55 protein-coding genes (2 of these 55 cut by a window edge) are annotated in these 55,117 nt (G+C 66.4%); 33 read left to right on the plus strand and 22 right to left on the minus strand.

The window, feature by feature from the left end:
* The 6 genes from ACP15I_RS19970 to greA all read right to left on the minus strand — a co-directional run.
* Positions 1-1,304, minus strand: the 5' portion of a protein-coding gene (locus ACP15I_RS19970) for an efflux RND transporter permease subunit (RefSeq protein ID WP_424976403.1). The gene continues 2,089 nt to the left of window position 1, outside the view; only the first 1,304 of its 3,393 coding nucleotides appear in the window; the start codon lies at positions 1,302-1,304; its stop codon lies off the left edge, out of view.
* 1 nt (position 1,305) lies between these two features.
* Positions 1,306-2,766, minus strand: coding sequence for an efflux RND transporter periplasmic adaptor subunit (locus ACP15I_RS19975; protein WP_424976404.1), 1,461 nt, complete (start codon positions 2,764-2,766; stop codon positions 1,306-1,308).
* Positions 2,767-2,859: 93 nt separating this feature from the next.
* Positions 2,860-3,192 carry an AzlD domain-containing protein gene (locus tag ACP15I_RS19980; protein WP_424976405.1) on the minus strand — a complete coding sequence of 111 codons (333 nt, stop codon included), beginning with the start codon at positions 3,190-3,192 and terminating at the stop codon, positions 2,860-2,862.
* Positions 3,189-3,908 carry an AzlC family ABC transporter permease gene (locus ACP15I_RS19985; RefSeq protein ID WP_424976406.1) on the minus strand — a complete coding sequence of 240 codons (720 nt, stop codon included), beginning with the start codon at positions 3,906-3,908 and terminating at the stop codon, positions 3,189-3,191. Before ACP15I_RS19985 ends, ACP15I_RS19980 begins: the two co-directional genes overlap by 4 nt.
* A 226-nt stretch (positions 3,909-4,134) precedes the next feature.
* Positions 4,135-5,172, minus strand: coding sequence for a hypothetical protein (locus tag ACP15I_RS19990; protein ID WP_424976407.1), 1,038 nt, complete (start codon positions 5,170-5,172; stop codon positions 4,135-4,137).
* Positions 5,173-5,196: 24 nt separating this feature from the next.
* Entirely contained in the window at positions 5,197-5,667 is a 471-nt protein-coding gene (greA, locus tag ACP15I_RS19995) for a transcription elongation factor GreA (protein WP_424968200.1), read from the minus strand.
* A 213-nt stretch (positions 5,668-5,880) separates the two neighbouring features.
* Between greA and ACP15I_RS20000 the strand changes: the two genes are divergently transcribed.
* From ACP15I_RS20000 to ACP15I_RS20010, 3 genes are all read left to right on the plus strand, one after another.
* Complete coding sequence (locus tag ACP15I_RS20000) at positions 5,881-7,530, plus strand: electron transfer flavoprotein-ubiquinone oxidoreductase (protein ID WP_424976408.1); 1,650 nt, start codon at positions 5,881-5,883, stop codon at positions 7,528-7,530.
* 155 nt (positions 7,531-7,685) lie between these two features.
* Positions 7,686-9,374, plus strand: coding sequence for a tetratricopeptide repeat protein (locus tag ACP15I_RS20005; protein ID WP_424976409.1), 1,689 nt, complete (start codon positions 7,686-7,688; stop codon positions 9,372-9,374).
* A complete protein-coding gene (locus ACP15I_RS20010; protein WP_424976410.1) occupies positions 9,358-10,206 on the plus strand; it encodes a 4-(cytidine 5'-diphospho)-2-C-methyl-D-erythritol kinase in 849 nt (282 codons plus the stop codon). Before ACP15I_RS20005 ends, ACP15I_RS20010 begins: the two co-directional genes overlap by 17 nt.
* 4 nt (positions 10,207-10,210) lie before the next feature.
* Here ACP15I_RS20010 and ACP15I_RS20015 read toward each other — a convergent pair whose 3' ends face one another.
* Complete coding sequence (locus ACP15I_RS20015; RefSeq protein WP_424976411.1) at positions 10,211-11,215, minus strand: polyprenyl synthetase family protein; 1,005 nt, start codon at positions 11,213-11,215, stop codon at positions 10,211-10,213.
* Between the two features lie 55 nt (positions 11,216-11,270).
* Here ACP15I_RS20015 and ACP15I_RS20020 point away from each other — a divergent pair, with 55 nt between their 5' ends.
* The 3 genes from ACP15I_RS20020 (at position 11,271) to ACP15I_RS20030 (ending at position 12,530) form a co-directional block, all read left to right on the plus strand.
* A complete protein-coding gene (locus ACP15I_RS20020; protein WP_424968194.1) occupies positions 11,271-11,498 on the plus strand; it encodes a DUF2007 domain-containing protein in 228 nt (75 codons plus the stop codon).
* Positions 11,495-12,268: a tRNA1(Val) (adenine(37)-N6)-methyltransferase gene (locus ACP15I_RS20025; RefSeq protein ID WP_424976412.1), complete on the plus strand. Its 774-nt coding sequence runs from the start codon at positions 11,495-11,497 to the stop codon at positions 12,266-12,268. Before ACP15I_RS20020 ends, ACP15I_RS20025 begins: the two co-directional genes overlap by 4 nt.
* A 94-nt stretch (positions 12,269-12,362) precedes the next feature.
* On the plus strand, positions 12,363-12,530 hold the full coding sequence (locus ACP15I_RS20030) for a YdcH family protein (RefSeq protein ID WP_424968192.1): 168 nt from the start codon (positions 12,363-12,365) through the stop codon (positions 12,528-12,530).
* 59 nt (positions 12,531-12,589) lie between these two features.
* Here ACP15I_RS20030 and ACP15I_RS20035 read toward each other — a convergent pair whose 3' ends face one another.
* Positions 12,590-13,537, minus strand: coding sequence for a transcriptional regulator GcvA (locus ACP15I_RS20035; protein WP_424976413.1), 948 nt, complete (start codon positions 13,535-13,537; stop codon positions 12,590-12,592).
* A gap of 108 nt (positions 13,538-13,645) precedes the next feature.
* Here ACP15I_RS20035 and ACP15I_RS20040 point away from each other — a divergent pair, with 108 nt between their 5' ends.
* Positions 13,646-13,789, plus strand: a complete 144-nt coding sequence (locus ACP15I_RS20040; RefSeq protein ID WP_424976414.1) for a hypothetical protein — start codon at positions 13,646-13,648, stop codon at positions 13,787-13,789.
* Positions 13,790-13,866: 77 nt separating this feature from the next.
* On the opposite strand, the gene phbB is transcribed toward ACP15I_RS20040, so the two are convergent.
* The 3 genes from phbB to ACP15I_RS20055 all read right to left on the minus strand — a co-directional run bounded on the left by phbB (position 13,867) and on the right by ACP15I_RS20055 (position 17,058).
* Positions 13,867-14,589, minus strand: coding sequence for an acetoacetyl-CoA reductase (phbB, locus tag ACP15I_RS20045; RefSeq protein WP_424968188.1), 723 nt, complete (start codon positions 14,587-14,589; stop codon positions 13,867-13,869).
* Between the two features lie 107 nt (positions 14,590-14,696).
* Positions 14,697-15,872 (minus strand): acetyl-CoA C-acetyltransferase, encoded by a 1,176-nt coding sequence (locus tag ACP15I_RS20050; RefSeq protein ID WP_424976415.1) that lies wholly within the window; start codon positions 15,870-15,872, stop codon positions 14,697-14,699.
* A 352-nt stretch (positions 15,873-16,224) separates the two neighbouring features.
* The gene (locus tag ACP15I_RS20055) at positions 16,225-17,058 is read right to left on the minus strand and encodes an EAL domain-containing protein (protein ID WP_424968186.1); all 834 of its coding nucleotides are present in this window, start codon (positions 17,056-17,058) and stop codon (positions 16,225-16,227) included.
* Between the two features lie 110 nt (positions 17,059-17,168).
* Between ACP15I_RS20055 and ACP15I_RS20060 the strand changes: the two genes are divergently transcribed.
* Positions 17,169-17,753 carry a DNA-3-methyladenine glycosylase I gene (locus ACP15I_RS20060; RefSeq protein WP_424976416.1) on the plus strand — a complete coding sequence of 195 codons (585 nt, stop codon included), beginning with the start codon at positions 17,169-17,171 and terminating at the stop codon, positions 17,751-17,753.
* Here the strand turns inward: ACP15I_RS20060 and ACP15I_RS20065 are convergent.
* Positions 17,750-18,331, minus strand: a complete 582-nt coding sequence (locus ACP15I_RS20065; protein ID WP_424968184.1) for a TlpA family protein disulfide reductase — start codon at positions 18,329-18,331, stop codon at positions 17,750-17,752. The genes ACP15I_RS20060 and ACP15I_RS20065 overlap by 4 nt on opposite strands.
* Positions 18,332-18,366: 35 nt before the next feature.
* On the opposite strand from ACP15I_RS20065, the gene argH reads away from it, so the two are divergent.
* The 6 genes from argH (at position 18,367) to ACP15I_RS20095 (ending at position 24,460) form a co-directional block, all read left to right on the plus strand.
* Positions 18,367-19,758 (plus strand): argininosuccinate lyase, encoded by a 1,392-nt coding sequence (gene argH / locus ACP15I_RS20070; RefSeq protein ID WP_424968183.1) that lies wholly within the window; start codon positions 18,367-18,369, stop codon positions 19,756-19,758.
* A complete protein-coding gene (locus ACP15I_RS20075) occupies positions 19,755-19,925 on the plus strand; it encodes a hypothetical protein (protein ID WP_424968182.1) in 171 nt (56 codons plus the stop codon). Before argH ends, ACP15I_RS20075 begins: the two co-directional genes overlap by 4 nt.
* Positions 19,922-20,071, plus strand: a complete 150-nt coding sequence (locus ACP15I_RS20080; protein WP_424968181.1) for an argininosuccinate lyase — start codon at positions 19,922-19,924, stop codon at positions 20,069-20,071. The genes ACP15I_RS20075 and ACP15I_RS20080 overlap by 4 nt, the downstream gene beginning before the upstream one ends.
* Positions 20,071-20,394, plus strand: coding sequence for a DUF2834 domain-containing protein (locus ACP15I_RS20085; RefSeq protein WP_424976417.1), 324 nt, complete (start codon positions 20,071-20,073; stop codon positions 20,392-20,394). The genes ACP15I_RS20080 and ACP15I_RS20085 overlap by 1 nt, the downstream gene beginning before the upstream one ends.
* Positions 20,395-20,476: 82 nt before the next feature.
* Complete coding sequence (gene lysA / locus ACP15I_RS20090; RefSeq protein WP_424976418.1) at positions 20,477-21,772, plus strand: diaminopimelate decarboxylase; 1,296 nt, start codon at positions 20,477-20,479, stop codon at positions 21,770-21,772.
* A gap of 3 nt (positions 21,773-21,775) precedes the next feature.
* Positions 21,776-24,460 (plus strand): DUF4175 domain-containing protein, encoded by a 2,685-nt coding sequence (locus tag ACP15I_RS20095; protein WP_424976419.1) that lies wholly within the window; start codon positions 21,776-21,778, stop codon positions 24,458-24,460.
* Between the two features lie 169 nt (positions 24,461-24,629).
* On the opposite strand, the gene ACP15I_RS20100 is transcribed toward ACP15I_RS20095, so the two are convergent.
* Positions 24,630-25,481 carry a zinc-ribbon domain-containing protein gene (locus ACP15I_RS20100; RefSeq protein WP_424976420.1) on the minus strand — a complete coding sequence of 284 codons (852 nt, stop codon included), beginning with the start codon at positions 25,479-25,481 and terminating at the stop codon, positions 24,630-24,632.
* A gap of 167 nt (positions 25,482-25,648) precedes the next feature.
* Between ACP15I_RS20100 and ACP15I_RS20105 the strand changes: the two genes are divergently transcribed.
* From ACP15I_RS20105 to denD, 6 genes are all read left to right on the plus strand, one after another.
* Positions 25,649-26,320, plus strand: a complete 672-nt coding sequence (locus ACP15I_RS20105) for a cell division ATP-binding protein FtsE (RefSeq protein ID WP_424968177.1) — start codon at positions 25,649-25,651, stop codon at positions 26,318-26,320.
* Positions 26,317-27,213, plus strand: a complete 897-nt coding sequence (locus ACP15I_RS20110) for a cell division protein FtsX (RefSeq protein ID WP_424976421.1) — start codon at positions 26,317-26,319, stop codon at positions 27,211-27,213. Before ACP15I_RS20105 ends, ACP15I_RS20110 begins: the two co-directional genes overlap by 4 nt.
* Positions 27,213-27,965, plus strand: a complete 753-nt coding sequence (locus ACP15I_RS20115) for a lysophospholipid acyltransferase family protein (protein ID WP_424976422.1) — start codon at positions 27,213-27,215, stop codon at positions 27,963-27,965. The genes ACP15I_RS20110 and ACP15I_RS20115 overlap by 1 nt, the downstream gene beginning before the upstream one ends.
* Before the next feature lie 135 nt (positions 27,966-28,100).
* Complete coding sequence (locus tag ACP15I_RS20120) at positions 28,101-29,057, plus strand: L-malyl-CoA/beta-methylmalyl-CoA lyase (RefSeq protein ID WP_424968174.1); 957 nt, start codon at positions 28,101-28,103, stop codon at positions 29,055-29,057.
* A gap of 298 nt (positions 29,058-29,355) precedes the next feature.
* On the plus strand, positions 29,356-30,009 hold the full coding sequence (locus ACP15I_RS20125) for a peroxiredoxin (protein WP_424968173.1): 654 nt from the start codon (positions 29,356-29,358) through the stop codon (positions 30,007-30,009).
* 28 nt (positions 30,010-30,037) lie between these two features.
* Positions 30,038-31,003, plus strand: coding sequence for a D-erythronate dehydrogenase (denD, locus tag ACP15I_RS20130; protein WP_424968172.1), 966 nt, complete (start codon positions 30,038-30,040; stop codon positions 31,001-31,003).
* Here the strand turns inward: denD and ACP15I_RS20135 are convergent.
* Positions 31,000-31,797: a FadR/GntR family transcriptional regulator gene (locus tag ACP15I_RS20135; RefSeq protein WP_424976423.1), complete on the minus strand. Its 798-nt coding sequence runs from the start codon at positions 31,795-31,797 to the stop codon at positions 31,000-31,002. The two genes, denD and ACP15I_RS20135, sit on opposite strands and share 4 nt — an antisense overlap.
* Positions 31,798-31,920: 123 nt before the next feature.
* Here ACP15I_RS20135 and ACP15I_RS20140 point away from each other — a divergent pair, with 123 nt between their 5' ends.
* Together ACP15I_RS20140 and ACP15I_RS20145 are read left to right on the plus strand one after the other, a co-directional pair.
* On the plus strand, positions 31,921-32,805 hold the full coding sequence (locus tag ACP15I_RS20140) for an NAD(P)-dependent oxidoreductase (protein ID WP_424976424.1): 885 nt from the start codon (positions 31,921-31,923) through the stop codon (positions 32,803-32,805).
* Positions 32,802-34,049, plus strand: a complete 1,248-nt coding sequence (locus tag ACP15I_RS20145; RefSeq protein WP_424976425.1) for a glycerate kinase type-2 family protein — start codon at positions 32,802-32,804, stop codon at positions 34,047-34,049. Before ACP15I_RS20140 ends, ACP15I_RS20145 begins: the two co-directional genes overlap by 4 nt.
* A gap of 339 nt (positions 34,050-34,388) precedes the next feature.
* Here the strand turns inward: ACP15I_RS20145 and ACP15I_RS20150 are convergent, their stop codons facing one another.
* The 6 genes from ACP15I_RS20150 to rbfA all read right to left on the minus strand — a co-directional run bounded on the left by ACP15I_RS20150 (position 34,389) and on the right by rbfA (position 40,826).
* Positions 34,389-35,411 (minus strand): glycosyltransferase, encoded by a 1,023-nt coding sequence (locus ACP15I_RS20150; RefSeq protein ID WP_424976426.1) that lies wholly within the window; start codon positions 35,409-35,411, stop codon positions 34,389-34,391.
* 158 nt (positions 35,412-35,569) lie between these two features.
* A complete protein-coding gene (locus tag ACP15I_RS20155) occupies positions 35,570-37,459 on the minus strand; it encodes a PhoX family protein (RefSeq protein ID WP_424976427.1) in 1,890 nt (629 codons plus the stop codon).
* Positions 37,460-37,652: 193 nt separating this feature from the next.
* Positions 37,653-39,083 carry a tannase/feruloyl esterase family alpha/beta hydrolase gene (locus tag ACP15I_RS20160; protein ID WP_424976428.1) on the minus strand — a complete coding sequence of 477 codons (1,431 nt, stop codon included), beginning with the start codon at positions 39,081-39,083 and terminating at the stop codon, positions 37,653-37,655.
* 128 nt (positions 39,084-39,211) lie between these two features.
* On the minus strand, positions 39,212-39,490 hold the full coding sequence (locus ACP15I_RS20165; protein WP_424968164.1) for a DUF1294 domain-containing protein: 279 nt from the start codon (positions 39,488-39,490) through the stop codon (positions 39,212-39,214).
* On the minus strand, positions 39,490-40,404 hold the full coding sequence (gene truB / locus ACP15I_RS20170) for a tRNA pseudouridine(55) synthase TruB (RefSeq protein WP_424976429.1): 915 nt from the start codon (positions 40,402-40,404) through the stop codon (positions 39,490-39,492). Before truB ends, ACP15I_RS20165 begins: the two co-directional genes overlap by 1 nt.
* Before the next feature lie 2 nt (positions 40,405-40,406).
* A complete protein-coding gene (gene rbfA, locus ACP15I_RS20175; RefSeq protein ID WP_424968162.1) occupies positions 40,407-40,826 on the minus strand; it encodes a 30S ribosome-binding factor RbfA in 420 nt (139 codons plus the stop codon).
* A 117-nt stretch (positions 40,827-40,943) separates the two neighbouring features.
* Here rbfA and dapB point away from each other — a divergent pair, with 117 nt between their 5' ends.
* Both dapB and ACP15I_RS20185 read left to right on the plus strand, forming a co-directional pair.
* The gene (gene dapB / locus ACP15I_RS20180) at positions 40,944-41,753 is read left to right on the plus strand and encodes a 4-hydroxy-tetrahydrodipicolinate reductase (protein WP_424968161.1); all 810 of its coding nucleotides are present in this window, start codon (positions 40,944-40,946) and stop codon (positions 41,751-41,753) included.
* Positions 41,754-41,871: 118 nt separating this feature from the next.
* Entirely contained in the window at positions 41,872-42,279 is a 408-nt protein-coding gene (locus ACP15I_RS20185) for a BLUF domain-containing protein (RefSeq protein ID WP_424976430.1), read from the plus strand.
* Between the two features lie 12 nt (positions 42,280-42,291).
* On the opposite strand, the gene ACP15I_RS20190 is transcribed toward ACP15I_RS20185, so the two are convergent.
* The gene (locus tag ACP15I_RS20190; protein WP_424976431.1) at positions 42,292-42,936 is read right to left on the minus strand and encodes a TetR/AcrR family transcriptional regulator; all 645 of its coding nucleotides are present in this window, start codon (positions 42,934-42,936) and stop codon (positions 42,292-42,294) included.
* Positions 42,937-43,147: 211 nt separating this feature from the next.
* Between ACP15I_RS20190 and ACP15I_RS20195 the strand changes: the two genes are divergently transcribed.
* The 3 genes from ACP15I_RS20195 (at position 43,148) to ACP15I_RS20205 (ending at position 48,122) form a co-directional block, all read left to right on the plus strand.
* Positions 43,148-44,350 carry an efflux RND transporter periplasmic adaptor subunit gene (locus ACP15I_RS20195; protein WP_424976432.1) on the plus strand — a complete coding sequence of 401 codons (1,203 nt, stop codon included), beginning with the start codon at positions 43,148-43,150 and terminating at the stop codon, positions 44,348-44,350.
* 6 nt (positions 44,351-44,356) lie between these two features.
* The gene (locus tag ACP15I_RS20200; protein WP_424976433.1) at positions 44,357-47,632 is read left to right on the plus strand and encodes an efflux RND transporter permease subunit; all 3,276 of its coding nucleotides are present in this window, start codon (positions 44,357-44,359) and stop codon (positions 47,630-47,632) included.
* Positions 47,633-47,723: 91 nt separating this feature from the next.
* Positions 47,724-48,122, plus strand: coding sequence for a dihydrodipicolinate reductase (locus ACP15I_RS20205; protein ID WP_424976434.1), 399 nt, complete (start codon positions 47,724-47,726; stop codon positions 48,120-48,122).
* 22 nt (positions 48,123-48,144) lie between these two features.
* On the opposite strand, the gene ACP15I_RS20210 is transcribed toward ACP15I_RS20205, so the two are convergent.
* On the minus strand, positions 48,145-48,384 hold the full coding sequence (locus ACP15I_RS20210; protein WP_424976435.1) for a DUF1674 domain-containing protein: 240 nt from the start codon (positions 48,382-48,384) through the stop codon (positions 48,145-48,147).
* 91 nt (positions 48,385-48,475) lie between these two features.
* On the opposite strand from ACP15I_RS20210, the gene ACP15I_RS20215 reads away from it, so the two are divergent.
* From ACP15I_RS20215 to ACP15I_RS20240, 6 genes are all read left to right on the plus strand, one after another.
* Complete coding sequence (locus ACP15I_RS20215) at positions 48,476-49,780, plus strand: RsmB/NOP family class I SAM-dependent RNA methyltransferase (protein ID WP_424976436.1); 1,305 nt, start codon at positions 48,476-48,478, stop codon at positions 49,778-49,780.
* A gap of 106 nt (positions 49,781-49,886) precedes the next feature.
* Positions 49,887-51,605, plus strand: a complete 1,719-nt coding sequence (locus tag ACP15I_RS20220; protein WP_424968152.1) for a heparinase II/III family protein — start codon at positions 49,887-49,889, stop codon at positions 51,603-51,605.
* Positions 51,606-51,872: 267 nt separating this feature from the next.
* Complete coding sequence (purH, locus tag ACP15I_RS20225) at positions 51,873-53,462, plus strand: bifunctional phosphoribosylaminoimidazolecarboxamide formyltransferase/IMP cyclohydrolase (protein ID WP_424976437.1); 1,590 nt, start codon at positions 51,873-51,875, stop codon at positions 53,460-53,462.
* Positions 53,463-53,466: 4 nt separating this feature from the next.
* The gene (gene lspA / locus ACP15I_RS20230; RefSeq protein ID WP_424968150.1) at positions 53,467-53,943 is read left to right on the plus strand and encodes a signal peptidase II; all 477 of its coding nucleotides are present in this window, start codon (positions 53,467-53,469) and stop codon (positions 53,941-53,943) included.
* An 87-nt stretch (positions 53,944-54,030) separates the two neighbouring features.
* Complete coding sequence (locus ACP15I_RS20235) at positions 54,031-54,543, plus strand: DUF3035 domain-containing protein (RefSeq protein WP_424976438.1); 513 nt, start codon at positions 54,031-54,033, stop codon at positions 54,541-54,543.
* Between the two features lie 117 nt (positions 54,544-54,660).
* Positions 54,661-55,117 carry the 5' portion of a M16 family metallopeptidase gene (locus ACP15I_RS20240; protein WP_424976439.1) on the plus strand. The gene runs 905 nt beyond the window's last position, so the window shows 457 of its 1,362 coding nt (coding positions 1-457); it begins with the start codon at positions 54,661-54,663; its stop codon lies off the right edge, out of view.

Consider the following 55,117-nt stretch of genomic DNA (forward strand, 5'->3'; position numbering starts at 1 on the left):
GCCGAGAAAACCGGTGGCGCCATGCGGATCGCAGCATTCTCGGCGGCGGTGGCGGCATCCTCGCCCAGATGGCGGGCGCGGTAATCGGCATGTTCGCCCACGACGATCGCGTCATCCACCACGATCCCCAGCGTGATAATCAGCGCAAAGAGCGACACCATGTTGAGCGTCAGCCCGCCGAGATACATTAGCGATACCGCTGCCAGCATCGCCACGGGGATCCCGGCGGCGACCCAGAAGGCCGTGCGGGCATTGAGGAACAGAAAGAGCAGCGCCACCACCAGCCCGAGCCCCACAAGGCCATTGTCCAGAAGGATGTTCAGGCGGCTCGAAATCGCCTCGGCCCGGGTGCGGATCAGCTCGATCTGAACCCCTTCGGGCAGGTCCCGCTCAAAGGCGGCGGCGACCTCGGCCACCTGGGCCTGGATCGCGATGGCATCGCCGCGGTTGCTGCGGTCCACGCGCACGGAAATGGCCGGGTTCTCGCCGACGAAATAGGCCCGCTCGCGGTCCACGCCGCCGACAAAGATCGTCGCGACATCGCCTATGGTCAGCAGGCTGCCATCTTCGTTGGTCCGCAGGGCAAGGGCCGAGATCTGGTCCGCGCTGCGGGTTTCGGTGCCCGTGCGCACCCGCGCAGTCCCCCCGGCCACATCGCCCGAGGGCGCGCTGTCGGCGGCGCCACCGATGGCCTCGGCAATCTCGCTGAGCGTCAGGTCATAGCGGATCAGGTCGAGGGTCGAGACCTCGACCAGGGTCTCTGGCGCCGCGATCCCCCGGATCGTGGCCCGGGTAACGCCAGCCTCGAAGAGCCGGGCGACGAACTCGTCCGAGAACCGCGCAAGCTGATCCACGCCCACGGGGCCATGGACCACCACATCGGTGATCCGGTCGCGCCAATTGCTGCGCCGGATCGTGGGCTCTTCGGCGTCGTCGGGCAGGTCGGTGACGCTGTCCACCGCGACGCGCACATCATCGGTGGCGCGGCTCATATCCCAGCCCGGCTCGAATTCCACCGACAGGGTGGCGCGGCCCTCGCGCGCAGTGCTGGAGCTTTCGGTGACGCCTTCGACCGCCTGCAGGACCGGCTCGATCAGCGCGACGATGGCGCGGTCCACATCCTCGGCCCCGGCCCCGTCCCAGGTCACGCTGACGGTCACGTCATCGACCACAACATCCGGGAAGAACTGGGTGCGCATCTTGGGCACCACGAAAAGGCCCACGGCCAGCAGCATCACGAGCAGCAGGTTCGCCGCCGTGCGATGGCGGGTGAAGTAAGACAGCAATCCGCCAATCGCGCCCATGTCAGCCCCCCATCCGGCTTTCGATCCGGGCGACCACGGCGGCGGGCACCCGATCCTCGGTCAGTTGCCCGAGAACCCGGGCCTTGGCGGCCGCAGGCATCCGGGTGTTGCCCTCGACAAAGGCGATGAGGCGCGCGCGGCGCTCCGGGTCCAACTCCAGCATGTCCGGCGCAGCGGCGGTGGTGATCTCGGCCTCGGCGCGGACGGGGCGGATCTTGATCCCCGCACCCAGAACCGGGCTGCGATCGGTCACGACCTCGCGCCCGGCATGACCGCCGACCCGGACGATCAGATCATCCCCCTGACGGCGGACAATCTCGACCCGCCCGGTCTCAAGCCGGTCCTCCGCCCCCAGAAGCAGCACACCGCCCTCGGGCGAGACCGCGCTGGAGGGCAGGAGGACGACGCCGGACAGCTCCGGCTCGGGCGCGGTGACAGTCACGAAATCCCCGGGACGAAAGGCCGGGGCATTCGAGAGCTGCGCAAAGAGCAGCCGTCCGGTCTGCCCCTCGCCAACCAGCGCCCCGGCGCGGGTCAGACGCCCCTCGGCGGTGATCGCTTCGCCCAGCACATCGAGCGTGACGGACACATCCGTCTGTCGCAGGCGGCCATCGGGTCCGAGCAGGCGCAGGTATTGCGCGGCAGAGGTGCGAAAGGCGACCTCGAGGGCGGTGGGGTCCACAAGCTGGGCAATCTGTTCATTGGCGTTCACCAGCCCGCCGATCACGGCGGTGGTTGCGGTGAGCGTTCCGTCAAAACTGGCCGTCAGGGTGGTGTCCGCAAGATCCCGGGCCGCCTCGGCGACCTCGATTTCGCGCCGGTCGACGCGGGTCTCGGCGAGGTCGATACGCGCTTCGGAGGCCGCAAGGGCCTGACGCCGCGAGAGCAGCGCCTGCACCGCAGCCGCCTCGGCCAGCGCGGCAATCTCGACCGTGGCCTCGGTGCCGACACCGCGGTCCTGCAGGTTGCGCTGCCGTTCCAGGGCCTGTCGGCGCAAGGCAAGCTGCGCCTCGGCGGCGGTGACATCATCCACCGCCAGCTCCAGCGTGCGGAGCGCGTCGCGCAGATCCGCGCGGGCCTCGTCGAGATCCGTTTGCACCTTCTGGAGGGCGGTTTCCGCATCTGCCGGGTCGATCTGGACCAGCACGTCGCCCGCGGCGACCCGGCCGCCTTCCTCGAAGGCCGGGTGCAGGGCGAGCACCGTCCCGGCACTTGGCGCGCGCACCTCGAGGGTGCGGCGGCTGCGGATTTCGCCATAGACCGAGAGGCTCGGGGTCAGTGTGGCCGGCTCCAGCGTGACGACGCCCGCCGCATAGACTCGCTCGCGCGCCGGGCGCGAGGGGCCGTCATCGGCGTTCCGGGCGGTGATGGCGTCGGACAGGATCAGACCGCCCATGCCCAGAAACCCCACCGTGAGTGAGAGGAGCACGAGCCCGACGAGGCTGCGGGTCAGGAAGCGCATGGCGAAGGATCTCCGGGCTTTGGGCGGTCCTGTAAGGGTATACGGATGAGATAATGGCTTCCGTCGCAGAAAACAGCGAAAATCTCGAAACCGTTAGCCGAGAAGCGCCATCACCGCATAGAGGGTCACCCCGCCCAGGGCGACCGAGAGCACGACATTCTTGGTCAGGATGCCGACCACGAGGGTCACGGCAGCCGCCGAGAGACGCGCGGGCTCCGGCGTGCCGCCCGTGGCCGCAGGCCAGAGCACCAGCGGCGCGATCAGGGCCGGAAAAACCGCCACCGAAGTGTAGCGCAGGTGCCGCAGGACCCATTCGGGCAGCGCGCGCCCGCCAAGCAGCCCCATGAAGGAATAGCGGATCAGGAAGGTCCCGATGCCGAGGGCAACGATCAGCCCCCAGAGGGTTATGGCCGACATCTCGGTCATGTCTGGCCCTCCCGGCGGCGGGTCTGCCAGAGCTCGACCTGAGCCCCGACCAGCAGGGCGCAGAGCGCCGCGAGGATGATGCCGAGGCTGAAGGGGATGCCGACAAAGAGCAGCGAGAGGACCGTCGCCGTCAGGGCCGCCGCCACATGGGCCAGGCTTGTGAGGGCGGGGGCGATCAGGGCGAGAAAGGTGATCGGCAGCGCGAAATCGAGCGCGTAATCCGGGGGGATCCGGGTGCCCAGCACGGCACCGAGATAGGTCGAGGGATACCACAGCAGGCAGATCGGCGTCGCCGTGCCCAGATGGAAGGCGAACCGGGCGCGCAGGCTCATCTCAGGGCGGGCCTGGAACCGCGCGATGGACACTGCGTAGGTCTGATCGACGAGGAAATACGCGCAGAGCGCCCGCTGCCACAGGGGCAGGGGCCCGAGATAGGGCGCGATGGAAGCCGAATACATCGCCATGCGCAGGTTCACCGCGAGCGCGGAGGCTAGGATCACGAGCACTGGCGCATTCTCGGTCATCAGCTGCACGGCTGTGAACTGCGCGGCCCCGGCGATCACAAGCAGGGAGAACCCCATCACCTCTGCGATATTGAGCCCGGCTTCGGTGCCGACCACGCCAAAGAGCAGACCGAAGGGAATGACGACCAGCAGGAACGGCAGGCCGCCGAGGAGGCCATCGAGATAGGGGCGGTCGGGTCTGTCTGGGGTCATGGAGAAGGTCCTTTGCCCGCTGGCTAGATCAAGCCGGGGGCAGGTGCAATCACAGGTAACAAGGTGTGATCGAGACGGGCAGGGGCGCCCGGTGGCGGGTCCCTGACAGGACCCGCGGACCCGCGGGGCCGGTGAACCGCGCGCCCCAAACCCGACAGAGGGGCCGGGCGCTGTCGGACGGACGGTGCGCGTCCGCCCCGACCGTCCCGGTCGGGGCCATGGCAGCCTATTCGAAGGTCTTCGTCACGCGCCCCAGCAGCATGAAGGCCCGGGCCGAGCGGGTATCGGCGAGCTTGATGATCTCTTCATCCGTGGCATGGGCCGCAAAGGCTGAGAATGTCCGGTCGAAATGGCGCAGGAAGTGGTGCACCGTATCGCGGAAGATCGGGTCGGATTTCATCCGCGCCGAGCTCAGCGCGAGGCAGGAGCGGTCCCGGATCCCGCCCAGGGCCGCGACGGAGCGCCCGCGCTCGCCATCCGCAAAACGTCGCCAGGCCTCGGGCTTGGCGCGATCCGGCATCAGGTCATCCATATAGATCCCGTCCTCGGACAGAAGTGTCAGCACATCCTGGGCCGAGCGGATCAACTTGCCCGCATTGCGATCCTCGAGCGCTCGGCGCAGGGCGCGGAAGCCCTCCTTGTCTTCGGCGGTCTCGGGGAAATTCGCGGCGCGGATGAATTCCGACACGGAGATCGGCTCGCGCATGTCCTCGGGCGGCGCATCCAGGCCCAGCGAGGGCTGCGGATCCGGGCGCGTGCGGGGTATCGCCGGCTCGGCCAGCGCTGCCTTGGTCTCGGACGGGGGCGGTGTCCCGCCGCCCGACCGCGCGCTGGCAAAGGTCACCAGCGTGCTGTCCGTATGGCGGGTGGTCTCGGCGATCTCGTCGATCTTGCGCGCCACGGTCGGTGGCACGGCGCCGCCGCTGACCGACTGGCGCAGGGCGGTCTCGCGCATGGCGGTCAGCGCCTCCTGCAGCCGTTCGGCTTCCTCGCGCATGATCCGCGCGGTGCGCGCCACGGAGGCCGCCACCCAGATCAACGCAATGGGCAGAAACACCGCCAGAAGGATCATCACGACGCCAAGCCCGCCCGCCCCCGTGGCGGCGATGCTGGCCCCCAGATCGAGCCCGAAGAACAACAACAGGATCGCCGCCAGCCAGACGAGGCTGAGCGCCAGAGCGATCACCTCGATGGCGGTGATCGCAGGTTTGGGGCCCTGCGGCGCGCCGCCTGATCCTGCGGGACCGGTCCTCTGCTGCGCCATGTCTGGCTCCGTGCTGCTGCGGTCTTACTTGTAGGCGATCTCGAGGACCTCGTAGGATTTCACACCGCCGGGGGTGCGGACATCCACGCTGTCGCCTTCTTCCTTGCCGATCAGCGCGCGGGCAATCGGGGATTTGAGGTTCAACAGACCCTTCTCGATATCCGCCTCGGCCTCGCCGACTATCTGATAGGTCTTCTCCTCGTCGGTCTCTTCATCGACGATGGTCACGGTCGCGCCGAACTTGATCGGCCCGGACAGGGTCGCGGGGTCGAAGACCTGCGCCAGCGACAGCAGCGCCTCGAGCTCCTTCACCCGGCCCTCGATGAAGCTCTGCTTCTCGCGAGCAGCGTGATACTCGGCATTTTCCGACAGGTCGCCATGTTCCCGCGCTTCGGCAATCGCGCGGATCACAGCGGGACGTTCGATGCTCTTGAGCTGCTTGAGCTCGGCATCCAAAGCCGAATGACCCCGGCGGGTCATGGGGATTTTTTCCATGGGTCTTTCCTGAGAATGCGAGTCGCAACGTGAAGACAGAACCATAATCAAGCCCGGCCATGGTGCAAGACCGGTTTCAAACTGGAAACGTTGCGTCCCGTTTCGTTGCGATGCAGCGTCACAATTGACGCTTTCCTAAGGGACGGCTATCTCGTCCCGCAACAATATTTCAACGCCGCGGGATTCTCCGCAGGCCAGCCAGTGTGAGAGCCAATGACCGAAGTGCAGCGCGAAGCCATGGAATACGATGTCGTAATCGTCGGAGCGGGCCCCGCGGGCCTCTCGGCGGCGATCCGGCTGAAGCAGCTGGATGCGGATCTCGAGGTGGTCGTGCTCGAAAAGGGCTCGGAAGTGGGCGCGCATATCCTGTCCGGAGCGGTTCTGGACCCGGTAGGGCTCGACGCGCTGATCCCGGATTGGAAGGACAAGGGCGCCCCGATCACCGTGCCGGTGCGCGAGGACAAGTTCTACATGCTGGGCGAGGCGGGTCAGATCCGGATCCCGAACGCGCCCATGCCGCCGCTGATGAACAACCACGGGAATTACATCGTCTCCATGGGCAATGTCTGCCGCTGGATGGCCGAGCAGGCCGAGGCGATGGGCGTCGAGATCTTCCCGGGCATGGCCTGTTCCGAGCTGATCTATGGGGACAATGGCGAGGTCAAAGGCGTGGTCGCGGGCGAGTTCGGCAAGAACCCCGATGGCAGCCAGGGCGCGGGCTACGAGCCGGGCATGGAGCTGCACGGCAAATACGTGATGCTGGGCGAGGGCGTGCGCGGCTCCCTCAGCAAGCAGGTGATCGAGAAGTTCGACCTTTCCATGGGGCGCGAGCCGCAGAAATACGGCCTCGGCATGAAAGAGATCTGGGAGATCGACCCCGCCAAGCACCGCGAAGGTTCGGTCACCCATACGATGGGCTGGCCGCTGGGCAAGAACGCAGGCGGCGGGTCCTTCATCTATCACCTTGATAACAATCAGGTCTATGTGGGGTTCGTGGTCCACCTGAACTACGAGAACCCCTATCTTTTCCCCTATATGGAATTCCAGCGCTTCAAGCATCATCCGATGGTCGCTGAGCTTCTGAAGGGCGGCAAGCGCGTGGCTTATGGCGCGCGGGCGATCTCGGAAGGGGGCTATCAGTCCATGCCGAAATCGGTCTTCCCGGGCGGTGCGCTGCTGGGCTGTTCGGTCGGGCTGGTGAACGTGCCGCGGATCAAGGGCAACCACAACGCGATGCTCTCGGGCATGGCCGCTGCCGAGGCCGCACAGGCGGCCATCGCCGCGGGCCGGTCCGGCGACACGCTGGATGGCTACGAGGCCGAGCTGCGTGACGGGCCTGTGGGCAAGGACCTCAAGAAGGTGCGCAACGTCAAACCGCTCTGGTCGAAATACGGGCTCATGGCCTCGCTGACCATGGGCGGGATCGACATGTGGACGAACACCTGGGGCTTCTCGCTGTTCGGGACGGTCAAGCACGGCAAGACCGATGCCGAAGCCACGGGCAAGGCCGCCAAGTTCGAGCCGATCGACTATCCCAAGCCCGATGGCACGCTCAGCTTCGACCGGCTGACCAATGTGGCCTATTCCTTCACCAATCACGAGGAATCCCAGCCCGGACACCTGACCCTGCGCGACGCGGGCATCCCCGTAGGACAGAACCTGCCGGATTACGCGGGCCCCTCAGCGCGTTACTGCCCGGCCGGGGTCTATGAGTTCGTCAAGGAAGACGACAAGCCCACGCGGTTTGTCATCAACTTCCAGAACTGCGTCCACTGCAAGACCTGCGATATCAAGGACCCGGCCCAGAACATCGTCTGGACCACGCCCCAAGGTGGCGACGGCCCGAATTATCCCAATATGTGAGCATCCGGGCGCCCTCGCGCCCGCGCGCCTGACATCTGCGTGAAGCGCCCCGTACCGGTTTCGGTGCGGGGTGCCTTTGCATTGCGACTTGGCAAAGGCCTCGCTACGGTACCGCATACTCCAGCGGACACCCCCCAGTTGAGAGGTTTTTTGAGATGATCAGACAGGCCGCCCTCCGGGCCAGCGTGGCGCTTGCCCTCGTGCTCAGCGTACCGATGACCACCCCCGTTTCCGCCGCGCCCAATGGCGTGTCCGGGGCCTATCTCGCCGGACGGGCCGCCAGCCTGAACAGCAATTACGCCGAAGCGGCCCGCTATTTCGCCCGCGCGCTGATGCGGGACCGGGCGAACCCGGCCCTGATGGAAAGTGCCGCGATCGCCTTTCTCGCGCTGGGCGACCAGAAGAGCGCCTATCCCATCGCCCTGAAGCTCGCCAAGGATTTCCCGACGAACCAGATCGCGGGGCTTGTGCTGGCGGCGGACATCCTCGGCCCCGATGGCGATCCCGAGGCCGAGGTGCCCGGCGTGGGGCCCGTGGGCGACAAGCTGGTCGCCGGGTGGCGCGCGCTGGAACAGGGGCAGGCGGATGCCGCCTTCGGGATCTTCGACGAGATGATCGAGGACCCGCGCACCCGGGCCTTCGGGATCTACCACAAGGGCATGGCGCTGGCACAGGTCGGCGATTTCGAGGGCGCGCTTGCCATGCTGACCGAGGATGGCTCGGTGGCCGCCTCGCTCTCGGGCCGTGCAATCATCGCCACCGCGCAGGTGCTGGCCCAGCTCGACCGGGCCGATGAGGCCCGCAGCCTGATCGAGGCGCGGATCGGGCGGGACGCCCCGCGTGGTGCGGCGCTGCTGGACCAGATCGACGCGGGCACGCTCAGCTTCGATGTGGTGCCCACGCCCCAGGCTGGCTATGCCGAAGCGTTCTTCACCGTGGCGGTCGCTCTGAACGGACAGGCGTCGGACAACTTCACCCTGCTCTATGCCCGGGTGGCCCAGACCCTCGCGCCGGATCATATCGATGCGATCCTGCTGACGGCGAGCCTGTTGGAAAACCTCGAGCAGTATGACTTGGCCAACAAGGCCTATGATCAGGTGCCCCGGAACAGCCCGGCCTTCCTGACCGCCGAGATCGGGCGAGCCAATGTGCTGCGCCGGGCGGAGAAGCCCGATGCGGCGATCGAGGTTCTGACCCAGCTGGTCGAGACCCATGGCAGCGTGGCGCGCGTGCATTCCGCGCTGGCCGATGCCCATCGCCGGATGGAGAATTTCTCCGAAGCTGCCGCCGCCTATGACACGGCCATCGAAATCTCCGAGGCGCAGGGCGAGCAGGATTGGGTCCTCTATTACGCGCGCGGCATCGCCAACGAACGGATCGGTGCCTGGGACGCGGCCGAGGCCGATCTGCGTCTCGCGCTAGAGCTCAACCCGGGGCAGCCCATGGTGTTGAACTATCTCGGCTACTCCTTCGTGGAGCTTGGCGAGAACATGGACGAGGCGCTCGACATGATCGAGCAGGCCGTCGCCGCGCGGCCCGATAACGGGTATATCACCGACAGCCTCGGCTGGGTGCTCTACCGCATGGGGGATTTCGACGAGGCGGTGCCCTATATGGAACGGGCCGTGGCGCTCGAGCCGCTGGATCCGATCATCAACGACCATCTGGGTGATGTGTATTACGCCGTCGGGCGCAAGCGCGAGGCGGAGTTCCAGTGGAAGCGGGCCCTGTCCTTCGACCCGGAGGTCGAAGAGGCCGAGCGCATCCGCCGCAAGCTCGAGGTTGGTCTCGACGCCGTGCTGATCGAAGAAGGGGCCGAACCCACCCATGTTGCCAGGGACTGACGGCGCGCGGCTCGAAGGCTTCGCACCGGCCAAGGTCAACCTGACCCTGCATGTCACGGGGCAGCGGGCGGATGGTTACCACCTGCTCGACAGCCTCGTGGTGTTCGCCGATTGCGGAGACCGGCTCTGGCTCGATCCTGAGGGGCCGCTGGGCCTGACCGTATCCGGCCCGCGCGCGGCAGGGGTGCCCACGGATGCCAGCAACCTGATCCTCAAGGCCGCGGCGCATCTCGGTGCGACCCGGGGCGCGGCCCATCTCGAAAAGCATCTGCCCGCCGCAGCGGGGATCGGGGGCGGCTCGTCGGATGCCGCCACGGCGCTGCGCCTTTACGCCGAGGCAGCGGGGCGGGGCGTGCCCGATGACGGCGCGGCGCTGGGGGCGGACGTGCCGGTCTGCCTGCGCGGGCGCGCGACCCGCATGGCGGGGATCGGCGAGAGGCTGTCGGCTCTGCCCGGCCTGCCGGCGCTGCCTGCGGTGCTGGTCAATCCCGGGGTGGATGTGCCGACGCCGGCTGTGTTCAAGGCGCTGACACGGAGAGACAATCCGCCTATGCCCGCGATCTTGCCTGCCTTTGCGGACCCGTTGGGCTTCGCGGGCTGGCTCAACACCCAGCGCAATGATCTGGAGGCCCCGGCAGGGGAACAGGCCCCGGTCATCACCGAGGTCCTGGCGCGGCTCGCCGCGGCAGAGGGCTGCGCGCTTGCGCGGATGTCGGGGTCCGGGGCAACCTGTTTCGGGCTCTTCGGGTCCGCGGCGGGGGCGTCAGCCGCCGCCGCCATGATTGCCGCCGATCACCCCGACTGGTGGGTGCAGGCCACGACCTTGCGCTAGGCGCTCAGGTCAGGCGCGCCACCACGTAATCGGCCAGATCCCGCAGCATATCCGTCAACGGATGGGGCTGGACCGCGTCCAAAGCCGCCTTGGCCTGGGCCGCATAGGCGAGCGCATCGGCGCGGGTGGCCTCCATGGCGCCGTGCTTGTCCAACAGGCTGAGCGCATGCTCGAGATCGCCCTCCCGCTGATCGCCCTTCTCGATGACCCGCTGCCAGAAGGCGCGCTCGGTCTCGTCCGCCTGCGCCACGGCCTTGATCACCGGCAGGGTCAGCTTCCGCTCACGAAAGTCATCGCCCACATTCTTGCCCGTCTGCGCGGCATCCCCGCCATAATCCAGCAGGTCATCGACAATCTGAAAGGCGATCCCCAGCGCGTCGCCATAGGTAAAGAGCGCGCGGATCTGGGCTTCATCCGCGCCCGCGATCACCCCGCCAACCTCGGTCGCCGCCGAGAAGAGCGCGGCCGTCTTGCCGCGCACGACCTTGAGATAGATTTCCTCATCCGTGGCCAGATCCTGCGCCGCCGACAGTTGCAGCACCTCGCCCTCGGCGATTGTCGCGGCGGCATTCGCCAGAATGTCGAGCACCCGCAGGCTGCCGGTCTCGACCATCAACTGGAACGAGCGGGCGAACAGGTAGTCGCCGACCAGAACGCTCGACTTGTTGTCCCAAAGCAGGTTCGCCGTGGGCCGCCCGCGGCGCTGATTGCTTTCATCGACCACGTCGTCATGGAGCAGTGTCGCCGTATGGATGAATTCCACCGTCGAGGCCAGATGCACGTGGTACGGCCCCTCATAGCCACAGAGCCGCGCCGTCGCGAGGGTCAGCATCGGGCGCAACCGCTTGCCCCCGGCCTCGACCAGATGGGCGGTCACCTCGGGGATGCGCGGGGCATGTTCCGAGGCCATCCGATCCCGGATCAGGCCATTCACGGCCTCCATATCTTCGGCGAGATAGGCGGCGAGACGTTCATGGGGTTTGGTGGCTGCGGCGGTATCCAAGCTCATCACGGCTCCGTCATGCGGCTCGACAACCGAACCCTACTGGTCTTATCTCAACGTCATGAGAGAGCTGCTGCGCACCAACGATCCGACCATCATCGCTTACGCGTCTGCCCTGCTCCAAGGCGAGGGTATAGACTGCTTCCAGATGGACGTCCACATGAGCGTACTCGAAGGATCCATTGGCGTTTTGCCGCGGCGCCTGATGGTGCATCAACGGGACATGTTCCGGGCCCGGGCCGTGATGACAGACAATGATATCCCGGTGACCGAAGACCGCCCGGCGTGACCCCGGAGGCGGCGTCAGAGATCAGCCTGGACGGGTTTCTGGGAGGGCGGTTGCGGCTGGCCCAACCCCGGCGGGGATACCGCGCGGGCACGGATCCGGTCCTGCTGGCGGCGTCCGTTCCCGCCCGGGCCGGGGAGAGCTGCCTCGATCTCGGCTGCGGGGTCGGCACAGCGGCCTTGTGCCTGAGCGCGCGGACCGGCGCGGTCTGCGACGGGGTCGAGTTGCAACCGGACTATGCAGCACTGGCGCGGCAGAATGCAGAGGCGAATGCCCTGCCCCTGACCGTGTGGGAGGCTGACCTAATGGCCCTGCCGGACGCGCTGCGCCAGCGCAGTTTTGACCATGTGATGCTCAATCCACCCTATTTCGCCCAAGGGGCTGGAACGGCTGCCCGCGACCCCGGCCGGGACCGCGCCTTGCGGGATCGGGGCGATTTGCGGGACTGGCTGGGTGTGGCAGTACGTCGCACCAAGCCCAAAGGCTCGGTGACGGTGATCGCGCGGACCGACCGTCTGCCGGAGCTTTTGGCAGCGGTACCGCCCCACCTCGGGTCGCTTCGCTTACAACCCCTGGTTGCGCGGACGGGCCGTCCGGCCAAGCGGTTTGTTTTACAGGGCTTCAAGGATGGGCGCGCCCCATTTGTTCTCTGCGCGCCCTTGGTGCTGCATGAGGGGGAAACGCATCTGCGTGACGGGGATGACGCGTCCAATACTGCGCAGGACATCCTGCGAAACGGGGCAAAACTGCGGTTTCTGGACGCGGATCGTTAAGAAATTTGACGAAAACGCTCAGTTGTTTTTCGTGACACGACTCGGGTTCTGTGCTGCACTTTCCCTACTGTCCACATTTACAAGGAGGTCGCCCATGACCGTGAGTTCGCACATCGAGGAACTCCGCCGTAAACACCAAATCCTTTCTGCACGTGTGGATGACGCGCAACGAAGTGCAGGAACGGACAGTTTGACGATTGCTTCATTGAAGAAACAGAAGCTGCACCTGAAAGAGCAGATCGAGCGCCTGCAAGACACCTGACGCAGCGCATTACACTGCGGTTCGGTGCTCCTGACCGAGCCGCAGCCCCGCAAGGCCTCTCAGGTTTTGACATCCGCCGAGTCGACGAATGTCATCCCATGATCGAGCGCCGTAATCTCTTCCACATGATCGAACAGCCACGACAGGAACGCTTTCACCTGCGGTTTCTCTGACGCCTCCTGCGTGCAGAGCACGCGGTAATGGGCCTCGGTCGTGATCGCTGTGGGGAAGGGGATCACGAGGCGGCCTTCCTGCAACGCCTTGGCGGTCAAGGAGGCACGGCCCAGCACGACACCTCCGCCGGTCTCTGCCGCATCGATCGCATGATCGGCTTGGCTGAACTGGGGTTTCACCTCGGGTGGGTTCGGCACGCCCATGGCCGTGAACCAGGTTGCCCAGTTGCAGGGCGGGTCCACGAAATCGAGATTGCCATCCTCCAGCAGATGCAGCTTGAGCAGATCGGCGGGCGTTTTCAGCCCTTCGGCGAGACGCGGGGGCACCATCGGTGTGAGCCATTCGCGCACGAGCACCCGGCTGTAAAGGTCGCGGTCATCGCCCCCCATGCCGAACCGGATAGCCACATCCACATCGTCCCGGTCAAAATCCATCAGCCGCAGGGTCGCGGAAAAGCGCAGCTCCACATCAGGATGGGCCTGAGCAAAATCGAACAAACGCGGCGCAAGCCATTTTGCGGTGAAGGCCGGGCCAGCGGTGACAGTCAATGTGCGCGTGTCCAGCGCGCGCCGCGTCGCCAGCCATGCCCGGCGCAGGGCGTCGAAGCCTTCCGCGGCGCCAGGGGCGAGCGCGTGCCCGGCCTCGGTCAGCTCGACAGCGCGGTTCAGCCGCCGAAAGAGCGGCGCGCCCAGATACTCCTCCAGCCCTTTGATCTGAAAACTCAGGGCTGCAGGGGTGACGTTCAGTTCCGCCGCCGCCTTGGCAAAACTCATATGGCGGGCGGCAGCATCGAAGGCGCGCAGGGCGGTCAGAGGGGGGAGGCGATCGGACATATCAGATAAGTATACCTTAACTGAATGCGGGAAAAGTCTCGTTTGTGGCTTTTTGTTAGCGGCATCATATTAGGGACAGTTCAGAAATTCAGATCAAGGATCTTCGCCATGACCCATGCCACCGCCACCCTGACCACCCAAGACGCCATCGCCCGCGGCCGCAGCGAACGCGCTGCCGCCTTTGCCCTGTTCCTGCGCTGGGCATTTCCGGGTCACAGCGCTGAAACCGGTGCCCGGGCAGAAACCGCGTAGCGCCCACGCTAGGCGACGCACGCAAAAGGGCGGCCCCATCCGGGACCGCCCCTTTCGTGTGTTGCGCTGAGCGCAGATCAGCTGAAGAACTGAGCGCCGTTGGCCGAAATCGTGGAGCCGGAGATGAAGCCCGCATCATCGGAGGCCAGGAAGGCCACGCAGCGTGCGATTTCCTCGGGCTCGCCGAGGCGGCCTACCGGGATGCCTGCCACGATGGAATCGCGGACTTTTTCCGGGATCGCCATGACCATTTCGGTGGCGATGTAGCCGGGGCAGACGGCGTTGGCGGTGATGCCGGCGCGCGCGCCTTCCTGAGCCAGGGACTTGATGATGCCGAGGTCACCGGCTTTGGTCGCGGCGTAGTTCACCTGGGCGAACTGGCCTTTCTGACCGTTGACCGACGAGATCACGATGACCCGGCCGAACTTGCGCTCGCGCATGCCGGGCCAGACCGGGTGGACTGTGTTGAACACGCCGGTCAGGTTGGTGCCGATCACTTCGTCCCACTGCTCGGGGGTCATCTTGTGGAAGGGCGCGTCGCGGGTGATGCCCGCATTGGCGACGACAACCTCGATCGGGCCGAGATCGGCTTCGACCTGGGCGATGCCCGCCTTGCTCGATTCGTAGTCGGCGACGTTCCACTTGTAGGTCTTGATGCCGGTCGCGGCGGTGAAGGCCGCTGCTTTCTCGTCATTGCCCGCATAGGTGGCCGCAACGGTGAACCCGTCCGCCTGCAGTTTCTTGGAAATGGCTTCGCCGATGCCGCGCGAACCGCCGGTAACTAGTGCAACACGTCCCATTAGATATCCTCCTCGAGGTAGGTATTTGTCCGACCGGGACGGGTGCGTCTCAGATGATCCCGGTGGAATAGGTTGGGCGGCCCGCCTTGGGACCGCCCGGGATCAGATCAGGGGCGCTCAACGCAGAGAGCCACGCCCATGCCGCCGCCGATGCAGAGGGTTGCGAGACCCTTCTTGGCGCCGCGACGCTGCATTTCGAAGAGCAGGGTGTTCAGGACGCGCGCGCCGGAGGCCCCGATCGGGTGACCGATGGCGATGGCCCCGCCATTGACGTTCACGATCGACGGATCCCAGCCCATGTCCTTGTTCACGGCGCAGGCCTGGGCGGCGAAGGCTTCGTTGGCCTCCACGAGGTCGAGGTCGTCGACCTTCCAGCCAGCCTTGTCGAGCGCCTTGCGCGACGCGTAGATCGGGCCCACGCCCATGATCGACGGGTCGAGACCGGCGGTGGCATAGGAGGCGATCCGGGCCATGGGCTCGATGCCGCGCTTCTCGGCTTCATCCGCCGACATCAGCAGAACGCCCGCCGCGCCGTCATTCAGACCCGAAGCGTTTGCCGCAGTGACCGAGCCGTCCTTGGTGAAGGCGGGGCGCAGTTTCTGCATCGCTTCCATGGTCGCGCCGTGGCGGATGTACTCGTCCTTGTCCACGACGATGTCGCCCTTGCGGGTCTTGATCGTGTAGGCGAAGACCTCGTCGTCGAACTTGCCGGCCTTCTGGGCGGCTTCGGCCTTGTTCTGGCTGCTGACGGCGAACTCGTCCTGCATGTCGCGGCTGATCTGCCACTGCTCGGCCACGTTCTCGGCGGTCTGACCCATGTGGTAGCCGTTGAAGGCATCCCAAAGACCGTCGCGGATCATGGAGTCGATGAACTTCATGTCGCCCATCTTCTGACCCGCGCGTAGGTTTGCCACATGGGGGCTCAGCGTCATGTTTTCCTGACCACCCGCACAGACCACGGTCGCGTCACCCAGCTGGATGTGCTGGGCGCCCAGAGCCACGGCGCGCAGGCCCGACCCGCAAACCTGGTTGATGCCCCAGGCGGCACCTTCGATCGGCAGACCCGCATTCACATGGGCCTGACGGGCCGGGTTCTGACCCTGACCGCCGGTCAGAACCTGACCGAGGATGGTTTCGGAGACGTCGGATTTCTCGATCCCGGCCCGGGACACCAGTTCCTGCAGCATGGCCGCGCCGAGATCATGGGCCGGCGTGTTGGCGAACGAGCCGCCGAAACTGCCCACGGCAGTTCGTGCGGCGGATGCGATTACAACGTTGGTCATCTAAGGTCTCCCTCTAAGGTCTTTCGGGCGCCCGGGTTCGGCAGGCTGCTTGCGGTGCATGACGAAATGTCCTCTTTCGTCTATTGGAGGAAATTCCAGCGGGGCACCTGACATCGTGTCTCACTCCTATGGTCGGAGTCCGGCTTGCCGGGGGGCTTTGGACACAAGGGTGCGGAAATTTGTTAACTATATGAGAGGGTTGGCGCGCTGAGCTGTGCGCGCGCAGTGCGGTAAAAAAAATTTACCACACATGCGTGCAGCGCAAAGCCGCCCTGCGAGAGGCGGCGTTTACCCGTTAAGGCTGTGCTGAGAAGGGTCGATGCGCGCGAAACGGCGTCGCGTCGAGAGTGATTCAGGCGCGCAAAAGGGCGGCGTCGTCGAGCCAGGCGGGCTTCGTGCTGGGGGCTGCGAAGTGATAGCCTTGCATGCAGTCGATCCCCGCAGCGGTCAGGAAGGCCGCGTCGGTTGCCGTCTCCACCGACTCCGCCACGGTGAACATGTCGAAATGAGCGGCCAGCGAGATCAGCGCCTGGGTCAGCACCTGATTGTCCACATTGCTGGAAATGTTCCGGATGAACTTGCCGTCGATCTTGACGATGTCGAAGAAGAAGTCCCGCAGATAAGCGAAGGAGGTTTGACCCGCCCCGAAATCATCCAGTGCGAAGGTGATCCCCTTGCGTTGCAGATCGCGCATGAACTTGGTCACGATCTCGGGGATGGCCATGGCGGATTGCTCGGTGATTTCGAGAATGAGCCGCTCTGCCGCCGTGGGGTCCGCCGCAAGGCCCCGTTCCAGGACCTCGTTCCACTCCGGATAACCGATCGACCGGGCGGACATGTTGACCCCCAAACGCAGGGTGGGCACCTGGCGCAGCGCCTCCAGACCGCGTTCCAGCGCGAGGCAGTCGATCTGCCGCCCAAGCTCCTGTTCCTCGACCACGGTGATAAAGTCCCGGGCCGGGATCAGGCGTCCTGAATCGTCGTGGATCCGGATCAGCCCCTCTTGATAGGCGACCTTCTTCTGGTTGCCGGCCTGCATCACGGGCTGAAAGGCCAGCAGCGCGTTTTTGTGGGCGACCGCCTGTTTCACAAGGGCGAGTGTGGACTTGTCGCGCTGGGCGACGGCCTCGGACAGGGGGTTCTTCTGGTTGGGACCAGCGGATTTGGCAGGGCGCTTCGGCGGCATGGGACAGCTCCATTCGTTACGAGGCCACCATTGCGCGAGAACCCTTAATTCGTCATGAATCTTCCTGCTTTGTTCTAAATTGGACTCAAATGCCGCGATTGGAGGCCCCGATGACCGAAACCCGATGCGACTGGTGTGGTGATGACCCGCTTTACGTGGCCTATCACGACACCGAATGGGGTGTGCCGGAGCGCGATCCCCGCGCCCTGTTCGAGAAACTCACCCTCGAGGCGTTTCAGGCCGGGCTGAGCTGGATCACCATCCTGCGCAAGCGCGAGGGGTTTCGCAGCGCCTTTGCCGGTTTCGACCCCGCGATCATCGCGGCCTGGGGCGATGCCGAGGTGGCGCGCTTGTTGCAGGACCCCGGGATCGTGCGCCATCGCGGCAAGATCGAGGCAACCATCGGCAATGCCCGCGTCTATCTGGAGATCGAGGAAAAACAGGGGTTCTCACCTTATCTCTGGGGTTTTGTCGCAGACAGCCCGATCGAGAACCAATGGACCAGCCTGTCCGAGGTCCCCGGCTCGACCGATATCTCCAAGGCGCTGTCCAAAGACCTCAAGGCGCGGGGCTTCAAGTTTTGCGGGCCGACGATCGTTTATGCCTTCATGCAGGCGGTGGGCATGGTGAATGACCACCTCGTTTCCTGCCCCTGGCATGCCCGCGTGGCGGCCCTTGGGGGGGCGGCGCGCTAGCTGCCCGGCTGTTCGTCGATCAGCCGGGTAAGGATCGCCTTGGCCGACGGGGTGTCCCATTCGGCGGCCCCGACCAGCCGGGCGATCTCGGTTCCGTCGCGGTCCAGAATCACCGTCGTCGGCAGGCCGGGCACGGACATCGCATCGGCGATTCCCTGCTTGATGTCACGATACTCGGGCAGGGAGGCGACCTCTGCCTCGCCAAAGAACCGCTTGATGCCGGTCACCGAGTTGCGCCCCGTGGCCAGGGTCACCACGGCGAAATCCTCACCCCCCATGGAGGTGTTCAGCCGGTCCAGCCCGGGCATCTCTTTCTTGCAGGGGCCGCACCAGGTGGCCCAAAAGTTCAGCACGACGATCTTGCCCTCATAGGCCGCCAGGCTCGACTGGCTCTCGTCGTCCAGCACGAAGGGCAGGTCCGAGCTCGGCTGGGCGGTCTCGTGAAAGCGCAGCTTGATCATCTCGCCCTCGCGCAGCGCCTCGAGCGCCGGGATGTCGCGGAGGACGGGCTGGCCCGTGTCGGCATTTGCACCAAGGGCGGCGCCCAGATATAGGACGGCGAACGCGATCCAGCGCATATGTCTTCCTTCTCTTTGCTTCACGGGGCCGAGCCATGTCCGACACCAAATCCAACGCCATGTGGGGCGGCCGCTTCGCCGCGGGACCGGATGCGATCATGGAGGCGATCAACGCCTCGATCTCCTTCGATCAGCGGTTGGCGCGGCAGGATATCGACGGCTCCCGCGCCCATGCGGCCATGCTTGCCCAACAGGGTATCCTCAGCAGTAAGGACGTGGAGACGATCCGGGAAGGCCTCCTCACGGTCTTGTCAGAGATCGAAACAGGCGCGTTCGCCTTCTCGGCCGCGCTGGAGGACATCCACATGAACGTGGAGGCCCGGCTCAAGGAGCTGATCGGCGAGCCGGCGGGGCGGCTCCATACGGGGCGCTCGCGGAACGATCAGGTGGCGACGGATTTCAAGCTCTGGGTGCGGGACCAGTTCGACGCGGCGGAGCAGGGGCTCGAGGCGCTGATGCGCGCCCTTCTGGCCCAGGCCGAGGCCGGGGCCGACTGGGTGATGCCGGGCTTCACCCATCTGCAGACCGCGCAGCCGGTGACCTGGGGCCATCACATGATGGCCTATGTAGAGATGTTCGCCAGGGACCTGAGCCGGGTGCGGGATGCCCGGGCACGGATGAACGAATGCCCGCTGGGGGCTGCGGCCCTCGCCGGGACCTCCTTCCCGATTGACCGGGAAGCGACGGCGGCCGCGCTCGGCTTTGACCGCCCGGCGGCCAATTCGCTGGACGCGGTCTCGGACCGGGACTTCGCGCTGGAATTCCTGAGCACGGCGAGCATCTGCGCCATGCATCTCAGCCGGATGGCCGAAGAGCTGGTGATCTGGTCCTCCGCGCAATTCCGTTTCGTGGCGCTGTCGGACCGGTTCTCCACCGGCTCCTCGATCATGCCGCAGAAGAAGAACCCGGATGCGGCCGAACTGATCCGGGCCAAGATCGGCCGGATCGTCGGGGCGAATGTGGCGCTTCTGACGGTGATGAAGGGGCTGCCGCTGGCCTATTCCAAGGATATGCAGGAAGACAAGGAGCAGGTCTTTGACGCCGCCGACACGCTGATGCTGGCGCTGGCGGCCATGACCGGCATGGTCGGCGACATGACCGCGAACCGTGACAGCCTGGAGGCGGCGGCGGCCAGCGGCTTCTCAACCGCGACGGATCTTGCCGATTGGCTGGTGCGGGAGTTGAACTTGCCCTTCCGCGATGCACATCATGTGACAGGCACGCTGGTCGCCATGGCCGAGGATCAGGGGTGTGATCTGCCGGATCTGAGCCTCGCGGACATGCAATCGGTCCATGGCGAGATCACCGAGGCGGTGTTCGATGTGCTCGGCGTGCATAACTCGGTGGCCAGCCGCACCAGCTATGGCGGCACGGCGCCCGTTCAGGTCCGCGCGCAGATCGCGCGCTGGAAGGAGATTTTGGGATGAGCCTGCGCAAAACGCTGGGCCTCGGGGCCCTGTGCCTCGTTCTGGCGGCGTGCAACGTGTCGGACCCGCGCGTCGGCGCGGGCGTGAGCGTGGGATCGGACGGCGTCCGCGTCTCGCCCTCGGTCGGGGTCAGCCTGGGCCGGGCCCGTGTGGGGGTCGGACTATGAGACCGCTCTGGATCCTCGCGGCCCTCGGCCTGCTGACCGCCTGCGGTGTGGATGGCGCGCCCTCGGCCCCGCCCGCCGATGACCGCCCCGAACCCGGGGTGACCATTTCGGGGACAGCCTCGGCGGGCGTGAAGGCCCGGTTCTGATGTCTTTGCTGCGTTGGCTCTATCTCGCGCTGGCCATCTGGGGCGCGATCCACCCGATGTATTATTTCGTCACCTACATGCAGGAGACGGGCACGGGGCTCTCGGGGCTGATCGACGCGTGGTATGTGAACAACTCCACCACCGGGCTGACCTGGGACCTGACGATTGCGGCGATCGCCCTGACGGTTTTCGTGATCTCCGAGACCGTCATGCGCAAGAACTGGATTGCCCTTCTGGCGGTGCCGGCGACCTTCTGCATCGGGGTGTCCTGCGGATTGCCGCTCTATCTTTTCCTGCGCGGCGGGCCGGTGCGGGCGCGCTGATCCGCGGATCTCCTGAAATTGCAATTCCGGGCCGGTCTGCTATGCCCGCCCGCGCAGCTCTACGCCCCTGAGGAATCGCCCCATGGACCACTTTCTCTATCGTGACGGCCAGCTTTACGCCGAAGACGTGCCCGTGTCGGCCATCGCCGATGCGGTGGGCACGCCGTTCTACGTCTATTCCACGGCGACCCTGACCCGGCATTTCCGGCTTTTTGACGAGGCGCTGGACTGGGGTCCGCATCTGGTCTGCTTCGCGATGAAGTCGAACTCGAACCAGGCGATCCTCAAGGTGCTGGCCGGGCTCGGTGCGGGGATGGATGTGGTCTCGGGTGGTGAATACGCGCGGGCCAAGGCTGCGGGCGTGCCGGGTGACCGGATCGTGTTCTCCGGCGTGGGCAAGACCCGTGAGGAGATGCGCGACGCGCTGATCGGCGGGATTCGCCAGTTCAACGTGGAATCCGAGCCCGAGATGCGCGCCCTGAGCGAGGTCGCGGTGAGCCTCGGCACGAAAGCGCCGATCACCCTCCGGGTGAACCCGGATGTGGACGCCAAGACCCATGAGAAGATCGCCACAGGCAAATCCGAGAACAAGTTCGGCGTGCCGATTTCGCGGGCGCGCGAGATCTATGCCGAGGCCGCGTCCCTGCCGGGGATCGACGTGATCGGCATCGATGTGCATATCGGCAGCCAGCTGACCGAGCTTGCCCCGTTCGAGGCGGCCTATCTCAAGGTGGCCGAGCTGACCCGCGACCTGCGTGCCGATGGGCATGACATCCGGCGGCTCGATCTGGGCGGCGGTCTGGGCATTCCCTATGCACGCTCGAACGAGGCACCGCCCCTTCCGAACGATTACGGCGCCTTGATCCAAAGGACCGTGGGCGATCTGGGCTGCGAGATCGAGATCGAACCCGGGCGGCTGATCTCCGGCAATGCGGGTCTGATGGTGTCGCGGGCGATCTACATCAAGCAGGGTGAGGACCGGGAATTCCTGATCCTCGACGGGGCGATGAATGACCTGATCCGGCCCTCCATGTATGGCGCATATCACGATATCATCCCGGTGCGCGAACCCGCCCCGGGCGTGGTCCCGACGCCCTATGACGTCGTCGGCCCCGTCTGCGAGAGCGGCGACACTTTCGCCAAGGGGCGCGAGATGCCGCCGATTTCCGAGGGCGATCTGGTGGCGTTCCGTTCGGCGGGTGCCTATGGCGCGGTCATGTCGTCAGAGTACAATACAAGGCCGTTGATCCCCGAGGTGCTGGTCCACGGGGATCAATTCGCTGTCATTCGACAGCGCCCCAGCTTTGACGAAATCATAAATCGCGATACCATTCCCGAATGGCTAGAGGATACTCCCGTCCCGGCCCATCAGGAATGACCGATGCCAGACACGCGCAGCCCGCGACCTGACGAGGACTTTATCCAGGACAAGGATGCCGCCCTGCGCCAGCTCGTCTGGTCCCGGCGGCTGACCCAGATCGGCATGACCGCCGAGCGGTTTGTGCGGGCCTTCTGGCCGCTCTGGTGCGTGCTGGCGCTGAGCCTTGTGGTGATGATCTTTGGCGCGGGGCTGGCCCTGCCGCTGGAGCTGATCTGGTCCGTCACGGTCCTGTTGGTGCTGGGCGCGGGCGCGACCGCATGGTTGGGGATCCGCCAGTTCCGCATGCCCAGCCGCGCGGATGCCGAAGCCCGGCTGGACCGCACGGTTCCGGGACGCCCGATCGAGACCCTGCGCGACCTGCAGGCGATCGGGGCCGAGGATGAAGGCTCCCGCGCGGTCTGGAACGCCCATTTGCGGCGCATCGCCGAAAAGGCCCGGGGCGCGCGGGCGGTTCTGCCGGACCTGCGTCTTGCGGATCGCGACCCCTATGCCCTGCGCTATGTGGGTGCCACGGCTCTGGCGGTGGCGCTGCTCTTTGGCGGTCTGGGGCAGGTGCGCGAGCTTGAAGGCGCGGCAACCGGCGGGCAGGCCCTGGCCACCGGCCCGGCCTGGGAAGGCTGGATCGAGCCGCCAGCCTATACCGGCAAGCCGAGCCTTTATCTGAACGATCTGGATCAGGCGGCGTTGACCGTGCCCGAGGGCAGCCGGGTGACCTTGCGCCTCTATGCGCTGGATGGCGAGCTGAGCGTGCGCGAGACCGTGTCCGAGGCGCCGGCGGAGCCGTCGGGCGACATCGCGCAGGAAGTGATCGTCGCCCGGGACGGCACCCTGGCCATCGAGGGCGAGACCGGGCGCAGCTGGGACTTCACCGTGCTGGCCGACGCGCCGCCGGTGATCGCGGTGGACGGCCCGGTGACCCGCACGGTCATGGGCGAGATGGAATTGCCCTTTGCCGCCAGCGATGACTACGCGGTTGTGGGCGGGTCGGCGCAGATCGCGCTGGATCTCGACACTGTGGACCGGCGCTTCGGGCTCGTCCCCGCACCCGAGCCGCGCGAGACGATCATTGTCGATATCCCCATGTCGATCTCCGGCGACCGGGCCGAGTTTTCCGAGGTGCTGGTCGACAATTTCTCGGAGCATCCCTGGGCCAACCTGCCCGTGACACTGACCTTCACCGCCGAGGATGACCTCGGACAGGAGGGTGTGGCCGAACCCTTTGACCTCGTGTTACCCGGACGGCGCTTCTTCGACCCGATGGCGCAAGCGATCATCGAACAGCGGCGCGATCTGCTCTGGACCCGCGAGAACGCGGTCCGGGTCAGCCAGCTTCTGCGCGCGGTCACCCACCGGCCCGAGGGGTTCATCAACAACGACACCGCCTATCTGATGCTGCGCACGGCCCTTTCGCAGCTCATCGTCGGGATCGAGACCGAGGTGACGCCGACCCTGCAGGAGGAGGTGGCCGAAGCGCTCTGGAATGCCGCGCTGCAATTCGAGGAGGGCGATCTGGCCAATGCCGCCGAACGGTTGCGGCGCGCGCAGGAGCGTTTGTCCGAGGCCATGCGCGATGGCGCCACGGACGAGGAAATCGCCGAGCTGATGCAGGAACTGCGCGATGCCATGCAGCAGATGATGCAGGAAATGGCCGAGCAGTTTCAGCGCGATCAGGAGAACGGCCAGCAACAGCAGCAGGCCGAGAACCAGGGCGAGATGCAGGAGATCACCGGCGATCAGCTGCAGGATATGCTCGACCAGCTGCAGGAGCTGATGGAGCAGGGCCGCATGGACGAGGCGCAGGCGCTGCTCGATCAGATGATGCAGATGATGCAGAACATGCAAATGGCCGAGGGGCAGCAGGGTCAACAGAGCCCGGGTGATCAGGCCATGGAAGGCCTGCAGGAGACCCTGCGCCAGCAGCAGGATCTGGCCGATGAGGCGTTCCGCGATCTGCAGAACCAGCAAGGTCAGCAACAGGGGCAACAGCAGGGCCGGCAACAAGGTCAGCAGCAGGGGCAGCAACAGGGCCAACAACCGGGGCAGCAGCCGGGCCAGGGCCAGCAAGGGCAACAGGGCCAGCAGTTCGGGCAAGGCCAGCAACAGGGTCAGGGCCAGGGACAGCCCGGCGGGCAGCAACCCGGCCAAGGTCAGGGGCAGGCTCAGAACGGGCAGGGGATGCCCGATGCGGATACGCTGGCGCGCCGGCAGGACCAGCTGGGCGATATCCTCGACCAGCAGGCCCAGAACCTGCCGGGGGCCGGGACCGAGCTTGGCGATGCCGCGCGCGACGCGCTGGACCGGGCCGGGCGCAGCATGGATGACGCGGCCAACGCGTTGGATCAGGGCGATCTGGCCGAGGCGCTGGACAACCAGTCCGACGCCATGGATGCGATCCGCGAGGGGATGGAAAATCTCGGCGAGCAGATGGCCCAGCAGCAACAACAACAGCAGCCCGGAGGGCGGCAGGGGCAGGCCAACAGCCAGTCCCCGAACCAGCAGCGCGACCCGCTGGGTCGCGACAATGGCAATCAGGGTCGTCTCGGGACCGATGAGAACCTGCTGCAGGGCGAGGACCGCTATCGCCGCGCGCAGGAGCTGTTGGATGAGATCCGCCGCCGCTCCGGCGAGCAGGAACGCCCAGATGCGGAGCTCGATTACCTCAAACGCCTGCTCGACCGGTTCTGAGACGCGGGTCCGCGCGGTCCTGCCAGGGACCGCGCCACGCGACCCGGTCGCCGCGATCCGGTTTCAGCGTTGCACTAGGGCAGAGGTGGCTGGATCCGGAGGACAGAGGTCGCGCCATGGCGCGGTCCCTGACAGGACCGCGCGGACCCGCGCCGCCGCGCCCATGGCGTCAGGAGGTGAGCTTGGCGATTAGCGCATTGGCGCGCGTTACAGCCTCTTCGAGCCAGCCATGCACGGTCTCGCGCAGCCCGTTCATGGCCGCCACATAGCTGGTCAATTCCGGCTGAAACTGTGGAAAGCGCTGCGCGAGCAGGGGCGCGTAGGCATAGACCAGCAGCGCCGCCGTCGCGCAGATCAGCACCACCGAGAAGCCCAGCCGAAAGCCCCGTCCATGGCTGCGATGCTCCTGCGCCTGTTCGGGGGTCATCATCCGGGTCGGATCCGTGCTGTCCAGCGGACCGGCCCGCAGGCTCGAATTGATATCCTCGATATCCGGCAGGAGATCCTTGCGGGCCACCTGGGTCCGGCGCGGCTCTGCCGGTTCCGAGGGGGCCTCGACCTTCCGGTCTGTCGCGGCGGCCGCCATGGGGGGGCCGAATGCGAACCCCTCCATCCCGGAGGGCTCCGGCGCGCTGTCGGTCAGGGCAAATTCCTGCTGGGTCTCGACGAGGGCGGCGGCCTCCTTGCGGCGCTGGCGCGCCTCGCGCTCGGCTTCGGCGCGCAGGATGTCCGCAATGGCGGGGTCCAGCTCGCGCTTGGGCGATACCTGTGCGGGGACCGGCGGAAAATCGCCCTCATCCCCCGTCGCGTCGGTGTCAGTTGGTGATGCATCCTGCATCGGGGGCGACTCGACGGCGGGTGGGGCCGTCTCGACCGCCGGCTCAGCCGTATCGCCCGCGCCTGCGGAGTGCTGGAACCAGCCATGGCCGCAGCTCGAACACTGCACATCGCGCCCGCGCGCGGGGATCGCCGCGTCGTCAACTTCATACTGTGCCTGACAATTCGGACAGGTCAGTCGCATGCTCGGTCCACCGTTTTTGGATCTGCCCAGTATTCTTATCGGGTTCCGGCCCCGCAGGCGCGCAACGGCCCCTGGGATGCGCGTGACATGATCGCGGTCACGGCGCGCAATTGCAACTGCCAAGACACATGCGCTACAGGAGGGCAGCAGCAGAGGGACCCCCATTCATGATCGATCTGGACAATGTGGCGTTCCGCTATGGAGACCGTCTTCTGTTCAGCGCGGCGCAGCTGCATGTCCAGCCCGGGGAGTTCTATTTCCTGACCGGGCCATCGGGGGCCGGCAAGACCACGCTGATCAAGCTGTGCTACCTGGATCTGGCTCCGGATGAGGGTTCGGTGTCGCTCTTCGGGGCGCCGGGGGCCGGGCTTGGTCGGGATGAGATTGCCAGAACACGTCAGCGGATCGGGGTCGTGCATCAGGATTGCCGGTTTCTGGACCACCTGACCGTGGCCGAGAACATCGCGCTGCCGCTCTCGGTGGCCGGGCGCGCGGTGCCGGACACCGATCTGGCGGAACTGCTGAGCTGGGTGGGCCTGTCCGAGCGCGCAGGCGCCACCCCGCCCGAGCTTTCGGGCGGCGAGCGGCAGCGGGCGGCGCTGGCCCGCGCGGTGATGATGGATCCGGATGTGATCCTCGCCGATGAGCCCACGGGCAATATCGACTGGGAGATGTCCCAGCGCCTGCTCACCCTGCTGGTCGAGCTCAACCGCATGGGCAAGGCCATCCTTCTGGCGACCCATGACCTCGCGTTGATCCGCCATGCCAAGACCATGACCACGACGCGGGTGCTGCGCCTCGCGGGGGGACGCCTGCAACAGGCGGGGAGCGACCTGTGACCAGCCCGAACGCCCCTGCCACCGAGATCTCGCTCTCGGCCAATGACGTTGTCCCGCCCACGGGCTTCACGGCGCAGCTGACGGTGCTGACCGCCGGGGCCATGGCCTTTCTCGCGGTCTTCGCACTGGCCCTTTCGGTCGCCGCGGGCGGGTTGGCGGATCGCTGGTCCGAGGCCCTGTCGCGCACGGCGACCGTGCGGATCTCGGCCCCGGCGGGGCAGGTCGAGGCCCAGACCCGCGCGGTGCTCGAGGTCTTGGCCACGACCCCCGGTGTGGCGTCGGCCCGCGCCTTGGACCGCGCCGAGCAACAGGCCCTGCTGGCCCCCTGGTTCGGGCCGGACCTGCCGCTGGACACACTCACCCTGCCGCGCCTGATCGAGCTGATGGAAACCGCCGACGGCTATGACCCGGTGAACCTGCGCCTGCGGCTCGCGGGGGAGGCCCCGGGCGCGGTGCTCGACGATCATTCCCGCTGGCGGCGCCCGTTGATCGAGGGCGCGGACCGGCTGCGGGGGCTTGCGGTGATCTCGGCCCTGCTGATCGGGGTGGCCATGTCGGCAATGATCACGCTGGCGGCCCATGCGGCGCTGGCGGCGAACGGGCAGGTCATCACGGTGCTGCGGCTGGTGGGCGCGCAGGATATCTATATCGCGCGCGCCTTCACCCGGCGCTTTACCCTGCGCGCCATCCTCGGGGCGGTTCTGGGCACGGTCCTCGCGGTGCTTGCGCTGGTGCTCTTGCCGCGGGGCGCGGCGGAGACGACGCTGCTGTCGGGGCTCGGGTTTAGCGGGGCAAGCTGGCTGCTGCCCGCACTCGTCCCGATCTTTGCCGCCCTGCTCGCCTATATCGCCACGCGCATCGCCGCGCTGCGCATGCTTAGAAAGTTGGCCTGATGCAATATCTCCGTTCGCTGTTCTTCAATTTCCAGATGTACTTGGCCATGGTGGTGTTGTTCATCTGGTTCACGCCCGCGGCCATGTTCCGCCGCAGCGCAGCCTATGCGGGGATCCGCACCTATTGTCGCTATGTGCGCTGGTCGGCCGCGTGGATGATCGGGCTGAAATCCGAGATCCGGGGCGAGGTGCCGAAGGGCGAAGTGATCATCGCCTCGAAGCATCAGAGCTTTTTTGACATCATCATGATCTGCAGCGTGATCGATGCGCCGCGCTTCATCGCCAAGAAAGAGCTCCGCCGCGCGCCCATGCTGGGCTACTACGCCCACCGCGTGGGGTGCGTCTTCGTGGACCGGGGCAAGCGCGGGCGGGCTGTGCAGGATATGGTGGCCGGGGTCACCGACCCGAACGCGCCCAAGGGGCAGCTTGTGATCTACCCGCAAGGCACCCGGGTCGCGGTGGATGCGGACAAACCCTACAAGGTGGGCGTTGGCGCGCTCTATACGGCGCTGGACCAGCGCTGCGTGCCTGCGGCCACGAATGTGGGCGTCTTCTGGCCCCGCTCGGCGGTTCTGCGCAAGCCGGGTCTGGCGGTGGTCGAGTTCCTCGAGCCGCTGGGCGCGGATCTGGCGCTCGAGCCGTTCATGGCCGAGATCGAGACGCGGATCGAATCTGCGTCGGACCGACTGATGCTGGAGGCGGGCTTCGATGCCGCCGCCGCCCGGGCCAAGGGCGCCTCCGGCGGATCCTGAGGCCCCAACCCTTCGGAGAACCGGCCTGTGCCGCGCCTGCATTGCTGCGCGCGCATAATTCGCTTGCGAGGTCGCGCGCAATAATCTATCCCGCCAGCAACGCAATACGTAATATAAGTTCAGAGGAGCGCCTCCATGTCCTTCCGCCTCCAGCCGCAAGCCCCGGCCCGTCCTAACCGCTGCCAATTGTTCGGCCCGGGCTCGCGCCCCGCGATCTTCGAGAAGATGGCCGCGAGTGCAGCGGACGTGATCAACCTCGATCTCGAGGATTCCGTGGCCCCCGATGACAAGCCTCAGGCGCGCAAGAATATCATCGAGGCGATCAACGATATCGACTGGAACAGCAAGTATCTGAGCGTCCGGATCAACAGCCTCGATACCCCGTTCTGGTACCGGGATGTGGTCGAACTGCTCGAAGAGGCTGGCGACCGGATCGATCAGATCATGATCCCGAAAGTGGGCTGCGCCGAGGATATCTATGCGGTGGACGCACTGGTCACGGCCATCGAGGCGGCCAAGGGGCGCACCAAGCCGATCAGCTTCGAGGTGATCATCGAAAGCGCGGCGGGCATCGCTCATGTAGAGGCGATTGCTGCATCCTCGCCGCGCCTGCAGGCGATGAGCCTCGGGGCGGCGGACTTCGCGGCCTCCATGGGGATGCAGACGACGGGCATCGGCGGGACGCAGGAAAACTACTACATGTATCGCGAGGGCGAGAAGTACTGGTCGGATCCCTGGCACTGGGCCCAGGCCGCCATCGTGGCTGCGTGCCGGACCCATGGTGTGCTGCCCGTGGACGGGCCGTTTGGGGATTTCTCGGATGACGAGGGCTTCCGCGCCCAGGCACGCCGCTCTGCCACGCTGGGCATGGTCGGCAAATGGGCGATCCACCCCAAACAGGTGGCGATTGCCAACGAGGTCTTCACCCCGTCCGAGGAAGCCGTCGCCGAGGCGCGCGAGATCCTCGCCGCGATGGAGCAGGCCAAGGCCAATGGCGAAGGCGCCACGGTGTATAAGGGCCGTCTGGTGGACATTGCCTCGATCAAGCAAGCCGAGGTCATCGTGGCCCAATCCGAGCTGATCGCAGGCTGAGATCGGTGGCACGGTGGCGGGTGCTGAAGCACCCGCAAGCCCGCCCCGCGGCCCCGGATTTCGCTTGGGCCCGGGGATCAGCCGCGCAGGCACAACGGCCGAAAACAGGCGCCGCTCCCTGAGCGATGCGCGTCCGCGCCGCCCTGTCAGGGGCGGCGCCACCGGCCCGATCCCCCGGACCCAGTCGGGTCATCCCGATCACCCCCAAGCTTGTCAAAAAAGCGCCGCAGCCCCTACCATCCGGGTCGCGCACTGCATACTCTCCGGCGCGATACCTGCTGCCAAAGGAGCCTCCCAGATGGGTTTGCGCATCAACGACACCGTCCCCAACTTCACCGCCCAAACCAATATCGGCGAGATCACCTTCCACGACTGGATCGGCGACAGCTGGGCGATCCTGTTCAGCCACCCCAAGGATTTCACCCCGGTCTGCACCACCGAATTCGGCGCGGTCGCCCAGCTTGCCGAGGAATGGGAGAAGCGCGGCACCAAGGTGATCGGCGTCTCCGTGGACGGAGTGGATGACCACAAGAAATGGATCGGCGATATCGAGCAGGTCGGCGGCGCGACCGTGACCTTCCCGATCATCGCGGATACCGGGCTCGAGGTCTCCAAGGCCTTCGACATGCTGCCCGCCGAGGCCTACCTGCCCGATGGCCGCACCCCGGCCGACAGCGCGACCGTGCGTTCGGTTTTCATCATCGGGCCGGACAAGCAGCTCAAGCTGTCCATGACCTATCCGATGACCGTGGGCCGGAACTTCGGCGAGATCGTCCGGGCGCTCGACGCGCTTCAAACCTCCATGGGGCACGGGGTCGCCACCCCGGCGAACTGGGTCACCGGGCAGGACGTGATCATCCCGCCCACCGTCAGCAACGAGGATGCCAAAGCGAAATTTGGCGACTTCGAGGCGGTTCTGCCCTACCTGCGCAAGACACAGCTCCCCGGTTGATTGGGGGGCGTCAGGGGAGGGACGTCTCATGCGGGTCATGATCATCGGCGCGGCGGGCATGCTCGGCGCGAAACTGAGCGCGCAGATCGCAGCGGGGGCAGTGCCCGGCACCACGGAGCTTGTGCTCGTGGACCGGGCCGCGCCCGCGCCGGTTGCGGGGGTGTCTTGCACGTCCCACGCGGCGGATCTGGGCGCGCCAGGCACCGCCGAAGCGCTGGCCGGGCTCAAGCCGGATCTGGTCTTTCACCTGGCCGCGGTGGTCTCGGGGCAGGCAGAGGCTGAATTCGACACCGGCTACGCAGTCAATCTCGACGCCTCGCGCGCGCTCTTCGAGGCGCTGCGGGCTGGCGGGACACAGCCCCGGGTTATCTTCGCCTCCTCGCTGGCGGTCTATGGCCCGCCCTTCCCGGACGTGGTCCCCGAAGAGTTCGGCCTGCGCCCGGCCTCAAGCTATGGCACGCAGAAGGCGATGACCGAGCTTCTGCTCGCGGATTACAGCCGCAAGGGGTTCCTGCGGGGCACCTCCCTGCGGCTGCCCACGGTCTCGATCCGACCGGGCCTGCCCAATGCGGCGGCCTCGGGGTTTCTGTCCGGCATCCTGCGAGAGCCTTTGGCCGGGCAGGCCGCCAATTGCCCGGTGCCCGATGACACCAAGGTCTGGATCGCCTCACCGGATGTCACTGTGGCCGGGCTGGCCCATGCCGCCGCGTTGCCGTGGGCGCAGATCGCACCCCACCCGGTGCTGAACCTGCGGGGGATCTGCGTGTCCGTGGGCGAGATGCTCGCGGCGCTCGAGTCCGAGGCAGGGCCTGCTGCGCGGGCGCTCGTCTCCCATGACCCGGATCCGACCATTGCCCGGATCGTGCAGAGCTGGCCCGAGGCCTTTGTCACCGACACCGCCGAGGCGCTCGGCTTTCCGGTCAATGACGGGTTCGTTTCGATCCTGCGCGAGTATCAGGCCGCCTATGCACCAGCGCGCGAGGCCAAGGGCTAGACCCGACGCTCCGCGCCCAGCGTGTCGCGCAGCCGCGCATGGGGCGCGGCCTCGGCGCTGCCGCGTTCGGGGGCGTCCCACTGGGCGAGCAAGGTGCGCGCAAAACTGTCGAGATGGGCGTGCATGGCCGCGCGCGCGGCTTCCGCATCCCCTTCGGTCAGGGCCTCGATGATCGCCTCGTGTTCGGCCACAAGCTGCGGGCGGCGATTGCTGTCCTCGACAGCGGTCTGGATCGCGGCCCAGAGCGGGTTGGCCTCCTGATCGGCCCAGAACTGCGCGGCCAGTTGCCCGAGCACCGCATTGCCCGCCGCCTCGGCGATCACCTCGTGAAAGCGGGAATCAGCCTCCGGATCCCAGTCGGGTTCCGAGGCTTCAAGCGCCTGCAGGCAGCCCCAGAGCGTGTCGAGCGCCGAGGGTGTGATGGCATGGGCGGCCAGCGCGGCCAGCTCCCCCTCGATCAGACGGCGCGCCTCCAGCGCCTCGAACGGCCCGGTGACCGGAACCACCGGCACCAGCGCGGCGGTGGCCTGATCCGGAGCGAGCGGGACGTTGTCCTCGGCGTCGGGCGGGCCCAGAACATAGGCGCCAGAGCCAAAGCGCGTCTCAATATACCCCTTTACCTCCAAGGCGATCAGGGCTTCGCGCAGGGTTGCGCGACTGACGCCGAGCTCGTCCACCAGCACCCGGTCCGGCGGCAGTTTCTCGCCTGCGGGAAATGCCCCCTGGCGGATCTTCTCGGCGATGGCCTGTGCCACCAGCCGGTAGCGCGGGGTTTGTGCGATGGGCTCGAACATGGGCTGCCTCGGGCTAAACTTTGGATCGGCGAATGGACACTCGGCTCTGGCCCCCGGCGCTCGGGTTGGCTAGAGATTGTCTGACAATACCGGCGGGTGGCCGGAACTCAAGGGAGAAGACAGATGGCGAAAGTGGCGTTTCTCGGGCTCGGCGTGATGGGCTACCCGATGGCGGGGCATCTCAAGGCGGCGGGGTATGAGGTCGTCGTCTATAACCGCACCACCGCCAAGGCGGAGGCCTGGGTGGCCGAGCATGGAGGCAGCCACGGTCTGACCCCGCGCGCTGCGGCAGAGGGCTGCGATTTCGTGATGACCTGCGTGGGCAATGACGACGACCTGCGCTCGGTGGTCTTCGGCGAAGACGGCGCGCTGGCCGCGCTCGGCTCCGGTGCGGTCCTCGTGGATCACACGACCGCATCGGCCGAGGTGGCGCGCGAGATCGCGGCGGCCGCCGCCGAGAAGGGCGTGGGCTTCGTGGATGGTCCGGTGTCCGGCGGGCAGGCGGGGGCCGAAAACGGTCAGCTCGCCATCATGTGCGGCGGGTCCGAGGACGACTATGCCAGCGCCAAGCCCGTGATGGACAGCTACGCCAAGGCGACGGATCTCTTTGGCGAGGCGGGTGCGGGCCAGCTTGTGAAGATGGTCAACCAGCTCTGCATTGCCGGGCTGGTGCAGGCGGTCTCCGAGGGGATGTTCTTTGCCATGAAGGCCGGGCTCGATGCCAAGAAGGTCGCGCAGCTTGTCAGTCAAGGCGCGGGCGGATCCTGGCAGCTTGCCAATCGTCACGAGACGATGATTGACAATGAGTTTGACCATGGTTTCGCCGTGGACTGGATGCGCAAGGATCTGGGCATTGCCCTCGATCAGGCCAAAGCGATGGGCGTCTCGCTCCCCGTGGCGGCGCTTGTCGATCAGTTCTATGCCGAGGTGCAGCAGCTGGGTGGCGGGCGTTGGGACACGTCGAGCCTGATCCAGCGGTTCCGCAAGATGGATGGACAAGAGATATGATCGCCGATCCCGAACCCTTTCTGCGCAGCCTGTTCCGGGCTGCGGTCGCCGCGGCCGACCCGGCCATCGCGGTGCCGAAATTCCTGCCGGAGAGGCCTGCGGGCCGCGTGGTCGTGGTCGGGGCTGGCAAGGCTTCGGCCAAGATGGCGCAGGCGGTCGAGGCGGCCTGGGGGCCCTGCGAAGGCATCGTGATCGTGCCCTATGGCGCGGCTCTGCCCACGGATGGGATCGAGATTGTCGAGGCGCGGCATCCCGTGCCCGATGCCTCGGGTGAGGCCGCGGCGGCGCGGATCCTCGAGCTGGTCTCGGGGCTGGGCGAGGGCGATCTGGCCTTGTGCCTGATCTCGGGCGGGGGCTCGGCCCTGCTGGCAGCCCCCGGCGAGGGGCTGACGCTGGAGGACAAGCAGGCGGTGAACAAGGCGCTCCTGTCCTGCGGCGCGGCGATTGATGAGATGAATTGCCTGCGCAAGCATCTCAGCCGCATCAAGGGTGGCCGCCTGACCGTGGCGGCTTGGCCTGCGCGTTGCGTGACGCTGACCATATCGGACGTGCCGGGGGACGACCCGGCGATCATCGCCTCGGGCCCGACCGTGCCGGACCCGACCACCGCCAGCGACGCCCGCGAGATCGCGGCGCGCTATCATCTGGAGCTGTCGGATGCGGTTGCGGCCTATCTGCAGACCCCCGCCGCCGAGACCCCGGATCCGACCCATCCGGCCTTTGCCGCAGCCGAATGCCATATGATCGCCACGCCCCAGATGGCGCTGGATGCCGCGGCCGAGGTGGCCCGGGCCGAAGGTGTCGCGCCCCTGATCCTCGGCGACGCGCTTGAGGGCGAGGCGGCCGAGCTGGGCATCGTTCTGGCCGGTGTGGCGCGCGCGGCACTCACCCATGGCCACCCGATCAAGGGCCCGGCGGTGATCCTGTCAGGGGGCGAGACCACGGTCACGGTGCGCGGCAGCTACGGCAAGGGCGGGCGGAACTCCGAATGCCTGCTGAGCTTTGGCCTGCACGCGCCCGAAGGGGTGTCAGCCCTATCCTGCGACACGGACGGCATCGACGGATCCGAGGACAATGCGGGCGTCATCTGGGTGCCGCGCGTGGCCGCGCACAAGGCCGAGGCCCGTCCCTATCTCGAAGGCCATGACGCCTACAGCTTCTTCGAAAAAGCCGGCGGGCTGGTGGTGTCGGGTCCGACCCATACCAATGTGAACGATTTCCGCGCGATCTACATTCCGGGCTGATCCTTGCCCGCATCCTGGGCAGGACCCTGCGAGGCTTGCACTGGATCCGGGCGATGGTCGCGGCCCCTCCCGAGTGGGGGCGCGGTATCCCGTGTCAGAGGCGGATGTCCTATGCGGGTTGTGGGAGGCCGCACCACGTGAGGGCCGCATATCGTACAAACTCACCAGGGCTACCTGTCGAGCAACGCCAAAATCCCCGACATTCCTGATGGATCTGCCGACCGTGGACAGGGTCGCGTTTCCCACGGCTGTGGAGTGCATCCACGCCTGCGCGCGCTGATACGGCCCGACATCATGCCGATTGCCAGCCTTGTGCGTGTCTCGGTTCGCGAAAGCGCGTCAGCTTCCTGTGGTTTTCTTGTAGAGGCGCGATTGCCGCCCCAAGAGCCGGGAGAGGCGTCCGGCGATCCACCCGGCCTGCCGGAACAAAGCGACCAGACCCTGACTGCGCGAGATGGGCAGTGACAGAACGATCATCACAAGCCCGATCGCTTTGAGCGGGACAGAGATCAGGATGCTGATCACCGCATCGCCCCATTTCCCCTCGGCCATTTTCTGTCCGAAGGAGGTGGCGGATTGGTCGCGGCCCCGGGCGAACTGATAGGGCAGGGTCAGCCGTTCGGGCGGCACGGTTTCATAGACCACCGCCTCCGGCGCCCAGCCGGTCTCGACCCCCAGCTCCCGGGCCGCCCGGAAGAAACGTGTGTCGGATCCGCCGGTAAATTGCAGCGCCTCGTCAAAGCGCAGGCCAAGTTCGTGATAGAGCCGCATGTCGCAGAGCCAGTTATTGGTGACTACCGTCACGCGCTCGACCTGACCGGCGGCTATCCGTTCGACTGCCCGTTTTTCCTTGCCGGCAAAGCGTTTGACCATACCGTCATACACCGTGCTTTGCGCTCCGGTCAGGTCTTCCTCCGGCGGGGTCAGGCGTACGGGACCTCCGATCAACTCGGCAGTGCCGGTCCGCCAGGCGGCGACAATTGCGGTCAGCCAGTCAGGCGCGACCGTCTCGTCATCATCCACATAAAGCACCAAGTCGGCATCAAGGGCTGCGGCCTCATCCAGCCCGCGATTGCGCGCCATGGGGATGCCGGGGACGGTCTCAAGAACGGCATGCAGCGGGCCGGGCAGGCGATCCTGAAATGCCTCGATCACGGCAGTGCTGCTGGCTTCGGTATCGTTCTCGACCACCAGAAAGACCGGAGTGACGTCTTCCGGCACGTCCAGACCGACGTAAGATTCAAGCAGACGCTCCAGCATCCGGGGACGGCGGCGGGTGCAGGCCGCGACCACGACGGTCAGCGGGCGGTCAGCGCGTTGCGCCGGAGGCATCGGTGTGGAAGGGGCGGTCTGTTCGCTCATATCTGCGGTGTACGAAGTTTAAGGTGATCTTCCTAGAGCAGAATTGACGTTGCGGCCGCGCTCGGCCGGTGCAAGGCAGGACGATGCGCCGCGCCTGCATGCCAAAGGAAAGGCGCGCCTTTCTCCCGACGCGCCCCTTACATCCGCGACACGGAAGGTTAGCCTACGAGGCCGCCATCCTCACGCTTGATGGCAACGATGGCCGAGCGCGGCAGGTCGCCCTCCTTGCCCGGGAAGAAGCCACCCGGGTGCTGGATGCCCACGAACATGGTGCGGCGGTCCGCCGACCAGGTCAGACCCGTGACTTCCGAGCCTTTCGGGCCCGTCAGGAAGCGCTCGATCTGGCCGGTCACCGGATCCCCGGCGAGCATCTGGTTGTTGCCCATGCCCGCGAAGTCGCCCTCGTTCTTGTCGTTGCCATCGGTCTGGATCCAGACAAGGCCCGAGCTGTCGAACTGCATCCCGTCCGGCGAATTGAACAGGTTGCCCTCGTTGACATTGTCGGATCCGGCATAGGCATCGTTATGTACGGTGGGGTTGCCCGCCATCACATAGAGATCCCAGGTGAAGCCGTCCGACGTATGGTCGTCATTCTCGGGATACCAGCGCACGATCTGACCGTAATTGTTGGCGTCCCGCGGGTTAGGCCCGTTGGCGGAGGTGTCGTCCCCACCGGCATTCGGCTTGACGCCCCGGTTGCGGTTGTTGGTCAGGCAGCAATAGCCTTCGACCGCGATCGGGTTCACAGCCACCCATTCCGGACGATCCATGGTCGTTGCCCCCACGGCCGAACCGGCCATGCGGCTGTAGACGAGGGTTTCTACCGCGGACATGCCGGTCGCCTCAGGCGTCAGCGCGATCCACATGCCGGTGCCGTCATCGTTGAACTTGGCCACGTAGAGCTGACCTTCGTCGAGCAGCGTCGAGGTATCCCCGCCCGGCACATACACATCATTGGAGATGTATTTGTACATGAACTCCCCGCGCTCATCATCGCCCATATAGACGACCACACGGCCATCGGGTGCCACGGCGCAGGCGGCGTTTTCATGCTTGAACCGGCCCAGAGCGGTGCGCTTCACCGGGGTGGAGGAGGCATCCGACGGATCGATCTCGACGATCCAGCCCGCACGATGCGGCTCGTTGGGATTCTTCGAGATGTCGAAGCGCTCGTCGAACTTCTCATAGCCATAGCGGCCTTCGAGGTTAACGCCATAGCGCACGAAATCCGCCGGGCGCTCGAAGTCCGGATCCGAAGAGCCGAAATAGCCGTTGAAGTTCTCTTCGCAGGTCAGATACGTGCCCCAGGGCGTGCGGCCCGCACCGCAGTTGTTCATGGTTCCGAGAGACAGAACGCCCTCCGGATCCGCGTCAGTCTTGAGCAGGTCGGAGCCCGCCGCAGGACCCGAGATCCGCATGGGCGAGTTGTGGGTCAGACGCCGGTTGAACGGGCTATCCACGACGACGGACCAGCCATCTTCGCCTTCGGTCACTTCCATGACGGTGATCGCCTGCAGGTTCTGCAGCTTTAACACATCCTCGGCCGAGCCCGCCTTGCCATCCACATGGTTGTGCAGGTTGGTCTTGGTGTTCGCGTATTCGTGGTTCACCGCGATGACCTGCTTGTCCCCGATCAGGAAGAGCTCCATCCCGTCGGTGTTCTCGCCAAAGGCCCGGGCGGTGTTCTCGGCATCGAGCCCCCCGGCCGCGTGGTCAAACTCGGCCACGCCCGAGAACAGCGGATCGCCCCATTTGACCAGCACGTCCCAGGTGTAGCCCTCGGGCACATGCACGGTGTAGTCCGTCTGGATCGGGATCGGCTTGAACGCGAAACGGGATTTCGGGCTCATCGCCTGGGCGGAGGTCGAGCTCAGCAGGCCGGTGCCCATGGCCGCAGCGCCGGAGCCCATGACCAGCAATCCGCCAAGAAAACCGCGGCGCGACAGGGCGCGTTCGACAACGGCGTCGAAATCATTCTCTTCCGGGCGGGGATCCTTCAATTCGTCCCATTCGTCCCAGGACAATTCAGTTGTGTCGATGTCTTTCATAGTACCTTCTCCCCTTTTGGTGGATGCGCGCGAGGCAGCCGCACGCTGGCGGAAGGCGTAGTTCCCGTTTATGACGGTCAGGCGACAGTCCGCCGCCGTTCACCCTAATTGTTAATATTTGATCTGTCAGTATTTTTGACTGCGATCAAGAAAGGCGGCCCGAAAGCCGCCTTCCCCCTGAAATCACAGGGTTTTACTCTGTAACACGGATGCTGGTCGGGGCGGTGCCCTCCTGCAACCAGGCCTCCAGCGGCGTCATCGGATCGAGCGCCGCCTGAGAGATTCCCCCCGGCCCCGGCAGGATTCCGCAATGATCCAGACCCGGCACCATGAAGAGCGCGACATTCTCCTTGAGGATGTCTTCACCGCCCGCGGCTGCGGCGGCCTTTTCGTACCAGTCCACGGTCTTGTAGGGCGTCACGATGGCATCGGCCCAGCCATGCCAGACGATCATCTTGCCCCCGGCCTCGCGAAACGCCGTCAGGTCCGGGTTGTCCGCATTGTAGAACCCGGCAGAGCGGGTCATGCGGCCCGGATCGGTCTCGATATCGAACTGCGCCGGGCTCCAGCCGTGGCCGGGATCCTGATCGAACGCCATGTAGGACCCGAAATTCGTGGTGAAGGCGTTGACCAGCTTGCCGCCGCCCGTGCCATTGCCGGTCAGCCAAAGCCACCAGAACGGCTCGGAGCCTTCGGGGATCCCGCCGGGATAGAGCTGTTCGCCCACAGCATTTACCGGGCCCTGACGCCACTTTGCCAGCACGTCGAGTTCCGGTGCGGTCAGGCAGGTGCCGTCATCCTCGCCGCTGCATTGCAGGGTGCTCAGATCCACGGAACAGGCGCGCGGATCGGCGATCACTCCGTCCTCGGCGCCATCCACCGCGTCGCATTGGGCCATGACCGCATCCCCGATCAGCGCCTCCTTGCCGGGCTTCAGGATCTGGTTCCCCTCGGCATCGGTGTTGGCCTGCATCAGGTAGGCCATCTTGGTCAGCACCAGATCGGTGTAATTCATCGCAGGCGCGCCCGAGATGATGCCATCGAACATCTCCGGGAAGCGCTGGGCGGCCATATGGGCCATGCGCCCGCCGGTGGAGCAGCCCTGAAAGATCTCCTGCTCGGAGCCGCTGCCATAGAAAGCGTCCAGCATGATCTGCGCCACCCGGTGGGTTTCGGAAATCGACCGATAGCCCCAGTCGCGCTCTGCATGGGGGTTGTTGTCGGCCCAGCCCGCGTCCACGACCGACAGGGCATGGTGCCCGCTATCGGAGGTTGCGGTGGCATAGCCACGCTCGAGCCCGGGGCGCATGGCGTTGATCCAGCCCGACCCCGCATCGGCCCGCCCGAGGATGCCGCAGAACCCGCCGCAGCCCGCCTGATAATACTTGCCGTTCCAGCCTTCGAGCGGCAGGCGCACCTCGATCGAGATGGCGGGCAGGGCGGTGGCCCGGACCTCGCAGTATTCCGGCGTGGTCTCGCCCGCGGGCATGACCCGGGCCGAGGTCACATAGCCCCCGGCGAAGACCGTGTCGCGCAGGGCCGCGCAACCTTCGGCATCGCTTGCCAAGGTCATAGCGGAACTGGCCCCGAGAAGGGCGGTGGATAGGATAATGGCGGCTCGCATGAGCACCTCCCGTTTGCATGCTTGTTGGATTGGGCGCGGCCTCTGACGGGCCGTCTTACCCTAGTCTTGCGAATGTCACGGGGCTGTGAAAGGGCGAATTGCCCGATCTGTCAGAAAATTCTGACGGCTCAGCGCAGCACCAGAAGCAGCAGCACCAGATGCACAACAAGGATGCCGTTCAGGATATGTCCGAAGGGTTGCTTGCGGGTTTTGTGGCGCAGGGTGATCTGGGCGATCTTCGCGCCGAGGCTGCCCCCGATGGCCGCCAGCAGCAGCAAACGCCGCTCGGCGATGCGCGTGCCGCTCTGCTCGGCCTGCCGCTTGTCGATCCAGAAGGCGAAGAACGCGCCGACATTCAGCAGGGCCACCGCGAGCCAGACCGGGATATCGGGAAGAATACTCTCCATCAGGAGGCACCATGGAGGAAAACACGGGAGGGGTGAAGCTCCCCCGCGCGGTAGGTGCCCACGGCGACAGCCTGCCCCTGATAGGAGGCCCAGGCGGTGTCGCCATATTCGGCCTCCGCCGCGCGGACCATGCCCGGGTTGCCATTGCGCATGCGGGTCGCGCCCTCGGGCGTGCAGGGCAGCTCGGGCAGATCCGCCAGCCCGGTTTCCAGCGGCATGAGATGGGCGTCCAGCGCTGGGTCCTTCGCCTGCGCCTCGATCGCGTCGAGCGGCGTGGCATCGGTCACTTCAAAGGGCCCGGACCAGATCCGGCGCAATTCGCGCACATGGCCGTGGCATCCCAGCGCCGCGCCGAGATCCCGCGCGACCGAGCGCACGTAGCCCCCCTTGCCGCAGACCATCTCAAGCGTGACGTGATCCGCATCGGGCCGGGCGACAAAGCGTAGGCTGTCGACATAGAGCGGGCGGGCCGCGATCTCCATCTCTTCGCCGGCGCGGGCCCGTGCATAGGCCCGCTCGCCATCGATCTTCACGGCTGAGAATTGCGGTGGCACCTGCAGGATGTCGCCCTCGAAGTCCGGCAGGGCCGCACGGATCTCGTCATCGGAGGGGCGCGCATCGCTGGTCGCGATGACCTCGCCTTCCTGATCATCGGTATTGGTGGCCTGTCCCAGCCGCACGATAAACTCATAGGCCTTGAGCGCGTCGGTCACGAAGGGCACGGTTTTCGTGGCCTCGCCCAGGGCGATGGCGAGAACGCCCGTTGCCTCGGGATCCAGCGTGCCCGCATGGCCCGCCTTTTGCGCGTCAAAGGCCCAGCGGACCTTGTTGACCACCGCGTTCGAGCTCATCCCCGCGGGCTTGTCGATCACCAGCCAGCCGGACACCGCGCGCCCCTTCTTCCGCCGTCCCATGCTCAGGCCTCGTCGTCGTCATCCACGGATTTGTCGAGATCCTGCCGCACATGGTCCTGATTGAGCAGGCGCCGCGTCTCGTCCATCCGGTCAAAAGTCTGGTCGATCTGGAACCGCAGCTCGGGCGAGAACTTGAGCGTCAGCTCCTTGCTCACGGCCCGGCGCAACTCGTGGCGGTTGCGCCGCAGAGAGGCCAGCGCCTCCTCCGCGCCATGCCCGCCAAGGGGCAGGACATAGGCCGTGGCCACCTTGAGATCCGGCGAGGTGCGGACCTCGCCCACGGTGATCGACATGCGGTTCAGGTCCGGGTCGTGGATATCGCCCTGGGCCAGAACCGAGGACAGGGTGCGCCGGATCAACTCGCCCACGCGCAACTGGCGTTGGGACGGGCCGGAGCCGGTATCAAATCGCGAACGTGCCATGGTGGGAATCCTTTCGAGCCGCCCGTGTACCTGCCCCGCGCGCCCCTTGCAACACACGCGTTTGCACGCGCGGGCCCGGCGCGCTAGGAGGGGCCGACTGCTAGGAAAGGGCAAGACATGACCGATGTGCCGGGGATCGTGGTGACTGGGGGCTCGGGCCGGATGGGCCGGATGCTGATCGAGACGGTACAGGCCTCGGACAAGGCCCGGCTGGTGGGTGTGACCGAGCGGCCGGGCCATGACTGGATCGGCATGGATATCGGCACGGCGATGGGCGGGGCCGAGATCGGCGTGCCCGTGACCGATGACCCGCTGGAGGCGTTTGCCACGGCGCAGGCGGTGATCGATTTCACCTCGCCCGCCGCCACCGTGGCCCATGCGGAGCTGACCGCGCAGGCCCGCGCCGTGCATGTGATCGGGACCACCGGCTTTGCCGCCGAGGATCTCGCGCATCTGGAGGCCGCCGCCCGCCATGCGGTGATCGTGCGGGCCGGGAATATGAGCCTCGGTGTGAACCTGCTGGTGAAACTGACCGAGAAGGTCGCCCAGGCGCTGGATGCGGATTACGACATCGAGGTGATCGAGGCCCATCACCGGCACAAGGTCGACGCGCCCTCGGGCACGGCGTTGATGCTGGGCGAGGCCGCTGCCGCCGGGCGGGGCGTGGCGCTGGACGCGGTCGCGGACCGGGGCCGCGACGGGATCACCGGCGCGCGCAAGCGGGGCGATATCGGCTTCACGGCGATCCGCGGGGGTGACATCGTGGGCGAGCATGACGTGTTGTTCGCCGCCGAGGGCGAGCGGATCACCCTGCGCCACGTGGCCTCGGACCGCTCGGTCTTTGCCCGGGGCGCGCTCAAGGCGGCCCTCTGGGGGCAGGACAAGGGCCCCGGCGCCTATGACATGATGGATGTGCTTGGACTTTGAGCACGCGGGGCGCGCTGCGCGCGCCGGGCCCAGATGATCCGCGCAATCCGGGCCGGTCCGTGCTAGCCTGACCTCAGATGGTCCGCAGCCGGCGCCACCATCATGGGAGCCCGCCTGCATGTCACTGATCCAGATCGCCTATGTCTCACGCCCTTTCGGCTATGACGCGTCCGCGCTGGCCGGGATCCTTGTGGATGCCCGGGCGCGCAACCGCGAGGACGATGTCACCGGGGCCCTGATCTGTCGCGCCGATCTTTACTGTCAGCTTCTGGAGGGGCCCGAGCAGGCGGTGCAGGCCTGCTTTTCCCGCATCGCGCGGGATGACCGCCATCTGGAGGTGCGCAAGCTCGCCAGCCTGCCCATCAGCCACCGGCTGTTCCCCGGGTGGGACATGCGCCACGACCCTGCCGAGTCCTGGATGTGGAGCCGGGAGGAGACCGCCGCCGGGCAGGTCGAGACCGCCACGGAGAACGACATTCTCATGGTCTTTCGTAAACTGGCCGCCGGGCGGGGTGCGCCGGAGTGATCCCAGGCCCCGTCAGGCTTTCAGCCCGTTCAGCACCAGATCCAGATGGCTCTCGAAATAGCGTTCCATATCGATGGGCTCGTTGGCGGAAAAGGTCATCTGCCAGATCGCAGCCATGATGCCGGGGGCCATGATCAGACGCGGAAACTCCCGCGCCGGGCCATCGCGGAATTCGCCCATTGAGACGCCGCGTTCCACCACCTTGTCGAGCATGGTCATGCCCGGTTTGATCCCGACCTCGTAATACAGGGATTGGATTTCCGGAAAGAGATGCCCCTCGCCGATGATGATCCGCATCAGCAGCTTGGCATCGGTCAGCACCAGATTGTCATAGGCGTTGCGCACCATCCGGCGCAGCAGCTCGGCGGAGCTGCCCTCGAATCCGTCCGCCATGATCGCGGCCTGCGAGATCGCGGCGGTGACCTTGGCCTCCACCACGGCCTGAAACAGGGCCTGCTTGTTGGGGTAGTAGAGATAGACCGTACCCTTGGCGATCCCTGCGCGGCGGGCCACGTCATCCACCCGCGCCTTGCCATAGCCATGCTCGCAGAACACCGCGAAGGCCGCTTCGACGATCTCTGCCGGGCGTGCCTCCTTCCGGCGCTTGCGGCGGGGCGGCGCGGGGTGGTCCGGGTCTGGGCGCGGGGGCTGTGTCACGAGCAGGTCTCTCCTTGCGCGCGCGGTCGGCGGGGCCAATCCTTGCGCGTGCGTCGCTATATTACGCCGGGACCTGCGTGGTTTGAAGGCGTTTTCACAGGCCCTGTTCCTTGATGCACACAAAAATGACGTGCGGGTCACTTTCTTTCTTGATTTAATGACCCGTAAGTCAATATTTGCGCCCATACGCCATCACATTGGATTTTGCACCATGTCCCGTCTGTTTTCACTGCTGCGCGATGCCTTCTGGCTGGTGGTTTCGGTCGCGCTTGTCGCGGGCGGGTATCTGGGCTTTCAGTATCTCGGGGCGACCCGCGATATCGTCGAGGCCCAGCCAGTGGAGCGACCGGTGGCCCTTGTGGCGACGCAACCGCTCATGGCCTATGACACGGCGCTGCCCGTGCGGGGCGAGGGGTTCATCACACCGTTCCGGCAGGTCGCGCTCTCGGCGCAGATCCAGGGGCGGATCACCGATCTCGACCCGGCCATCGATGCGCGCGGCAGCTTTGCGGCGGGCGATGTGCTCGTGCGGCTCGATGACCGGGCTGCCGAAGCGGCGCTGGACCAGACGGATGCCAATATCGCCTCGACCCAGGCGCGGCTCGATCTGGTCAAAACCCAACTCGAACGTGGCGAGACCTTGCGGGAGCGGGGCGTTATCGCACAGGAGGCGCTGGATCAGTTGACCAGCCAGCGGCAGGAGCTGATGGCCAGCCTCGACAGCCTGCGCGCCGCACGCGAGACCGCGGATGTCACGCTCGATAACGCCCGGATCACCGCACCCTTTGCCGGGCGGGTCCTGCGCAAGACCGCTGAGATCGGTGCCGTGGTCAGCCCGGGGCAGGAAATCGCGGTGATCTATACGGATGACGCGCTGGAGGTCACGGTCCCGCTGCGCCAGGCCGACGCCGCCTTGATCCCCGGCCTGTTCGAGGGCGCACAGGTGCCCGCCGAGGTCGAGGCGCGCTTTGCTGGGCAGGTCTATCGCTGGGGGGGTGAGGTCACCCGGGTTGAGACCGCACTCGACACCCGCACCCGATCCCTGAACGTGACGGTCCGGTTGCTGGATGCCGAAGGCGTGCCGGATAACGCGCAGGGGGGCCTGCCCTCGGGGGCGCCGCCCGCCCTGATCAATGCCTTTGCCCATGTCACGATCAGCGGGGCCGAGGTTGCCGGGGCCTATGCCATCCCTTCCACGGCGTTCCGGGACGGGGCGCTCTGGCTCTATGTGGACGGCGTCCTGAACGTGGTGCCCGCCGATCTGATCCATGTGGATGGCGAGGACAGCTATGTCCGCGTCGGGGCCTTGCCCGCCGGGGCAGAGCTGGTGACCAGCCCGCTGGATACGGTGGTTGTCGGCATGCCCCTGCGCCGCGCAGAGACGGCACGGCGCACTGCGGCTCTGACGGAGTAAGCCGCCATGAACGCAGTGATCAAATGGATGACCGAGCACCCGGTCGCAGCGAACCTGACCATGGTGCTGGTGCTGATCGTCGGGCTGCTGAGCGCGATCACCATTCCGCAAAAGACTTTTCCCGATTTCACGCTGGAAGTCGTGGACATCCGGGTGGTCTATCCCGGTGCCTCCCCCGGCGAGATCGAACAGAGCATCATCCGCCCGATCGAAGACCAGATCAGCGGCATCGATGGCGTAGACGAGGTCACCGCCACTGCGCGCGAGGGGTCGGGGCAGGTCGCGGTTGCGCTCAAACTGGGCGAGGACGTGGCCGAGAAGCTCGACGAGGTGAAGACCGAGGTCGACCGGATCACCACCTTCCCCGAGGATGCCGAGGAGCCCACGGTCACCCAACGCTCCAACCGCAGCCGCGCGCTGGAAATCGCGATCCACGGCGCCGCGCCCGAGCAGGTTCTCAAGGAGCTGGCCGAGCGGCTAAAGACCGAACTGACATTGCTGCCATCGGTCTCATTCGTCGAGACGGCAAACCTGCGGGATTACGAGATCTCCATCGAGGTGGATCGCGACACGCTGAATGCCTATGGCCTCAGCCTCGCGCAGGTCAGCCAGATCGTGGCGGCCAACTCGCTGGAGCTGCCGGGCGGCGAGATCGAGACGGCGACCCTGACCATTCCGCTGCGCACGCTGGGGCGGAACTACACGCGGACGGATTTCGAAAATATCGTCGTGTTGACCAATGATGCAGGCGCCAAGGTGTTCCTGCGCGACATTGCAACCGTGATCGACGGGTTCGAGAACAGCGATATCTCGGCCCGGTTCGGCGGCAACCCTTCGGCCACCGTGAATGTGTTCCGCGTGGGCGATGAGCAGCTTCTGGATATCGTGGCCGAGGTGCGCGCCCATCTCGAGGACGGCTTTCGCCCCTCGCTGCCCGACGGGGTCGACGTGACCCTGTGGCAGAACGATGCCGATGAGCTGCAGAGCCGGGTCGACCTGCTGGTCAAGAACGCCATTCTCGGGCTCGCGCTCGTGGTGCTGTGCCTGTCGCTCTTTCTCGACTTCCGGCTGGCCTTCTGGGCGGCGGCGGGGATCGCAGTGGCCTTTGCCGCCAGCTTTGCGGTGCTCGGCACGATCGGCATGTCGATCAACATGATCTCGCTCTTCGGCTTCATCCTCGCCATCGGGATCGTGGTCGATAATGCCATCGTTATCGGCGAGAATATCTACAAGAACGGCGAGTCCGGGATGACGCCCATGGAGGCCGCGGTCAAAGGCACCCAGCGCGTGGCGATCCCGGTGGTGTTCTCGGCGCTGACCACGGTGGTCGCCTTCACGCCGCTCTTTCAGCTGCCCGGAACGCTGGGCAAGTTTCTCGGCGATATCCCGGCGGTGGTGATCATCGTTCTGTTGCTGTCGCTCTTGCAGGCGCTCTTCATTCTGCCGCGCAATCTCAGCCGGTTGGATGTTTCCGAGAGTTACCGTCCGAACATCGTCCTGCGCCTGCTGAACGCCGTGCGCGGTGTCGTGGACCGGATGTTGCAATGGTTTATCGCGCGCCCGCTCGATGCGGCGCTGCGTTTTGCGACCCGGCGCTGGTTGGTGCCGATTGGCGGGGTGATCGGGTTGATGATCCTGACCGTGGGGCTGCTGGCCCATGGCTATGTGAAGTTCAACTTCTTCCCCTCCATCGACGGCAAGTTCGTCACCGCCAATATCGAGATGGTCGATGGGACGACTTTCACCCGGACCGAGACCGTGGCCGAGCAGATCCGGCTGGCGGCCCTGCGCGCGGGTGACCGCGTCGCCGCCGATCTGCCGGCGGAGGAGGCGCAGGTGGTCGAGAACATCGCGGTGGTGATCGGGCAGGCGGCGGCGGCCGGTGGCCCCGAAGGCGGCAGCGCCACCGCAGGCGCGACGCTGGCCAATGTGGTCGTGCGTGTGACGGATCCCGAGCTACGCGACTGGCCTACCAAGGATTTCGAGACCGCGTGGCGCGACGAGATCGGCGATATCGCCGGGGTCAAGGTGCTCGACGTCTCCTCGGCGCTGATCGATGCGGGCGATGCCATCGCCGTCGAGCTCTCGTTGCCGGACGGGCAGGACATCGCCCCGGTCGTGGCTGAGTTGCGCGAGGGTCTGCGCGGCCTGCCGGGTGTGTTCTCGATCCGCGATGACCTGTCGGCGGGGCGGCTCGAATACAAGCTGGACCTGCGCGAGGATGCGCGGATCTACGGTGTCACCCTGTCCGATCTCGCGAGCCAGATGCGCAACGGGTTCTTCGGGATCGAGGCGACCCGGGTTCAGCGCGGGCGCGACGATGTCCGGGTCTTTGTCCGTCTGCCCGCAAGCCAGCGGGACAGCGTCGCCGACCTGCTGGATTTCAAGATCCGGACCCAGGATGGCGACCTCATCGCGCTGGGCGATGTGGCCGAGATCACCGAGGGGCTGGCCCCTACCGAGATCCTGCGCCGCAACGGGCGCACCATTACCACGGTCACCGCGGATGTGGACGCCGCCGTTGTCACCTCCAGCGAGGCCAATGCCCTGATATCTGCCGATCTGATCCCGCCACTCACGGAGAACTACGAGGGTCTGATCGTCGAGTTCGGGGGCGAACAGCGCACCCAGGGCGATGCCGGAGCGGCGCTGGGACAGGCGCTGGGCGTGGCGCTCTTCGTGATCTTTGCGCTTCTGGCGCTGGTCTTCCGGTCCTATGTGCAGCCGCTCGTGGTGATGGTGGCGATCCCGCTGGGTCTGATCGGGGCGGTGACGGGCCATTTGATTATGGGACTTCCGCTGACCATCCTGTCGATCTTCGGGATCATCGGTCTGGCCGGGGTGGTGATCAACAACAGCCTCGTGATGATCGACCTTTACAACGAGTATCTGGCCAAGGGCTACGAGACCCGCGAGGCGGTGATAGAGGGCACCAAGGACCGGTTCCGCCCTATCCTGCTCACCTCCCTGACCACCTTCCTCGGAGTCTATCCTCTGATCATGGAGACCTCGCTGCAGGCGCAGTTCCTGATCCCGCTGGCGGTGTCCATCGGCTATGGCGTGCTCTTTGGCACGGCGACCATCATCCTCGCGGTTCCGGCGGTCTTCATGGCCCAGGCACGCGCGGCGGAGGGCTTGTCGGCGCTGGTGTCCCTCGTGACGGGCGGTGGGGCGCGGGCCGACCGGACGGGTGCCGACGCAACGCCGGGCGACACGCAGCCTGCGCCCCAGATCGCCCCGGTGGACCCGTCTGCCCCGCCGCCATTGCGGGCAGCGGAATGATGCCGATCACAGGCCCGTGATGTGAAAACTCATCCAACAGGCTCAGCTTTGCGTAATTCCATCAACCGGATTTCGTGACTGGAGACTGACCATGAGGATTTCTGCATCGCTCGCCACCGCCGCCACGCTGGTCGTCGGACTGCTGACCGCATCCGCCGCAACCGCGCAGGAGCAATTCCAGCGCGTTCAAAGCAAGTCGGATTTCGTGGCTCTGGTCGACGGGACCGAGCTGTCGATCCTACGTCCGTTCTACCTGCGCAACGCGATCAAATTGCAGGTCTCCCCGCAGGGGGAAATCGCAGGCACCGCCCTGCGCAAGCCCGTGACCGGCGCCTGGAGCTGGGAGAACGGCTTTTTCTGCCGTGAGATGACCTATGGGGACAACACGATCCCATCCAATTGCCAGCTGGTCGCCATCAAGGGCAACGAGATGCGGTTCATCTCGGATCAGGGGCAGGGGGACAAGGCCGATTTCCGGCTGATGCGCTGAGCCTCAGCCCGCGGGGCGCGGATCAGAAATCGATCGCGATGCCCTTCTTTTCCCAATCGCCATAGCGCACGGGCTCGGGCCCGTCGCGCCCGCCCAGTTCCACCGGCATCTGGGCCTCACTGTCCTTCGCCTTGCGTAGATCGGCCTCTTCGAGGGCACGGCGCGCGGTCTCAGGCAGGGCGGCGCGGCGCGCGGCCTCTTCGGGGCTGAGCGGGGGCAGCACGGGCTCGGGGGCGTCCGGTGTCGGGGTGTCGTCGCTCATGGCATCGCTCCTGCGCGGCTTGTCACGGTGATGCCCGTGATATACGGCCCAAGCTTGCCGCGACAAGCGGGATGCAACAAGGAGACGCAGGGTGACTGGCAGCGCTGCTCATACGGGGCCGACCTCGGCCCGCGCCGCAGCGGTGGCGCTCCTCAACGGGGTTCTGGTGGATCAGCTGTCCCTCGCCGATCAGGTCGGACAGGCCAAGGGGCCACTGGCCAGCCTCGGCACCGGGGATCGCGCCCGGGCCCAGCGGCTCGCGACCGAGACCCTGCGCCATCTGCGGACCTGCGATCAGATGCTCGGGCCCTTTCTGCGCCTGCCCCCATATCCCGAGATCCATAACATCCTGCGCTTGGGCACCTACGAGATCTGCGCGCTGCAGGAAGCGCCCCATGGCGTGGTGAGCGCGGCAGTAGATCTGGCACGCGTCGCCGATCCGCGCAGCAAGGCACCGGGGCTCGTGAACGCGGTGCTGCGCCGGGTGGCCGAACGCGGCCCCGAGGCCTGGGAGGCCGCGCCGCCCCCCAGCCTGCCGAAACCGTTCCGCAAGGGGCTGGCGGCGATCTGGGGCAACAAGACCGTGCGCGCCATGGAAGAGGCTCAGGCCGCGGTCCCGCCAGTGGATCTCAGCCTGCGCGATCCTGCCAGTGCCGGGGACTGGGCTGCGCCGCTCGGGGCCGAGATCCTGCCCACGGGCTCTCTGCGGCTGCGGGACCCGGGGCGGATCAGCGCCTTGCCGGGCTATGACGCGGGCGCGTGGTGGGTGCAGGATGCGGCGGCGGCGCTGGCGGCGCAGGCCCTTGCGCCGCAACCCGGCGAGCGGGTGCTCGACCTGTGTGCCGCGCCCGGGGGCAAGACCTTGCAGCTCGCGGCAGCGGGGGCCGAGGTCACGGCGCTCGATATCTCCAAAGGGCGGCTGGCGCGGCTGCGTCAGAACCTTGATCGCACGGGCCTGAGCGCCGAGATCGTCGTGGCCGATGCGCGGGACTACGCTCCGGAACCGCTGTTTGACGCCGTGCTGCTCGACGCTCCCTGTTCGGCCACGGGCACGATCCGGCGGCACCCGGATCTGCCCTATCTGCGAGACCTCGCGGATCTGACAGAGGTGACGACCCTGCAAGCCGCGCTGTTCGACCGCGCGGTGTCGGTCCTGCGGCCCGGCGGGCGGCTGGTTTTCGCGACCTGTTCGTTGATGCCCGCCGAGGGCGAGGACCAGATCGCAGCCGCGCGCGCCCGGCATCCGGAGCTCGTGCAACAGAGCCTCGCGGATCTGCCGGGGATTGCAGCCGAATGGGTCACCGAGACCGGCGCCCTGCGCCTGCGCCCGGATTTCTGGCCAGAGCGCGGCGGGTTGGATGGCTTTTTTATCGCAGCTTTGGCGAAACCGGTCTGAACGCGGTTATCGCCATGACAGCGCCCTGAGCAGGGCGTAGGATTCGCCCAAAGGCGCGGGACCTCACACCGGGCCTGCGGATCATCGGAAAGACCCTGACACGGCCATGGCGGGCAGTCTCAAGCAGGACCTCTCACGGTCGACCGGCTCCCGGTCGGCGGGCTATCGCGCGGCGGATCGGCTGCATGCGGTGCTGGCCGGGCTGGGTCCGGCCTCCACGGCCTTTGTCTCCCATCCCGAACCCACGAGCTTTGGCGATCCGGCGCGGGGGCGGCAATTGCTGGCGGGCAATCACCTGATCAATGGCGAGATCACCTCGGCCCCGGGTCTGTCCTTGTGGGATGTGGCCGAGGGCGCGCCGGGGCTCGATGCGATGATGCTCCATGATTTCAAGTGGCTCGATGACCTGGCCGCGCTCGGAACGAAACCCGCCCGGGTGCTGGCGCAGGCGTGGCTGTCGGACTGGATCGCGCGCTATGGCCGGGGGCGGGGGCCGGGCTGGACCCCGGATGTGACCGCGCGGCGCATCATGCGCTGGATCAGCCATACGGTGCTACTGCTGGGGGCGGAGGGGTCGGCGCTGGCGCCGCGCTATTTCCGGTCGCTCAGCCACCAGACGGTCTTTCTCAGCCGCCGCTGGCGCACGGCGGCCTCGGGGCGGCCCCGCTTCGAGGCGCTTTGCGGGATGATGTATGCCGGGCTGAGCCTGAGCGGGTTCGAGGACAAGGTCGCGGCGGCCTCCAAGGCCTTGGATCAGGCGTGCCTGCGCGAGATCGACGGGCAGGGGGCGCTGGCCTCGCGGAACCCCGAGGACATGCTCGATGTGCTCTCGTTGTTGACCTGGGTCGCGGATGCGGTCGAGGCGCGGGGTCAGGCGCCGAGCCTCGAACAGGCCAAGGCGATCACGCGCATGGCGCCGAGCCTGCGGGCCCTGCGGCACCGGGATGGGACGCTTCTGCGTGGCCATGGCGGCGGGCGCGGCGCGCCGGGCCATCTGGAAGGCACGCTGGCGCGGACCGGGGTGGCAGGCCTGTCGGAGGCGCCCTCGGTGATGGGCTTCGCGCGGCTGGCCGCAGGTGGCACCACGGTGCTGATCGACGCGGCACCACCGCCGCGCGGGGCAGCGGCCCTGTCGGCCCATGCCTCGACCCTCGCCTTCGAGATGACCTCGGGCGCGCATCCGCTGGTGGTCAGCTGCGGTCCCGGCAGCGGCTTCGGGCCGGAATGGCGGCGCGCGGCGCGGGCCACGGCGTCCCATTCGACGTTGGAACTCGATGGGCTGTCCTCTTCGCGGCTCATCACGCGGGCGCGCAAACCGGGCGAGATCGAGGCGCTGGCGCAGGTGCCCACCCGCGTCACGGTCGAGATCTATGACGGGCCACTGGGCATGTCCGGACGGTTGATGACCCATGACGGGTATGATGCGAGCCACGGCCTGACCCATGCGCGGCAGATGGAGCTGGATGGGGCCGGGCGCGTCCTGTCCGGGACCGATACGCTGGCCGCCCTGTCCGAGGGCGCGCATCTGCGCTGCGACCGGGCGGCGGCGGGGACGCGCGGGGCGGGCCTGCCCTATTCCCTGCGGTTCCATCTCGCCCCGGAGGTGGAGGCGGAAATTGACATGGGCGGTACGGCGGTCTCGCTCGTGGCCGGGGAGGGTGAGGTCTGGATCTTTCGTGCACAGGGCGCGGAGCTGCGGCTGGCGCCCAGTGTCGTGCTGGAACGGGACCGGCTGAAACCCCGCGCCACGCGGCAGATCGTGCTGACCGGGCATGTGCAGGATTACGCGGTGGAGATCGGCTGGTCCTTCACCCGCGCGACCTGATCGCGGGGGCGCGGGCGCGCGGGCGGTGATCCAATTGCGCGCCTGCGGCGAAGTCCCATGCGCAATTCATGCCAGTATGGGGGCGGTACCCCCAAGAAGACGCCCGCGCGCGCGGTGCGCCCGCCCCCTTGGCGCACGCGGCCGGACCGGGTAGGGTCGGCCTGCGACAGCGTTGCGGGGCCGTTCCCGGCGCGTGGAGTGGTCAATCGCCGAGCCAGCCTGTATAGGGCGCGCAAACGCTGCCACAGACTTTCCAAAGGACCGACCATGACCGACCTCGTGCCGTTGCGCCGCGCGCTGCTTTCTGTTTCCGACAAGACGGGTCTCGTGCCGCTGGGGCAGGCGCTCGCTGCGCGGGGAGTTGAGCTGCTCTCGACCGGCGGGACGGCGAAGGCGCTGCGCGATGCGGGGCTTGAGGTGATCGATGTCTCGGATGTCACCGGGTTTCCCGAGATGATGGATGGCCGGGTCAAGACCCTGCACCCGATGGTTCATGGCGGGCTGCTGGCCCTGCGGGACAATGCGGCCCATGTCTCAGCCATGGAGCGGCACGGGATCGGCGCGATCGACCTTCTGGTCGTGAACCTCTATCCGTTCGAGCAGACCGTCGCGGCGGGGGCGGATTACGCCACCTGCATCGAGAATATCGACATTGGCGGACCCGCCATGATCCGGGCCGCTGCCAAGAACCACGGTTTTGTCAGCGTGATTACCGATGTGGAGGATTACGACGGCCTGCTGGCCGAGCTTGACGCCCATGACGGGTCTACGGATTATCCGTTCCGACAGGCGCTGGCGCTCAACGCCTATGCCCGAACGGCCGCCTATGACGCGGCGGTGTCCGGCTGGATGACCGATGCGCTGGCGCAGGTGGCACCGCGTCGCCGCGCCGTGGCGGGCACGCTGGCCCAGACCCTGCGCTATGGCGAGAACCCGCATCAGGCGGCGGCGTTCTATGTGGATGGCTCGGCCCGTCCGGGCGTGGCCACCGCCGTGCAGCATCAGGGCAAGGAACTGAGCTACAACAATATCAACGACACCGATGCGGCCTTCGAGCTTGTCGCCGAGTTTGCCCCCGAGGACGGTCCGGCCTGCGCGATCATCAAGCATGCCAATCCCTGCGGCGTGGCCCGTGGTGCGACCCTTGCCGAGGCCTATACGGCGGCGTTCAACTGCGACCAGACCTCGGCCTTTGGCGGGATCATTGCCCTGAACCAGCCGCTGGACGGACCCACGGCCGAGGCGATCTCGGGGATTTTCACCGAGGTGGTGATCGCGCCGGGCGCCGATGCGGCAGCGCGCGCGGTCTTTGCCAAGAAAAAGAACCTGCGCCTGCTGACCACCGAGACGCTGCCGGATCCGAAGGCGGCCATGCTCACCGTGCGGCAGGTCTCGGGCGGGTATCTTGTGCAGGACAAGGACAATGGCAATATCTGTTGGGAGGACCTGAAGGTCGTGACCAAGCGCGCCCCGAGCGACGCGGAGATCGCCGATCTGCTCTTTGCCTGGAAGGTCGCGAAACACGTGAAGTCCAACGCCATCGTCTATGTCAAGGACGGCGCCACGGTCGGTGTCGGTGCAGGCCAGATGAGCCGCGTGGACAGTGCCCGGATCGCCGCGCGCAAATCCGCCGATATGGCCGAGGTGCTGGGGCTCGACACACCGCTCATTCAGGGCTCGGTCGTGGCCTCGGATGCGTTCTTTCCCTTCCCCGACGGTCTGCTGACGGCGGCAGAGGCCGGCGCCACGGCGGTGATCCAGCCCGGCGGGTCCATGCGGGATGACGAGGTGATCAAGGCCGCCGACGAGGCCGGTCTCGCCATGGTCTTCACCGGCATGCGGCATTTCAGGCACTGACGGCATGCGCGCTCTGATCCTCTCGGCGGTGACGGCCTGTGGCATCGATCAGCTCAGCAAGCTGATCGTCGTCCACTGGATGAACCTCAAGGAAATCAGGGCGATCGACGTGCTGCCGCCGATCCTGAACTTTCGGATGGGCTGGAATCAGGGCGTGAATTTCGGCCTGTTCGGCTCTGAGAGCGACGTGATGCGCTGGGCGCTCATCGCGCTGGCGCTGGGGATCTGCGTGGCGGTCATCCTTTGGCTGCGGCGCGAGGGCGGCGGGCTTGCCGCCGAGATCAGCGCGGGCCTTCTGGTGGGCGGCGCCATCGCCAATGTCATCGACCGGGTGATCTATGGCGCGGTGGCGGATTTCCTGAACATGAGCTGCTGCGGCCTGAACAATCCGTTCACCTTCAATCTCGCCGATGTGGCGATTTTCGCCGGGGCGGTCGGGCTTGTGTTTTTCGCCGGAAAGCCGGACAAAAACCCCTCGTGACCCGGGCGGCGTGATGGGCTATGCCTCGGGACGCGACCGGGTAGGGAGACGATGATGCACCGCGCTTGGACAAAGCTTGGACTTGGGATGCTGGCGGCTGCGGCGCTGAGCGCCTGCAGCATCAATGACGAAGAGCCGATCCTGATGAATGTGCGCTCGACCACGTCCGGTCCCGACGAGTTCGCCATCCTGCCGGCCAAGCCCCTGGTCATCCCCGAAGATCTCGCCGCTCTGCCGGCCCCCACGCCGGGCGGCAGCAATCGCACGGATCCGACGCCGCAGGCCGATGCAATCGCGGCGCTGGGCGGGCGGCCCGAGCGGCTGACGCCATCGGGGCAAATCCCCGGCAGCGATGCGGGGCTGGTGGGCTACACCACCCGCTATGGCCGCGCCTCGGGCATTCGCCAGACGCTGGCCGAAGAAGATCTTGCGTTCCGGCAGTCCAATAATGGCCGTCTTCTGGAGCAGTGGTTCAACGTGAACACCTATTTCGACGCCTATGAGGATGTGAGCCTCGACCAAGAGGCCGAGCTGCTTCGCCTGCGCCGCGCCGGTGTGCGCAACGTCTCGGCGCCGCCGGATCCGAACCGCGAACAGTAGGTGCAGCACGCTGACAGCGCGGCACCGATCTCACGACCCCGACAGCACATCTTGAAGATGGCGCATGACGCCGTACCTTTGAGGCACGCCGCCTGGATCGAAAAGATGGAGACGCGCATGACGCGATGGAAACGGATGGGGCTGCCTCTGCGCGGGTTGGCACTCGCCGCACTGGCCGCAACCCCTCTGGCCGCTGCCGAGGATGTCACGACCTATACCCTCGAGAACGGGATGGAGATCGTGGTCATCGAAGACCACCGCGCCGCCGCGATCACCAACATGGTCTGGTATCGCACGGGCGCAGCCGATGAGCCGGCCGGCAAGTCCGGCATCGCCCATTACCTCGAACATCTGCTGTTCAAGGGCACCGATGAGCTGGACCCGGGCGAGTTTTCGGCGACCGTTCAGGCCAATGGCGGATCCGACAATGCCTTCACCTCCTGGGATTATACCGGGTATTTCCAGCGGATCGCCGCGGACCGGCTCGAGCTGATGCTCAAGATGGAGGCCGACCGGATGGTCGATCTGGTGTTGACCGAAGAGATCGTGGCCCCCGAGCTCGACGTGATCCTTG

The organism is Dinoroseobacter sp. S124A (genome assembly GCF_049801015.1).
GTDB lineage: Bacteria > Pseudomonadota > Alphaproteobacteria > Rhodobacterales > Rhodobacteraceae > Dinoroseobacter.

What these genes read in the sequence shown, in the direction of transcription:
- ACP15I_RS20120 (WP_424968174.1), top strand. Translation starts at nt 28,101, where the DNA reads ATGTCCTTCCGCCTCCAGCCGCAAGCCCCGGCCCGTCCTAACCGCTGC.
- ACP15I_RS20200 (WP_424976433.1), top strand. Translation starts at nt 44,357, where the DNA reads ATGAACGCAGTGATCAAATGGATGACCGAGCACCCGGTCGCAGCGAAC.
- ACP15I_RS20030 (WP_424968192.1), top strand. Translation starts at nt 12,363, where the DNA reads ATGACCGTGAGTTCGCACATCGAGGAACTCCGCCGTAAACACCAAATC.
- denD (WP_424968172.1), top strand. Translation starts at nt 30,038, where the DNA reads ATGCGGGTCATGATCATCGGCGCGGCGGGCATGCTCGGCGCGAAACTG.
- rbfA (WP_424968162.1), bottom strand. Translation starts at nt 40,826, where the DNA reads ATGGCACGTTCGCGATTTGATACCGGCTCCGGCCCGTCCCAACGCCAG.
- lysA (WP_424976418.1), top strand. Translation starts at nt 20,477, where the DNA reads ATGGACCACTTTCTCTATCGTGACGGCCAGCTTTACGCCGAAGACGTG.
- ACP15I_RS20210 (WP_424976435.1), bottom strand. Translation starts at nt 48,384, where the DNA reads ATGAGCGACGACACCCCGACACCGGACGCCCCCGAGCCCGTGCTGCCC.
- ACP15I_RS20105 (WP_424968177.1), top strand. Translation starts at nt 25,649, where the DNA reads ATGATCGATCTGGACAATGTGGCGTTCCGCTATGGAGACCGTCTTCTG.
- ACP15I_RS20155 (WP_424976427.1), bottom strand. Translation starts at nt 37,459, where the DNA reads ATGAAAGACATCGACACAACTGAATTGTCCTGGGACGAATGGGACGAA.
- ACP15I_RS20100 (WP_424976420.1), bottom strand. Translation starts at nt 25,481, where the DNA reads ATGCGACTGACCTGTCCGAATTGTCAGGCACAGTATGAAGTTGACGAC.
- ACP15I_RS20015 (WP_424976411.1), bottom strand. Translation starts at nt 11,215, where the DNA reads ATGAGCTTGGATACCGCCGCAGCCACCAAACCCCATGAACGTCTCGCC.
- dapB (WP_424968161.1), top strand. Translation starts at nt 40,944, where the DNA reads ATGACCGATGTGCCGGGGATCGTGGTGACTGGGGGCTCGGGCCGGATG.
- ACP15I_RS20040 (WP_424976414.1), top strand. Translation starts at nt 13,646, where the DNA reads ATGACCCATGCCACCGCCACCCTGACCACCCAAGACGCCATCGCCCGC.
- ACP15I_RS19985 (WP_424976406.1), bottom strand. Translation starts at nt 3,908, where the DNA reads ATGACCCCAGACAGACCCGACCGCCCCTATCTCGATGGCCTCCTCGGC.
- ACP15I_RS20205 (WP_424976434.1), top strand. Translation starts at nt 47,724, where the DNA reads ATGAGGATTTCTGCATCGCTCGCCACCGCCGCCACGCTGGTCGTCGGA.
- ACP15I_RS20145 (WP_424976425.1), top strand. Translation starts at nt 32,802, where the DNA reads ATGATCGCCGATCCCGAACCCTTTCTGCGCAGCCTGTTCCGGGCTGCG.
- ACP15I_RS20085 (WP_424976417.1), top strand. Translation starts at nt 20,071, where the DNA reads ATGTCTTTGCTGCGTTGGCTCTATCTCGCGCTGGCCATCTGGGGCGCG.
- ACP15I_RS20125 (WP_424968173.1), top strand. Translation starts at nt 29,356, where the DNA reads ATGGGTTTGCGCATCAACGACACCGTCCCCAACTTCACCGCCCAAACC.
- phbB (WP_424968188.1), bottom strand. Translation starts at nt 14,589, where the DNA reads ATGGGACGTGTTGCACTAGTTACCGGCGGTTCGCGCGGCATCGGCGAA.
- ACP15I_RS20080 (WP_424968181.1), top strand. Translation starts at nt 19,922, where the DNA reads ATGAGACCGCTCTGGATCCTCGCGGCCCTCGGCCTGCTGACCGCCTGC.
- truB (WP_424976429.1), bottom strand. Translation starts at nt 40,404, where the DNA reads ATGGGACGGCGGAAGAAGGGGCGCGCGGTGTCCGGCTGGCTGGTGATC.
- ACP15I_RS20195 (WP_424976432.1), top strand. Translation starts at nt 43,148, where the DNA reads ATGTCCCGTCTGTTTTCACTGCTGCGCGATGCCTTCTGGCTGGTGGTT.
- ACP15I_RS19975 (WP_424976404.1), bottom strand. Translation starts at nt 2,766, where the DNA reads ATGCGCTTCCTGACCCGCAGCCTCGTCGGGCTCGTGCTCCTCTCACTC.
- ACP15I_RS20010 (WP_424976410.1), top strand. Translation starts at nt 9,358, where the DNA reads ATGTTGCCAGGGACTGACGGCGCGCGGCTCGAAGGCTTCGCACCGGCC.
- ACP15I_RS19980 (WP_424976405.1), bottom strand. Translation starts at nt 3,192, where the DNA reads ATGACCGAGATGTCGGCCATAACCCTCTGGGGGCTGATCGTTGCCCTC.
- ACP15I_RS20075 (WP_424968182.1), top strand. Translation starts at nt 19,755, where the DNA reads ATGAGCCTGCGCAAAACGCTGGGCCTCGGGGCCCTGTGCCTCGTTCTG.
- ACP15I_RS20050 (WP_424976415.1), bottom strand. Translation starts at nt 15,872, where the DNA reads ATGACCAACGTTGTAATCGCATCCGCCGCACGAACTGCCGTGGGCAGT.
- ACP15I_RS20000 (WP_424976408.1), top strand. Translation starts at nt 5,881, where the DNA reads ATGACCGAAGTGCAGCGCGAAGCCATGGAATACGATGTCGTAATCGTC.
- ACP15I_RS20055 (WP_424968186.1), bottom strand. Translation starts at nt 17,058, where the DNA reads ATGCCGCCGAAGCGCCCTGCCAAATCCGCTGGTCCCAACCAGAAGAAC.
- ACP15I_RS20150 (WP_424976426.1), bottom strand. Translation starts at nt 35,411, where the DNA reads ATGAGCGAACAGACCGCCCCTTCCACACCGATGCCTCCGGCGCAACGC.
- argH (WP_424968183.1), top strand. Translation starts at nt 18,367, where the DNA reads ATGTCCGACACCAAATCCAACGCCATGTGGGGCGGCCGCTTCGCCGCG.
- ACP15I_RS20235 (WP_424976438.1), top strand. Translation starts at nt 54,031, where the DNA reads ATGCTGGCGGCTGCGGCGCTGAGCGCCTGCAGCATCAATGACGAAGAG.
- lspA (WP_424968150.1), top strand. Translation starts at nt 53,467, where the DNA reads ATGCGCGCTCTGATCCTCTCGGCGGTGACGGCCTGTGGCATCGATCAG.
- ACP15I_RS20005 (WP_424976409.1), top strand. Translation starts at nt 7,686, where the DNA reads ATGATCAGACAGGCCGCCCTCCGGGCCAGCGTGGCGCTTGCCCTCGTG.
- greA (WP_424968200.1), bottom strand. Translation starts at nt 5,667, where the DNA reads ATGGAAAAAATCCCCATGACCCGCCGGGGTCATTCGGCTTTGGATGCC.
- ACP15I_RS19990 (WP_424976407.1), bottom strand. Translation starts at nt 5,172, where the DNA reads ATGGCGCAGCAGAGGACCGGTCCCGCAGGATCAGGCGGCGCGCCGCAG.
- ACP15I_RS20115 (WP_424976422.1), top strand. Translation starts at nt 27,213, where the DNA reads ATGCAATATCTCCGTTCGCTGTTCTTCAATTTCCAGATGTACTTGGCC.
- ACP15I_RS20035 (WP_424976413.1), bottom strand. Translation starts at nt 13,537, where the DNA reads ATGTCCGATCGCCTCCCCCCTCTGACCGCCCTGCGCGCCTTCGATGCT.
- ACP15I_RS20140 (WP_424976424.1), top strand. Translation starts at nt 31,921, where the DNA reads ATGGCGAAAGTGGCGTTTCTCGGGCTCGGCGTGATGGGCTACCCGATG.
- ACP15I_RS20220 (WP_424968152.1), top strand. Translation starts at nt 49,887, where the DNA reads ATGGCGGGCAGTCTCAAGCAGGACCTCTCACGGTCGACCGGCTCCCGG.
- ACP15I_RS20185 (WP_424976430.1), top strand. Translation starts at nt 41,872, where the DNA reads ATGTCACTGATCCAGATCGCCTATGTCTCACGCCCTTTCGGCTATGAC.
- ACP15I_RS20065 (WP_424968184.1), bottom strand. Translation starts at nt 18,331, where the DNA reads ATGCGCTGGATCGCGTTCGCCGTCCTATATCTGGGCGCCGCCCTTGGT.
- ACP15I_RS20135 (WP_424976423.1), bottom strand. Translation starts at nt 31,797, where the DNA reads ATGTTCGAGCCCATCGCACAAACCCCGCGCTACCGGCTGGTGGCACAG.
- purH (WP_424976437.1), top strand. Translation starts at nt 51,873, where the DNA reads ATGACCGACCTCGTGCCGTTGCGCCGCGCGCTGCTTTCTGTTTCCGAC.
- ACP15I_RS20165 (WP_424968164.1), bottom strand. Translation starts at nt 39,490, where the DNA reads ATGGAGAGTATTCTTCCCGATATCCCGGTCTGGCTCGCGGTGGCCCTG.
- ACP15I_RS20060 (WP_424976416.1), top strand. Translation starts at nt 17,169, where the DNA reads ATGACCGAAACCCGATGCGACTGGTGTGGTGATGACCCGCTTTACGTG.
- ACP15I_RS20160 (WP_424976428.1), bottom strand. Translation starts at nt 39,083, where the DNA reads ATGCGAGCCGCCATTATCCTATCCACCGCCCTTCTCGGGGCCAGTTCC.
- ACP15I_RS20020 (WP_424968194.1), top strand. Translation starts at nt 11,271, where the DNA reads ATGAGAGAGCTGCTGCGCACCAACGATCCGACCATCATCGCTTACGCG.
- ACP15I_RS20095 (WP_424976419.1), top strand. Translation starts at nt 21,776, where the DNA reads ATGCCAGACACGCGCAGCCCGCGACCTGACGAGGACTTTATCCAGGAC.